49 protein-coding genes and 1 tRNA gene (2 of these 50 cut by a window edge) are annotated in these 57,671 nt (G+C 43.1%); 19 read left to right on the plus strand and 31 right to left on the minus strand.

Features of this window, described 5'->3' with window-relative positions:
* Positions 1–58, minus strand: the beginning of a protein-coding gene (locus tag FLP08_RS10670; protein ID WP_156276734.1) for a S9 family peptidase. Its footprint begins 2,159 nt before the window's first position; 58 of the gene's 2,217 nt are visible here — the first part of the coding sequence; it begins with the start codon at positions 56–58; its stop codon lies off the left edge, out of view.
* Positions 59–242: 184 nt separating this feature from the next.
* On the opposite strand from FLP08_RS10670, the gene FLP08_RS10675 reads away from it, so the two are divergent.
* Together FLP08_RS10675 and FLP08_RS10680 are read left to right on the plus strand one after the other, a co-directional pair.
* On the plus strand, positions 243–1,559 hold the full coding sequence (locus tag FLP08_RS10675; protein ID WP_156276735.1) for a hydroxymethylglutaryl-CoA reductase, degradative: 1,317 nt from the start codon (positions 243–245) through the stop codon (positions 1,557–1,559).
* Positions 1,559–2,482 carry a GYDIA family GHMP kinase gene (locus tag FLP08_RS10680; protein WP_156276736.1) on the plus strand — a complete coding sequence of 308 codons (924 nt, stop codon included), beginning with the start codon at positions 1,559–1,561 and terminating at the stop codon, positions 2,480–2,482. Before FLP08_RS10675 ends, FLP08_RS10680 begins: the two co-directional genes overlap by 1 nt.
* Positions 2,483–2,534: 52 nt before the next feature.
* Here the strand turns inward: FLP08_RS10680 and FLP08_RS10685 are convergent, their stop codons facing one another.
* The 7 genes from FLP08_RS10685 to FLP08_RS10715 all read right to left on the minus strand — a co-directional run bounded on the left by FLP08_RS10685 (position 2,535) and on the right by FLP08_RS10715 (position 10,157).
* Entirely contained in the window at positions 2,535–4,655 is a 2,121-nt protein-coding gene (locus tag FLP08_RS10685) for a peptidylprolyl isomerase (protein ID WP_156276737.1), read from the minus strand.
* 94 nt (positions 4,656–4,749) lie between these two features.
* On the minus strand, positions 4,750–6,036 hold the full coding sequence (locus tag FLP08_RS10690; protein WP_156276738.1) for a hemolysin family protein: 1,287 nt from the start codon (positions 6,034–6,036) through the stop codon (positions 4,750–4,752).
* Positions 6,037–6,041: 5 nt separating this feature from the next.
* On the minus strand, positions 6,042–6,233 hold the full coding sequence (locus tag FLP08_RS10695) for a hypothetical protein (protein WP_156276739.1): 192 nt from the start codon (positions 6,231–6,233) through the stop codon (positions 6,042–6,044).
* A complete protein-coding gene (gene lptC, locus FLP08_RS10700) occupies positions 6,226–6,795 on the minus strand; it encodes an LPS export ABC transporter periplasmic protein LptC (protein ID WP_156276740.1) in 570 nt (189 codons plus the stop codon). The genes FLP08_RS10695 and lptC overlap by 8 nt, the downstream gene beginning before the upstream one ends.
* The gene (locus tag FLP08_RS10705) at positions 6,795–8,165 is read right to left on the minus strand and encodes a hypothetical protein (protein WP_156276741.1); all 1,371 of its coding nucleotides are present in this window, start codon (positions 8,163–8,165) and stop codon (positions 6,795–6,797) included. The genes lptC and FLP08_RS10705 overlap by 1 nt, the downstream gene beginning before the upstream one ends.
* Positions 8,166–8,184: 19 nt before the next feature.
* Entirely contained in the window at positions 8,185–9,429 is a 1,245-nt protein-coding gene (bamG, locus tag FLP08_RS10710; RefSeq protein WP_156276742.1) for a BamG family beta-barrel-assembly machinery protein, read from the minus strand.
* Positions 9,426–10,157 carry a type III pantothenate kinase gene (locus FLP08_RS10715; RefSeq protein ID WP_156276743.1) on the minus strand — a complete coding sequence of 244 codons (732 nt, stop codon included), beginning with the start codon at positions 10,155–10,157 and terminating at the stop codon, positions 9,426–9,428. Before FLP08_RS10715 ends, bamG begins: the two co-directional genes overlap by 4 nt.
* Before the next feature lie 104 nt (positions 10,158–10,261).
* Here FLP08_RS10715 and FLP08_RS10720 point away from each other — a divergent pair.
* Positions 10,262–10,334: transfer RNA gene (locus FLP08_RS10720), tRNA-Phe, on the plus strand.
* A gap of 96 nt (positions 10,335–10,430) precedes the next feature.
* On the opposite strand, the gene FLP08_RS10725 is transcribed toward FLP08_RS10720, so the two are convergent.
* Complete coding sequence (locus tag FLP08_RS10725) at positions 10,431–10,961, minus strand: hypothetical protein (protein WP_156276744.1); 531 nt, start codon at positions 10,959–10,961, stop codon at positions 10,431–10,433.
* Between the two features lie 286 nt (positions 10,962–11,247).
* On the opposite strand from FLP08_RS10725, the gene FLP08_RS10730 reads away from it, so the two are divergent.
* Together FLP08_RS10730 and nhaA are read left to right on the plus strand one after the other, a co-directional pair.
* Positions 11,248–11,496: a hypothetical protein gene (locus FLP08_RS10730; RefSeq protein WP_156276745.1), complete on the plus strand. Its 249-nt coding sequence runs from the start codon at positions 11,248–11,250 to the stop codon at positions 11,494–11,496.
* Between the two features lie 650 nt (positions 11,497–12,146).
* On the plus strand, positions 12,147–13,478 hold the full coding sequence (nhaA, locus tag FLP08_RS10735; protein WP_156276746.1) for a Na+/H+ antiporter NhaA: 1,332 nt from the start codon (positions 12,147–12,149) through the stop codon (positions 13,476–13,478).
* Positions 13,479–13,491: 13 nt separating this feature from the next.
* On the opposite strand, the gene der is transcribed toward nhaA, so the two are convergent.
* Together der and era are read right to left on the minus strand one after the other, a co-directional pair.
* A complete protein-coding gene (gene der / locus FLP08_RS10740; protein WP_156276747.1) occupies positions 13,492–14,796 on the minus strand; it encodes a ribosome biogenesis GTPase Der in 1,305 nt (434 codons plus the stop codon).
* A gap of 75 nt (positions 14,797–14,871) precedes the next feature.
* On the minus strand, positions 14,872–15,759 hold the full coding sequence (gene era, locus FLP08_RS10745; protein ID WP_156276748.1) for a GTPase Era: 888 nt from the start codon (positions 15,757–15,759) through the stop codon (positions 14,872–14,874).
* 247 nt (positions 15,760–16,006) lie between these two features.
* On the opposite strand from era, the gene FLP08_RS10750 reads away from it, so the two are divergent.
* Complete coding sequence (locus FLP08_RS10750) at positions 16,007–17,545, plus strand: SulP family inorganic anion transporter (RefSeq protein WP_156276749.1); 1,539 nt, start codon at positions 16,007–16,009, stop codon at positions 17,543–17,545.
* On the opposite strand, the gene FLP08_RS10755 is transcribed toward FLP08_RS10750, so the two are convergent.
* Both FLP08_RS10755 and FLP08_RS10760 read right to left on the minus strand, forming a co-directional pair.
* The gene (locus FLP08_RS10755; protein WP_238388486.1) at positions 17,542–17,955 is read right to left on the minus strand and encodes a VOC family protein; all 414 of its coding nucleotides are present in this window, start codon (positions 17,953–17,955) and stop codon (positions 17,542–17,544) included. The genes FLP08_RS10750 and FLP08_RS10755 overlap by 4 nt on opposite strands.
* A gap of 87 nt (positions 17,956–18,042) precedes the next feature.
* Entirely contained in the window at positions 18,043–19,533 is a 1,491-nt protein-coding gene (locus FLP08_RS10760) for a carboxypeptidase-like regulatory domain-containing protein (RefSeq protein ID WP_162431031.1), read from the minus strand.
* A 184-nt stretch (positions 19,534–19,717) separates the two neighbouring features.
* Here FLP08_RS10760 and FLP08_RS10765 point away from each other — a divergent pair, with 184 nt between their 5' ends.
* The gene (locus tag FLP08_RS10765; protein WP_156276752.1) at positions 19,718–21,160 is read left to right on the plus strand and encodes a TonB-dependent receptor; all 1,443 of its coding nucleotides are present in this window, start codon (positions 19,718–19,720) and stop codon (positions 21,158–21,160) included.
* A gap of 2 nt (positions 21,161–21,162) precedes the next feature.
* On the opposite strand, the gene FLP08_RS10770 is transcribed toward FLP08_RS10765, so the two are convergent.
* On the minus strand, positions 21,163–21,627 hold the full coding sequence (locus FLP08_RS10770; RefSeq protein WP_156276753.1) for an RNA methyltransferase: 465 nt from the start codon (positions 21,625–21,627) through the stop codon (positions 21,163–21,165).
* 177 nt (positions 21,628–21,804) lie between these two features.
* Between FLP08_RS10770 and FLP08_RS10775 the strand changes: the two genes are divergently transcribed.
* On the plus strand, positions 21,805–22,401 hold the full coding sequence (locus FLP08_RS10775) for a diheme cytochrome c-553 (protein WP_156276754.1): 597 nt from the start codon (positions 21,805–21,807) through the stop codon (positions 22,399–22,401).
* An 18-nt stretch (positions 22,402–22,419) separates the two neighbouring features.
* Here FLP08_RS10775 and FLP08_RS10780 read toward each other — a convergent pair whose 3' ends face one another.
* From FLP08_RS10780 to FLP08_RS10795, 4 genes are all read right to left on the minus strand, one after another.
* Entirely contained in the window at positions 22,420–23,154 is a 735-nt protein-coding gene (locus tag FLP08_RS10780) for an MIP/aquaporin family protein (protein WP_156276755.1), read from the minus strand.
* A 12-nt stretch (positions 23,155–23,166) separates the two neighbouring features.
* Positions 23,167–24,660 carry a glycerol kinase GlpK gene (gene glpK, locus FLP08_RS10785; RefSeq protein WP_156276756.1) on the minus strand — a complete coding sequence of 498 codons (1,494 nt, stop codon included), beginning with the start codon at positions 24,658–24,660 and terminating at the stop codon, positions 23,167–23,169.
* Positions 24,660–26,276 carry a glycerol-3-phosphate dehydrogenase/oxidase gene (locus FLP08_RS10790; RefSeq protein ID WP_202912766.1) on the minus strand — a complete coding sequence of 539 codons (1,617 nt, stop codon included), beginning with the start codon at positions 26,274–26,276 and terminating at the stop codon, positions 24,660–24,662. Before FLP08_RS10790 ends, glpK begins: the two co-directional genes overlap by 1 nt.
* Before the next feature lie 163 nt (positions 26,277–26,439).
* Complete coding sequence (locus FLP08_RS10795; RefSeq protein WP_156276758.1) at positions 26,440–27,426, minus strand: hypothetical protein; 987 nt, start codon at positions 27,424–27,426, stop codon at positions 26,440–26,442.
* 195 nt (positions 27,427–27,621) lie between these two features.
* Between FLP08_RS10795 and FLP08_RS10800 the strand changes: the two genes are divergently transcribed.
* The 4 genes from FLP08_RS10800 (at position 27,622) to FLP08_RS10815 (ending at position 35,675) form a co-directional block, all read left to right on the plus strand.
* A complete protein-coding gene (locus tag FLP08_RS10800) occupies positions 27,622–29,595 on the plus strand; it encodes an alpha-1,4-glucan--maltose-1-phosphate maltosyltransferase (protein WP_238388487.1) in 1,974 nt (657 codons plus the stop codon).
* 4 nt (positions 29,596–29,599) lie between these two features.
* Entirely contained in the window at positions 29,600–31,249 is a 1,650-nt protein-coding gene (locus FLP08_RS10805; RefSeq protein ID WP_156276759.1) for a maltokinase N-terminal cap-like domain-containing protein, read from the plus strand.
* A gap of 54 nt (positions 31,250–31,303) precedes the next feature.
* Positions 31,304–33,211: a 1,4-alpha-glucan branching protein GlgB gene (gene glgB, locus FLP08_RS10810; protein ID WP_156276760.1), complete on the plus strand. Its 1,908-nt coding sequence runs from the start codon at positions 31,304–31,306 to the stop codon at positions 33,209–33,211.
* A 64-nt stretch (positions 33,212–33,275) separates the two neighbouring features.
* Positions 33,276–35,675: a glycoside hydrolase family 31 protein gene (locus FLP08_RS10815; RefSeq protein WP_156276761.1), complete on the plus strand. Its 2,400-nt coding sequence runs from the start codon at positions 33,276–33,278 to the stop codon at positions 35,673–35,675.
* Between the two features lie 77 nt (positions 35,676–35,752).
* Here the strand turns inward: FLP08_RS10815 and FLP08_RS10820 are convergent, their stop codons facing one another.
* The 9 genes from FLP08_RS10820 to FLP08_RS10860 all read right to left on the minus strand — a co-directional run bounded on the left by FLP08_RS10820 (position 35,753) and on the right by FLP08_RS10860 (position 48,722).
* Complete coding sequence (locus tag FLP08_RS10820) at positions 35,753–39,580, minus strand: helix-turn-helix domain-containing protein (protein ID WP_162431033.1); 3,828 nt, start codon at positions 39,578–39,580, stop codon at positions 35,753–35,755.
* 484 nt (positions 39,581–40,064) lie between these two features.
* The gene (locus FLP08_RS10825; protein ID WP_156276763.1) at positions 40,065–40,790 is read right to left on the minus strand and encodes a sulfite exporter TauE/SafE family protein; all 726 of its coding nucleotides are present in this window, start codon (positions 40,788–40,790) and stop codon (positions 40,065–40,067) included.
* Positions 40,791–41,240 (minus strand): FixH family protein, encoded by a 450-nt coding sequence (locus FLP08_RS10830; RefSeq protein ID WP_156276764.1) that lies wholly within the window; start codon positions 41,238–41,240, stop codon positions 40,791–40,793.
* 12 nt (positions 41,241–41,252) lie between these two features.
* Positions 41,253–42,671 (minus strand): cytochrome c oxidase accessory protein CcoG, encoded by a 1,419-nt coding sequence (gene ccoG / locus FLP08_RS10835; protein ID WP_162431034.1) that lies wholly within the window; start codon positions 42,669–42,671, stop codon positions 41,253–41,255.
* 5 nt (positions 42,672–42,676) lie between these two features.
* A complete protein-coding gene (locus FLP08_RS10840; protein WP_156276765.1) occupies positions 42,677–43,639 on the minus strand; it encodes a cbb3-type cytochrome c oxidase N-terminal domain-containing protein in 963 nt (320 codons plus the stop codon).
* A complete protein-coding gene (locus tag FLP08_RS10845; RefSeq protein ID WP_156276766.1) occupies positions 43,636–43,848 on the minus strand; it encodes a CcoQ/FixQ family Cbb3-type cytochrome c oxidase assembly chaperone in 213 nt (70 codons plus the stop codon). Before FLP08_RS10845 ends, FLP08_RS10840 begins: the two co-directional genes overlap by 4 nt.
* Positions 43,849–43,859: 11 nt before the next feature.
* Positions 43,860–46,055 carry a cytochrome-c oxidase, cbb3-type subunit I gene (gene ccoN, locus FLP08_RS10850; RefSeq protein ID WP_156276767.1) on the minus strand — a complete coding sequence of 732 codons (2,196 nt, stop codon included), beginning with the start codon at positions 46,053–46,055 and terminating at the stop codon, positions 43,860–43,862.
* Between the two features lie 2 nt (positions 46,056–46,057).
* Positions 46,058–46,252, minus strand: coding sequence for a cbb3-type cytochrome oxidase assembly protein CcoS (gene ccoS, locus FLP08_RS10855; protein ID WP_156276768.1), 195 nt, complete (start codon positions 46,250–46,252; stop codon positions 46,058–46,060).
* Positions 46,253–46,310: 58 nt separating this feature from the next.
* Positions 46,311–48,722 (minus strand): heavy metal translocating P-type ATPase, encoded by a 2,412-nt coding sequence (locus tag FLP08_RS10860; RefSeq protein WP_156277180.1) that lies wholly within the window; start codon positions 48,720–48,722, stop codon positions 46,311–46,313.
* 184 nt (positions 48,723–48,906) lie between these two features.
* On the opposite strand from FLP08_RS10860, the gene FLP08_RS10865 reads away from it, so the two are divergent.
* From FLP08_RS10865 to FLP08_RS10890, 6 genes are all read left to right on the plus strand, one after another.
* Positions 48,907–49,485 carry a YceI family protein gene (locus tag FLP08_RS10865; protein WP_156276769.1) on the plus strand — a complete coding sequence of 193 codons (579 nt, stop codon included), beginning with the start codon at positions 48,907–48,909 and terminating at the stop codon, positions 49,483–49,485.
* Between the two features lie 27 nt (positions 49,486–49,512).
* Positions 49,513–50,787: a hypothetical protein gene (locus FLP08_RS10870; RefSeq protein WP_156276770.1), complete on the plus strand. Its 1,275-nt coding sequence runs from the start codon at positions 49,513–49,515 to the stop codon at positions 50,785–50,787.
* Between the two features lie 92 nt (positions 50,788–50,879).
* Positions 50,880–51,446 carry a YceI family protein gene (locus tag FLP08_RS10875; RefSeq protein ID WP_156276771.1) on the plus strand — a complete coding sequence of 189 codons (567 nt, stop codon included), beginning with the start codon at positions 50,880–50,882 and terminating at the stop codon, positions 51,444–51,446.
* Between the two features lie 51 nt (positions 51,447–51,497).
* Positions 51,498–52,775 (plus strand): acetyl-CoA hydrolase/transferase family protein, encoded by a 1,278-nt coding sequence (locus tag FLP08_RS10880; RefSeq protein ID WP_156276772.1) that lies wholly within the window; start codon positions 51,498–51,500, stop codon positions 52,773–52,775.
* A 96-nt stretch (positions 52,776–52,871) separates the two neighbouring features.
* Positions 52,872–53,153, plus strand: coding sequence for a hypothetical protein (locus tag FLP08_RS10885; protein WP_156276773.1), 282 nt, complete (start codon positions 52,872–52,874; stop codon positions 53,151–53,153).
* Positions 53,154–53,155: 2 nt separating this feature from the next.
* Positions 53,156–53,554, plus strand: a complete 399-nt coding sequence (locus tag FLP08_RS10890) for a group III truncated hemoglobin (protein ID WP_156276774.1) — start codon at positions 53,156–53,158, stop codon at positions 53,552–53,554.
* An 82-nt stretch (positions 53,555–53,636) separates the two neighbouring features.
* On the opposite strand, the gene FLP08_RS10895 is transcribed toward FLP08_RS10890, so the two are convergent.
* The 4 genes from FLP08_RS10895 to FLP08_RS10910 form a co-directional block, all read right to left on the minus strand.
* The gene (locus tag FLP08_RS10895; RefSeq protein WP_156276775.1) at positions 53,637–54,404 is read right to left on the minus strand and encodes a universal stress protein; all 768 of its coding nucleotides are present in this window, start codon (positions 54,402–54,404) and stop codon (positions 53,637–53,639) included.
* A gap of 90 nt (positions 54,405–54,494) precedes the next feature.
* Positions 54,495–55,538: a response regulator gene (locus FLP08_RS10900; RefSeq protein ID WP_156276776.1), complete on the minus strand. Its 1,044-nt coding sequence runs from the start codon at positions 55,536–55,538 to the stop codon at positions 54,495–54,497.
* Between the two features lie 17 nt (positions 55,539–55,555).
* Positions 55,556–56,806: a PAS domain-containing sensor histidine kinase gene (locus FLP08_RS10905; protein WP_156276777.1), complete on the minus strand. Its 1,251-nt coding sequence runs from the start codon at positions 56,804–56,806 to the stop codon at positions 55,556–55,558.
* A 66-nt stretch (positions 56,807–56,872) separates the two neighbouring features.
* On the minus strand, positions 56,873–57,097 hold the full coding sequence (locus FLP08_RS10910) for a hypothetical protein (protein WP_156276778.1): 225 nt from the start codon (positions 57,095–57,097) through the stop codon (positions 56,873–56,875).
* A gap of 143 nt (positions 57,098–57,240) precedes the next feature.
* Between FLP08_RS10910 and FLP08_RS10915 the strand changes: the two genes are divergently transcribed.
* Positions 57,241–57,671, plus strand: the 5' portion of a protein-coding gene (locus FLP08_RS10915) for a universal stress protein (protein WP_156276779.1). 403 nt of this gene lie beyond the right edge of the window; 431 of the gene's 834 nt are visible here — the first part of the coding sequence; the start codon lies at positions 57,241–57,243; its stop codon lies off the right edge, out of view.

The raw sequence follows: 57,671 nt of genomic DNA on the forward strand, positions 1-57,671 counted from the left end.
CAGAGAGCACAGAAGATGCTGCTATGATAAAAGCAACCAGTAATGTAGGGAACTTCATAAAATTTCACGAATTTTTAATGCAGGCCAAGTTTACTAAAATTTAATGAAAAAACCGGCATGCTTATTTGACAAATAATAACATTCTTTTAAGAAAATTAGAGCCTTAGCTATTTCATCTCAACCAAATTATAGGCCTCTAAAAAATATGCTTTGTATCTTTGCCTCCCTGAAATACCATAAAAATGACAAAGCCTGTAAACGGATTTTCAAAACTTACGAAACCCGAAAAAATAGAGTGGCTGGCCAAGAATTATTTGAGTGATAACCAATCGGCCATCAGCGTGCTCAAGCAATACTGGAATGACGACGAAGACCTGCAGAAGCTGCACGATGAATTCATTGAGAATACGGTCACGAACTTCTACTTACCACTGGGCCTGGCTCCTAATTTTTTAATTAATGGCAAATACCATGTTTTGCCAATGGCTATAGAAGAAAGCTCTGTGGTTGCCGCAGCCAGCAAGGCCGCGAAATTCTGGAACGAAAGGGGAGGTTTTAAAGCGACCGTGCTTAATCATAAAAAGATAGGCCAGGTACATTTTTTATTCCAGGGAGATTTCTCCAAGCTCGAACAACTATTCACAAATATTGAGCCGAAACTTAGGGAAGCCGTAAAACCAATCACCAGGAATATGGAAAAAAGGGGTGGCGGCATTCTTGACATAAAGCTGATTGATAAGACCAGTGAACTGGAAAACTACTACCAGTTATTCGTGAATTTCGATACACGGGATTCCATGGGAGCTAATTTCATTAACTCCTGCCTGGAAAAATTCGCCGAAGTTCTACAGGAAGAAGCCAGGAATAATCCAGATTTCACCGATGAGGAAAAGGACCTCGAGGTGATCATGAGCATACTTTCCAATTATGTTCCCGAATGTATCGTAAGGGCTGAAGTTTCCTGCCCCGTGGAAAACCTGGCCGAAAACCAGGAAATGAGCGGAGAGGAATTCGCCCGAAAGTTCATTCAGGCCGTGAGAATTGCTGAAATTGAACCTTATCGTGCGGTCACCCACAACAAGGGAGTGATGAACGGTATCGATGCCGTGGTACTGTCTACAGGAAATGATTTCAGGGCCGTGGAAGCAGGCGTACATGCCTACGCCTCGAGAAACGGAAAATACACCAGCCTAACCCATGCCGAGATCGAAGACGGAATCTTTAAGTTCTGGATGGAGATACCACTGGCACTGGGTACCGTGGGCGGACTTACCAGCCTTCACCCACTGGTAAAACTAGCGCTGGATATCTTACAAAGGCCTTCAGCAAAAGAATTAATGGAGATCACGGCCGTAGCTGGACTAGCGCAGAATTTTGCAGCCCTGCGCTCACTTACCACCACGGGGATCCAACAAGGGCATATGAAAATGCACCTTATGAATATCCTTAACCAGAACCAGGCTACAGCAGAAGAGAAAGAACAAATGGTGGAATTCTTCACCCACCATACCATTACCCATAGCAGCGTGATGGAACAACTGGAAAAAATGAGATCTTAATGCAGGAATTCAGGAGTAACGGAAAAATTTTATTAACGGGAGAATATGCCGTTCTTGATGGCGCCAAATCTTTAGCCTTACCTACGAAAAAAGGACAATCACTTGAAGTTTCCGAAAACCAGTCTAACTTCATATCATGGAAAAGCCTGGACGAAAATAGGAATACCTGGTTCGAATCGGACTTCAGGATAGAAAACGGTGATTTTATTCCACTTTCTAAAAACCAGGAATCGCTACATAAAGAAACCGCCAGGAGACTTATAGAGATACTTCAAGAAGCTTACCAGGCGAATCCTGAGGCTTTTTCAGGGAAGGGATATAAAATCCTAACAAAGCAGGATTTCAACAGGAAATGGGGCCTGGGCACCTCCTCTACCCTCATTAATAACATTGCTCAATGGCTGAATATCGATGCCTACAAATTACTGGAACGAACTTTTGGCGGAAGCGGCTATGATATCGCAGCAGCCCAAAGTGAACTTCCTATCACCTATCAGCTAACTCCAAATGGACCGGCAAGCTTCACCGCAGACTTCGATCCACCCTTTAAGGACCAGCTTTTCTTTGTTTACCTGAACCGCAAACAGAACAGCCGGGAGGCGATCGCTCATTACAGGAATCAACCTAAAAATGATATACGAGGGCTTGTAGAAAAGCTCTCGGGTATTACCGAGCAGATCATCAGAACAGAAAGCCTGGAACAATTTAAACTGCTTTTAAAGGCTCATGAAACCCTTATCTCTAAAGCAATTAACCTGCCCCGTATACAAACGGAACTTTTTCCAGAATTCACCGGCCTTATCAAGAGCCTGGGAGGCTGGGGAGGAGATTTCATCCTCGCCACCGGTCGTGAACCGGAAAGGAAATACTTCCGGAAACAAGGTTACGACACCATATTTGAATATTCAGAACTTATAAAATAAAAAAAGCCTCATCGATTTGATGAGGCTTTTTTAAATCTATAGATCAAAGATCCTAGTAGAACCTTGATCTGTTATCTTCAATTTCAGCTTTTTTCTTAAGAGCTTCGAATACTCTGGATCCAGCCTGTGCTCTACGAGCAGCACTTTCCTGCTGCGCATATCCACGGTAAGAATCCATGGCAGGAGCTTCGAACTTACTTACAAGTTCTGCAACATAAACTCCTTTTTCACCGGCAATAGGCTCACTGATGTTACCTGGCTCCATAGAGAATACCGCTCCAACTACTTCTGGCTCTTCTCCAGCTCCGGCAAGAGTTGGGCTGCTCAGGTTCACGGCATCTGCAGTTTGTACACTCACACCCTGGTTGCTCGCAATCTCCTGTAAGGTATTTCCTTTAAGTCTTTCTTTAATTAGCTCGGCTTTCTTCTCTTTTCTGATGATCGGGGTAACTACCGAAGAAGCTTCCTCAACGCTCATAAGACCTTTATCCTTTTTGGCGGTTAACTGAGCTACGATATATCCATTATTGGTATCGAATCTTCTTACATCTCCTGTTTTAGCATCTTCTCCAAAAGCCCACTGCACTACTCTACGCTGTGCACCGGCACCAGGAATATTTTCTTCCAGGGCCTTGATGTCTTTTACAGTACGAACCTCGTAATTATCTTTTTTAGCAACTTCAGCGAAATCACCTTCAGAAGCAGAAATTTCGAATTTAGTCACTTCATTGAAAAGGTCGTTCATGGTTTTCTCTGAAGCCTCGATCTCCCTGGCAATGGTCGCAACCTTTACCGCTCTGGCAGCTTCGGTTTGATCGTCGATAGAGATCACGTGGTATCCAAGCGGAGTTTCTACCACCCCAATATCACCGGTTGAATTATCGAAAACAAAATTCTCAAATTCAGGGATCATCATTCCAGGAACAAAGTATCCAAGATCTCCGGCCTGTTCTTTATTAGAAGTATCAGCTGAAAATTCTGAAGCCATTTCAGCAAATTTATCTTTATTGTTTCTTACCACCCCGGCAATGCTATCTGCAAGCGCTTCAGCCTCTACCTTGGTTCTTTCAACACCGGCTCCTAGCTGAGACCCCTGGTAAGTTACCAGGATATGGCTGGCCTTCACAGAATCTGGAATAGTTTTGGTCTCTACCACCTTGCTAAGTTTCCAGTATCCATTCTCCTCGTAAGGCCCGTAAGTCTCTCCTTCGTTAAGGTTAAAGATAGCCTCGGCATTTTCTCCGGTAAAATCATTTCTGAATTTGAGTCTGTTTTCAAAAGGCAGGTCAGAATTATTACTGATGAAATCAGCATAATCTTCAGTATTGTCAAATCCAGGTAAAGTATCGTTCGCTCCAACAGCAGCATTGTATTCTACACGCTCACCTCTTAAAGAAGCGATGGTTTCCTTAGCTTCAGACTTGTCTTCAGAAGAAGCGTTCTCTTCGAAGATCACGTACTGGATACTTCTTGAAGCTTCGGTCTCAAAACGAGACGGGTGCTCCTTAAGGTAGCTCTTAATATCAGATTTTGTCACTTCAACCTCAGAATCTGGGATCGAAGAATAAGGGATCTGCACGAACTTCATGTTGATATTATCGTTCTGAAGCCTGTAAGCCTGCTCACCCTCTAAAAGTGTAGCTCCTACCCCGGCGCTAACCATGTTGTAGTAGTTATTAAGCTTGGCAGTTTTAGCCAGGTTAGAAGTGAACTGTTGCCACTGCTCGTAAGCCTGCGGAGAGGTCTCCTTAAGGTTCGCAACATATTCTCTCAACCTGTTCTCGTCGAACATTCCAGCTTCGTTGGTGAAGTTTGGGTTGTTAGACATTTGCGAACGCACTAGGTTGGTCACCTGTCCTTCACCGGCTCTAATTCCCAGCTCTTCAACCTGCTCTTCCAGGATCACTTCTCTTAGTTTCTGATCCCAGATACGGTTCACAGCCTGAGTAGTACTCACGTTTCTACCCATGTTTCTTTCAAAAGCCTCTACCTCACGGGCGAAGTCTTCCCTGGCAATTTCCTTACCGTTCACGGTAGCAATTACGTTCTGTGAATTTTGCGAGCTAAGCCCTCCGTTCCTAATAACATCGGCCAGTACGAATGAAAATAAGGCCAATGCGATAATAATGATCAAGAAAACAGACCTTTGTCTGATTTTATTTAATACTGCCATTTGAATGTATAATTTATCAAAATATAGGGGGCGAAAATAAGGTTTTTAGGCTAATAATAAAATTTAAAATTAGCAAAATCTTAACTTTAAAATTTTAGTCTTCAGGATTTATTTTTAGCTCTACCAATTCGATTTTGGTATTGGAAGTTTCAAGGATTTTCAACTCAAAATCCTCGATTTTGATAACCTCGCCCTGCTGAGGAATTTCTTCGGTATGGTTCACGATGAATCCACTCAGGGTCTCGTAATTTTCACCTACCGGAATATCAACTTTATAGTTCTCGTTAAGATAATCTACCTCCAGCCTTGCCGAGAACCTGAAATGCCCCTCGTCCAGCTTCTCCTCGATCATCACCGCCGAGTCATGCTCGTCTTCGATCTCTCCAAAAAGCTCCTCTACGATATCCTCTACGGTCATCATCCCGCTGGTACCCCCGTACTCATCTATCACCACGGCGATACTTTTTCGTTTTTTTATAAGGATATTCAGCACATCCTTGATCCACATGGTTTCAGGGACAAAAATTACCGGCAGTAATATGGATTTTATTGATATGGGCCTTTTAAACAGTTCAAATGAATGTACATAACCAATAATATCATCTATGGTCTCATTATAGATAAGGATCTTGGACAGTCCCGTTTCTGTAAAGGTTTCCACAAGATCATCTGGCGCCTGTCTCTGGTCTACCGCAATGATCTCGGTCCTTGGGATCATCACTTCCCTGGCTTTAATATCTGAAAAGGAAAGCGCGTTCTGGAAGATCTGTATCTCACTGTCCACATCCTCATGCTCCTCTACAGTTTCCATCTGCTCACTTATGAAATTACCCAGTTCCACCTTGCTGAATGCCAGCTGCACCTCGTCGCCTTCGGTCTTAAAGAATCGTTTAAGGATGATATCTGAGATCCAGATTACAAAAGTGGAAACAAAGCTGAATACGATATAAAAGATATACGCCGGTACTGCGAAAAGCTTCAGCATACTGTTGGCATAGATCTGAAAAAATACCTTTGGAAGAAATTCTGCCGTAAGTAATATTATAAGTGTAGAGATCACCGTTTGGGTAAGCAGGCTAAGGTCGTTGATCAGGTAATTCACAAATCCGCTCTGGGATTCTATCCCACCCAGCCAGGCCATTAAGAGGTCGCCCATGAAAAAACCATATACTACCAGGGCGATATTGTTACCCACCAACATTGTGGCGATGAACTTTGAGGGTTTCCTGGTAAGCCTTTTCAAAACCTTGGCCAGGAAATCGTTCTGCCTCTTTTCAATCTCGATGAAAATCTTGTTAGAAGAAACATAAGCGATCTCCATCCCTGAGAAAAATGCAGAAAGCAGAAGAGAGCAAATTATAATAAGTATATCAACCTCCATTCAGGCTATTTGTTACGGTCTTCATATTTACGCCTGAAGCGTCTTTTGAAGAAGAACATAAAGATGGCTATACAAACAAAGAAAAGGAATAAATAAGAACGATTCCTTTCGGTATCCCATATTCTTATCGCTTCAAACAAAAAGAATGCGGCAAAGGCCAGGTAAGCATATTCAAAGTACCTAAAAAATCTATTCATCCTTGTCTTCTTCTATAATTTGTATACCAGTATTGGTTCTAGAACGAAAATTACTGAAATCCTGATTAGAATCAAAACCAAGATCATCTGTGTAAGAACCGTCGGGAAATCTAATTGTATTTGGTTTATCGGTAAAAATCCAGCTTCTATCCTGATCCCAGAACAGCTGGCTGGCTTCAAGGATGGTGCTGTCTGCAGTGATAATGACCACATTCCCCTGAAGATCTATCAATTTGGTCTGTTCATATACGATCCCGTAATCGGCATTAACCGTGTTCTTCTGGTTCTTTTCGTCGAAGAACTCTACCTCTACCCCTTCCGGAAATTCGCGATAAGGAAAAGACTTATTGGTATAATCCAGCATTTTAGGGCTTTTAAGTGTCGCCACCAGCCTGCCGGAATCTGTAAATTTTAAGTTGATGCCTTCGGCAATGGCCTGAGGGGCATCTTCCTCTAAGCTAAAGGCTCTTACTTCCTGCAGATTACCTTCGCATGAAAAAAGCATTGTCACGCCGATTAGCGTGACAATGCCTGAAATTATATTGCTATATGTGAGATTCATTATAGGCTCGGGATACGAACGGTCTCACCGATCCAGCATCCAATCGAGATTGGGTCTCCAGCATTTTTACTAGACTGGAATACATCTGATTTTTGCGGAGCTCTACCTTTATAAGCGGCAGCAGCCTGGTTTGCGTTACTAGCGATCGATGGGTCTACTCTTGCAGCTTTAGAAGCATATTCAGCAGCTAACCAATAAACTGCTCTTTTGCTGAATGCATCTTCACCACAGTTGTTCGCACTTTTCGCATACATGTTAGCGATCTGTAAATAAGCACTACCTAAAGATGGCTTAGCCTGAAGAGCTTTTCTGTAAAAGCTTCTTGCCTGACCAAAGCTACCTTTATCCTGGTAGTTGTTCGCAATTCTATAGTAGATCTTAGCCTGGTCTGACTTGTTAGTCTCAAGTTCAGCAGCTTCATTATAGTATTCAAGAGCTTTTGCACTGTTTCCTTCAGCTTCAGCCAACTGACCCAGAGAATATGCAGATTTCGCAGAAGGCTCTAATTTATGAAGTGCTTCAGAAACTTTGATGAACAATGGATCATCTGTACAGTCTTTAGCAGAAAGTCTTGCGTTGGCATTCTTCAACCAGCTCACATCGGCTTTCTTAGCTTCAAAATCTTTACTATAAAGAGGGATCAGGTTATCACAATCTGCTCTAGCACCAAGCTTCGCGTTAATAGCTTCCTTCACTTTGCTATAGTTAGCAAGGTTGATCTCAGCATACTTGATTTGCTTCTGCTCTTTAGCGGTAAGTTGCTCACCTTCTTCCTGCTTCTGTAAAAGTGGAGCCAGGTTCTCTGCAGCTTCGTTCTCTTCTTCTTCGATCTTGGTGAACACCCTATCGTAGTTATCGAAAACATCCTGAAGAGTTCTCTCTCCTTCGTCCTGCATTTCAACCATCAGGTCAAAATATGCGTAAAGACCTTTAGGACTCTTAAAATTATCTTTATCTTCAGTATAAGCCTTATCGAAAGCTTTATATTGCTCGTCTTTATCTCCGATTTTGTTATCGAACTTTAGAAGAGCTATATCTGAATAGATCTTACCTTTTGAGGTTTTATTTGGATAAAGCTCAAGTCTTTGTTCCCAAACGCTGATCAATTCTTCAACTAATTCTTTTTTATCTCCCTGCTCTGCCTTATCGATCTTATACTCTAATGCTCTTTCCAGATACTGGTAAGTAGCAAGACTATATTTAGGACATTCTTTTCTTACATCCTGTAAGGCAGGATAAGCAGAATCATAATTCTTTGCTTTTGCATCGTCATAGGCTAACGCAGCCTTAGTGGTACAATCTCCAGATTGTGCGCTTACAGACCCTATACCTAACGCAATTGTTAATAGTGCTAGAAATCTCTTTTTCATTTTCTTGTTTATTGTGTGGTTAATTAAATTTTCTCTTCGTGAACCATTTGTCATTTAAAGACAGCCCGATAGACAGCCTCATAAAGTTCTCCTGAATTAAACCTGAATCCTTGGTACCTCTTTGTCCAAGCTCGATTCCAAGGTTTATATTGGAGAATTCAAGTCCAACTGGCAAACCTAATCCAAAAGATATGCCAAACTCATTGATAGATTCGTTATTCACAATGAGACCGGTACCATCATACCTGAATCCAGCCCTGTAAACCACTCGCTCCAAGTAACTTGTGAACGAGTTGTATTTTGGAATATAAAAACCTCCTAAAGAAAACTGAGAAGCATCCTCATATTCACCATTATCTCCTCTAAAGCTGAAACTATCCTCATAAGAAGACGTTCCTACATTTGCATATTCGGCTCCCACGAACCATTTATTTCTCTCTCCAATCCCCGCTCCAAAGCTCAATCTGGAAGGAGCTTCGAACTGGGTGTTGCTAAGGTCAAGTTCTCTTACATCTATCAGCCTGCTGGTTCCACTGGAAAAATCTACCGTGGAAATGGTCCTGGAATTATCTGAATCCAGGTCCATGGCCGGCGCATAAGATGATGCAACATGCAGCTTTAACTTTTCGGTTATATCCTTTTGATAATTCGCCCCAAAGTTAAAGGTAAATCCTTTAATATCAGACCTGTTTACATCTGTTGTTCCATATTGCAGGTTTTCGCGGTTTATACTCTGGGTATTCTGAAAGTTCCCGAAGTTATAATTCGCATCTACACCAATACTAAGATCTGGGGTCACCGCCCATCCGGCAGAAAGGAAAACCTTATTCATCCCTCCTCTACCATTAAGCAGACTGGCAGAACCTTCATCCATATCTAAAATACGATATCCTACTGAAGTATAAGGCAAAACACCTAATCCAATTCCCACTTTATCACTTACCGGGAATGCCAGGGCCAGGTAATCCAGCGAAGTGATCTTTGCGTTATCACTGGCGCTTTCTGTTTCCAGCTTGATACGATCATGGCTGGCACCAATAGAATAATTGGTTCTTTTCAGCCTTCCGTAACTGGCAGGATTCTGCACATTAACATGGATGCTATCTGCAAAGATACTCAATCCTCCCATAGCTCTGTTCTCTACAGTGCCCTTAAAGTTCGTTAAACCAATACCGTAGTAGGAATAAGGTGAAGAAACATTTTCTTGTGCTTCCGCCGCGAATGCGGAAAATAAAGCGACGATTACTATAAATCGTTTTATCATTGAGTCTTGTTAAATTCTAGAATGAAATTAAGTCCTTCTAACAAAAAATTTGAGTTGGCAAATATGCTATTTTTTAATGGTATAGACAAAATTTGGCTATCACCACCTGTAAAAATTACTGTTAAATCATCAAATTGAGTCTGGTAGGCTTCTATGGTTCCCTTTAATTCCATTTTAATTCCGTTAATAATTCCAGATCGTATGCTGGTTTCAGTAGTTGTACCAATAAGTTCAGCTTCTGGCTTCGATTCTACTAACGGTAAATTTGCGGTAAACTTGTGCAGGCTTTTAAATCTCATCTCCATTCCCGGAGAAATTGCCCCGCCCAGGTAATCTTCTTTCTTAGTTTTTATATCGTAGGTAATACAGGTGCCCGCATCGATGACCAGGACATTCTTACCAGGGTAAGATTGCACGGCGGCCGCCACAAGGGCTATCCTGTCTTTACCAAGGCTTTTAGGTGTAGCATATTTATTCTGAAATGGAAGTCTAACCGAATTAACCAGTCGCAACACGGGATAGTGCTGTTCGGTCTCAGAAACCATCTCATCCTCTCCCGAAGCGACACTGGAAAGAATGGAATTGTTTATCTGTGGAAATTTTTCTCGGAGAGATCGAAATTTTTTTGAAAATTTTTCCTTTTCCAGGATCTGCTTTTCCAGAAGCTTATTGTTTTGAAAAACAGCCATCTTCACGAAGCTATTCCCGGCATCGATTACTAAATTCATTCAGATTTTCTTTGAAAAGCGAAAATACAAAAGCATTTTTTTAAAATTTCCTTTGTGAGTTCCTAAAAATGAAATTATATTTGCCACCGCTTAACAAAGCAACTGGTGCCTTAGCTCAGTTGGTAGAGCAAAGGACTGAAAATCCTTGTGTCCCTGGTTCGATTCCTGGAGGCACCACCTTTAAAAACCCACTTCAGCTGAAGTGGGTTTTTTTATTCCATAGAATTAAAAAGTATTGAAATCATTTGAGCGGAAAAATATTGTGGTAAATCCCTAATATCTGAAATGCCCCTTGTAAGGGAATTCCCCGGTTTCCACATTATCTTTAAAATCTAACCTTCCACTAACCCCTTCAAACACACCCGTACCGGAACCCCGGATCAAAGGATGCTGACAACGGCCAAAAATCTCTGCCCCAACAAAGAATCCATCTTCACAAGCTTCATATTTTGCCTCGAATTTATAGTTGGTCATAAAAGAACCTTCCTCACCATTATAAAGCCCCACGAATAATTCCTGGCCAGCTTCCCGGTAGGTTCCACTGGGAGAACACCCGTAATCCTTTACAAACACATAAAGACAACCCTCCAGATCTCCCGTTAGCAACAGGGCAAAATCTGCTCCTTCACCAGCATAGTCACACTCTACAAGATCTGCATAATAGCCTATTCCTGAAATCTGGACAGCCCCAGGGCTTACGTAAACATCCTGGGAACCTGTAATTTCAATTTCATTCATAGGTTCATCGCTACAACTTAGAAAAAGCATACCTAGAAATACCGAAAAATATATCCTGAATTTCATAACCATAAATTTTAAAATAAAACCTTTCAATTTATTGATTTAATGCAATTTGAAGTGCTACCTGGAGCGCTTAAAAGCTTGATTTTCAAAAAGAAATATCAAAAATCAATAAGCCTTTTCGAGTTTAAATAATTAACAGCAGACTTAAAGATTAGTTCAAATTCAGCCCATCCGGCTTGGATTCTATAACTTTTTCATAAAACCATCGAACCAAATTTAATTTTGGCTAAACATTAAAAATTAGTCCGGCACATACATTTGTCCGAAATTACTCTAAATGGCTTTTATGAAGTACCTTATGAACTATTTCTCGCTTCCTTTTATGAGGAATGAGATCAGTTTCTGCTTTTACGCCGAAAAGAAGTCTCGTATGGGGAAATATCACGTGATCCACACTAAACCATGTGAACTCCTGCCTGAAAAACCTTCGAGAATAAAAATGGGTTTCTTTGAAAATTTTGAAGAAGTAGAAAAAGCTGGGAGAAAACAGTTCGGCGAGGTTCGCTTTTGTTCCTTCTGCTGTGACTTCTCCTGAATAAGAGTTTTAATTTTAATAAAAGTTATATACCTAATTATAAATTCAAAAAGCCCGATCGCAGTGATCGGGCTTTTTCTTTATAAAATAGTATCTAGAACTAAAACTCTATAAATTGTCTAATTTTTAAACAATACCATCCATAGACCTTATCTAAAGGTCTGGAATAGAAAATTCGGGTATAAATGATGATCTATCAAATTATACGTTAAGTACAATCACGTTTACAATTGCTCCAAATACCGCCAACAGGATCAAAGCCAAAGCCAGAGTAACTCCAATTTTGACAAAGATATTTAAGCCCTGAAGCGATCTGTTATAATTGTCAACAAAATCTGTAAAAATGTCCATAAGCTTTCCTCTTTAAATGTTAATACTCAACTCTCTTAAATATAAGGAGTTATACAGCCTATTCAAAAAATAATCGTTGAACACACAATATTCTAGCTCTACGAAACGTTACGCACAATTTTTCCTAGAAAAATTATGTTAAAACCGCTATTTATAAAGATTTTCAAGAGTTTACCCCTGTTTGGAAAAAGCAGAAATTAGCGCTGAAATATGACTTTTATCATGGTATGAGTCCGCTTAAAAACCGAATTTCACTTTTGAGGAACCAGAGGTTCTTAATCACAAAGAAATTCGGGATCATGAAAAAATCTAATTTGGATGTCTACCTTTTACTTCCCATTAAAAATTTCATCGAGAAAAAGACCTCTGTTGGTGTAAGCCTTATTATTTCCAGTTTACTTGCCTTATTACTTGCTAATTCGCCTCTGAAAGGATTTTACCACGATTTCTGGCAACAGGAGATCTATATAGGATTTAACGATTTTGTAATTAATAAAAGCTTGCATCATTGGATTAACGACGGCCTCATGTCTATGTTCTTTTTCATAGTAGGCCTGGAGCTTAAAAGAGAAATTCTTTACGGAGAGCTTTCAAGCTTAAGAAAAGCCTCCTTACCAGTTTTTGCTGCTATTGGCGGCATGTTAGTTCCAGCATTCATATATATGCTTTTTAATTTCGGGACAGATTCGGCTTCTGGCTGGGGAATTCCTATGGCTACCGATATTGCATTTGCCCTGGGTATCCTATATCTTTTAGGAGACCAGGTGCCGGTTTCCCTGAAAATATTCCTTACCGCTATTGCCATTGCAGATGACATGGGAGCCGTTTTGGTGATCGCTTTCTTTTATACTGAACAGATCTCGATACAGAGCCTGGGCATAGGCCTGTTCTTTCTCCTGATTCTCCTTCTGGCCAATTTCAGCGGAATAAGGAATATGCTATTTTATGGCATTATGGGGATTGGAGGCTTATGGCTAGCCACAATGCTCTCAGGAATTCATGAGACCATCGCAGCAGTCCTTGCCGCTTTCGCCATTCCTACCACCAAAAGGATCAATACTGCTATTTTCCTGCGCAAGGCGAAGTTCATGTCTAACCGCATAAAGAATCTAATGAAAAGGCCATTTTTAACCATCCAGAAAAATCAGGAAGAGATCTCCCACACGGTTGAAAAATTTTCCCTGTTGGCACAGGATGCTACACCTCCGCTACAACGAATCGAACATTCCCTGCAACCCTTCGTTAGCTTTGTAGTACTACCCTTATTTGCATTCGCAAATGCCGGGGTGAGCTTTAATTCAGACTCCTTCTCCTATTTTCTGAAACCGGTCAGTCTCGGGATCATTTTGGGTTTGATCCTGGGTAAATTTTTAGGAATAGTTCTATTTACCAAACTAATGGTTAAGCTTGGGATCGCCGAGCTTCCTAAAAATGTTCAATGGAAACATATCTACGGAGTGGGATTATTAGGAGCAATTGGTTTTACCATGTCCCTTTTTATCACCGAACTTGCCTTCAGCTCAGAGATCTACCTTAACCAGGCTAAAATTGGTGTGTTCTCAGGTTCCTTATTAGCAGGCGTTATCGGGTATTTCTACCTGAAGTATATAAACAGGTCTATTGAGAACTGAATTTTAGAACCGCTTATTTTTTTCTGAAGAAAATAGAAACAGGCACTCCTTCAAAATCGAATTCCTGCCTTAATTTATTTTCGATGAACCTCTTATAAGGATCCCGCACATATTGCGGAAGGTTACAGAAAAATGCGAATTGAGGATGCGGGGTGGGCAACTGCATACAGAATTTGATCTTCACGAACTTGCCTTTATAAGCCGGCGGCGGATTTTTCTCAATGATAGGAAGCATGATATCGTTCAGCTGCCTGGTCTTGATCTTCCTGCTTCTGCTTTCAAATACTTTTACCGCGGTCTCAATAGCTTTGAAAACTCTTTGCTTGGTAAGCACCGAAATGAAAACGATAGGCACATCTGTAAATGGCTCGATCTCGCGACGAATCATCGCCTCATATTCCTTCATGGTGTTGGTTTCCTTGTCTACAAGGTCCCATTTATTTACAAGGATCACGATACCCTTGTTATTTCGCTGGGCCAGCCAGAAGATGTTCTGCACCTGTCCGTCGAAGCCACGAGTGGCATCCAGGACGAGCAGACATACATCACAGTTTTCGATGGCGCGAACAGAGCGCATCACCGAGTAGAATTCAAGGTTTTCCTTAACCTTGGATTTTCTCCTGATTCCCGCAGTATCTACCAGGTTGAACTCGAACCCAAAACGGTTATATCGGGTATCTATGGAGTCACGGGTAGTTCCTGCAATATCGGTCACAATATACCTGTCTTCACCAATTAAGGCATTGATGAAAGATGATTTCCCGGCATTAGGTCTTCCTACCACGGCGAAACGTGGCAGTTCAGATTCCTCCTCGTCTTCCACTTCAGGAAGCGCTTCGATAAGGGCATCTAAAAGATCACCGGTTCCGCTACCATTGGTACTGGCAATGGGGAAATAATCTCCCAGCCCAAGCGAATAGAATTCCACCGCATTGGCCAGGCGTTTATTATTATCTACTTTATTCACGGCAAGCAGGACAGGTTTGTTAACCCTTCTCAGGAGATTAGCTACCTCTTCATCCATGGAGGTTACCCCGCTCTCTACATCTACCATGAAAATAATGGAATCTGCCTCTTCGATGGCCAGCTCTACCTGCTTGTCTATTTCTTCTTCAAAAATATCATCGCTACCCTTTACATATCCACCGGTGTCGATAAGGGAGAACCTTTTACCATTCCAGTCTGATTTCCCATAATGGCGATCCCTTGTAACCCCGCTCACGGAGTCTATGATGGCTTCCCGGCGTTGGATAAGTCGGTTAAAAAAAGTTGATTTACCTACATTAGGTCTACCCACAATAGCAACAATATTGCCCATAACTATAATTGATTTCAGGGAGCAAAATTAATGGTTTTTAACCAATTATGCCGCCCTGTGTAATTCTTGAAAAGTTTATTTTTTATCGGTATAACCGAATCTTCGCAGCTGTTTGGAATCGCTACGCCAGTTTTTGTTCACCTTTACATATAATTCCAGATGCACCTGTTTTCCGAAGAATTTCTCCAGGTCTTTCCTGGCTTCGACCCCTACTCTCTTTAGTGCTGAGCCTTTATGCCCGATGATGATCCCCTTCTGGGTCTCACGCTCCACCATGATCACACTCCTCATCCTAATGATCTCCTCTTCTTCGAAGAACTCACTGGTCTCGATCTCTACGCTATAAGGAATTTCCTTCTTATAATGCATCAGGATCTTTTCCCGGATAATTTCGTTCACGAAGAAACGCTCAGGCTTATCAGTTAAGGTATCCTTTGGATAAAATGCCGGAGATTCCGGTAATAATTCTATGATCCTGTTGAAAACTTCAGAAACATTGAAACCTTCCAAAGCCGAGATCGGGTGTATTTCTGCAGTCGGCACTTTTTCGGTCCAGTAAGCCACCTGTTCTTCCAGTTGCTCCTGGTTAGATTTATCGATCTTGTTCAGCAATAGAAGCACGGGAACTTCAGAATGCGCGATCTTATTAAAGAAAGCTTCATCCTTAAGGCCCTGTTCCCCAATTTCCACGATATAAATCAGCACATCGGCATCTTCAAAAGCAGATTTTACGAAATCCATCATCGAAGCCTGCAGTTCATAAGCTGGCTTGATGATTCCCGGAGTATCACTCAGGATCACCTGGAAATCCTCCCCGTTCACGATCCCAAGAATACGGTGACGAGTGGTTTGTGCCTTAGAAGTGATAATTGAAAGTCTTTCCCCAACAAAAGCATTCATTAGGGTTGATTTTCCCACATTTGGGTTTCCGATGATATTTACAAATCCGGCTTTATGTGCCATAACAATAATTTTTGCAAAGGTATTTCATTTGATTTCTGCCACCTAATCTTTATTGAATTTCTAACAATCGCGCCTGAGCAGCTTTGGCTGTTGAGTTCAGACCACCTTCAACTAAGAATTTCACAAAGATAACCTGCTGAAAATCATAATTTAATAAATTTTTCAATCAATATTCCAATCGGGTTGTGCTTCTGTTTTTAATAACTATTTTTGCCGCTTCTTAAAATCAAGCTGAAAAAGACTGATAATGAAAAAGGTTCTAAACTTATTCGACTTTAAGCAACAGGTAAATTATAAAACAGAAGTGCTTGCCGGGTTGACCGTAGCGATGACCATGATCCCGGAATCACTATCCTTCGCTATTTTAGCCGGGTTCCCTCCATTAATGGGTTTATACGCTTCATTTATCATGGGTCTGGTCACAGCAATATTCGGTGGAAGACCCGGAATGATCTCCGGTGGAGCCGGGGCAACGGTAATTGTTCTGATCGCCTTAATGAAATCTCATGGATTGGACTATGTGCTTGCGGCGGTAGCCTTAGCCGGGGTGATACAGATCGTAATTGGAGTCTTTAAACTCGGGAAATTCATACGTTTAGTACCCCACCCGGTTATGTTTGGATTTGTGAACGGACTGGCAATCATCATTTTCATGTCTCAGTTAGATCAGTTCAAAACTGTTGTGAACGGGGATATCGTCTGGTTGTCTGGAACTTCATTATATATCATGGCAGGCCTGGTTGCCTTAACCATAGCCATAGTGATATTATTACCCAAACTAACCAAAGCGGTGCCTTCTTCTTTAGTAGCTATTATTGTAGTATTTATCCTGGTTTATTTCCTCGGGATAGACACCAAGACCGTGGAAGACATAGCCTCTGTTAGTGGCGGATTTCCACCTTTTCACATTCCTGAAATTCCCCTAAGCTGGGAAACTTTAAATACCATTGCACCATATTCTATGATCATGGCCGCGGTAGGACTCACTGAAGGATTACTAACTCTGAACCTGGTAGATGAAATTACTGAAACCAAAGGAAATGGCAACAGGGAATGCGTTGCACAGGGAGGAGCCAATGTGCTTAACGGATTCTTCTTCGGGATGGGTGGTTGCCCAATGATCGCTCAAACACTGGTAAACCTATCTGCAGGTTCCAGGGCCAGACTGTCTGGAATAGTTGCAGCATTCACTATTCTGGCCATAGTATTATTTGGCGCACCGATAATTGAACAGGTGCCAATGGCTGCCCTAGTTGGGGTAATGATCATGGTTGCCTTCGGAACTTTTGAATGGGCCAGCTTAAAGATCTTTAATAAGGTACCTAAAAAGGATATATTCCTAGTGATCATAGTTGCTTTAATAACAGTGCTACTGCACAATTTAGCCCTGGCCGTATTGGTTGGAGTGATACTTTCTGCATTGTTCTTTGCCTGGGAAAGCGCCAAGAGAATCAGGGCAAGAAAGCATGTTGACGAAAATGGTGTTAAACATTATGAAATCTATGGGCCGCTATTCTTTGCGTCCACCACTAACTTTCTGGAGAAATTTGATGTTATAAACGATCCGGAAGAGATCATTATCGATTTTAAGGATAGCCGCGTTGCAGACATGTCGGCTATTGAAGCCCTGAATAACGTAACTCAGCGTTATAGCAAGGTTGGTAAAACCGTGCATTTAAGACACCTAAGCAATGATTGCCGAAGATTGCTTAAGAATGCCGATGCTCTTATAGAAGTAAACATTCTGGAAGATCCAACCTATAAGGTAGCTACAGACAAGGTTTAAAGGCTGCCGTCATTCACCTCTATCCAGTACCCGTCCGGATCCTGTAAATAGATCTGTTTTACACCATCTGGCCGGGTGTTGGTTTTTCCAGCCTCACCGGGCCAGTTCTCGAAGTGAGTATCTTTTGAATTCAAAAAATCCATGAATTCCTGGAGCTTATTGGTATTAAGGGCCATATGTACTCCTTTCTGCTTTTCAGGAAGACTTTCGCTTTCAATTAGATGGATCTGCACTTTATCATTAAGTTCGAACCAGCGTATATGCTCAGGAAGCCCCCCGTTAGGGATTTCCTTTAAGCCAAGTACCTCTTTATAGAATCTGGCCGAAGCTTCCAGATCACTAACTTCTATCGCGTCGTGGTCCTTATTAAAATTGAACTTCTTGGATTGTGCGTTTGAAATATCCATCATTGAAAATAAGATTATCGAAAAAAGTAAAGTCCTCATATTCCTGATATTAGAACCTTAAAAATAGGTGTTTTTTCCTGGATTCCATTTTTACTCCGTAATGGCCGTAAACTCCCTAATGGCCGCATTCGGCTCAATGATATTATAGCCTTTCCAGAATTCCGGGTCGTATTTTTTGAAGGTCTGGTATTCGAAATCTTCCGAAGATTCTTTCGGCGCTTGCATCTCCTCCCCCGCATCGTTAAAAACCACCAGCTGGTATTTCTCAAGCTGGCTTACCTTGATAAGGATATCCATATCTAATTCGTTCTGCTTACGCCGCCCTACCACATTCTTATTCTTTTCGATAAGCTGCAGCGGCCGGTCTATCCCGAAGCTTTCCCCTACTTCCTGCTCGAAATATTTCGGCAAGTAATGCCCGTTCTCATCCCGGCTGTAGATCATCTTCCCCCGGTAAACATCATCTATACTGCTTATGCCGAGCAATCTAAATTTTTTCAGTGGTTTTACGTTCGCATAATCAATCCGGTGAACGCCAAAATCTTCGGTGTTCACATACAGCCTGCCCCGGAAATCTGAACCTCCTTTAGGCTCAAAATCTATCACATAGACCAGGCTGTTATCCAGATAAGTGTACCCGGCAACTTTAAACTTATAGCGGTTCAGACGATCGAACAGATCGAATTCTGCATCTTCATCCCAGAAACTCTCGCTAAGCAAGCTGGGAATTTTAGAATTTGCTGAACTTACTAGTGATTGTTTTTTTTCTTCCTCAGATTTTGCGATTTCCTCTTTGGTAGGTTTCTTGTTTTCCTTTTCATTTTCTTCTGAAAATTCATCCACATCAACCTTTACTCCCAGCCAGCCAGATTTGATCTTTAAGTAAGAATCCGGTTTAACGTTCTCCTTGAAGATCCGGTCCAGCTTATCGGTTAGCTTATCCAGCGAGGCGGTGCTTTGCGGGTTGTGCAGGTTCGCTCCCTTGATGATATCCACCTTCTGCCGAGTATAATCTCCTGAAAAATCTCCAAGCACCTCTTTATAGGAATCTGATGATTTCGGGATACTTGCAGAAATGCTGTCCATCAGTTTCTGGTCTATATCTTCAATGGTACTTTCCTGAATGTCGAGATCAAAAGTTTTCACCTTATTAAGATTGGATTCCCGGAAAAAGAACCTTCGATTGATGTTGCCAATATTATAATTTTCGGCCACTCTTTCCTTCGCCCTTTCCAGAATCTCCTCGGCGGATAGTTTTTTGTCGCTCAAAAAAACATCGTCCAGCTGTATGATATCTGTTTCAAGGTAGATGATATTATCGGCCAGGTCTGCGATATCCACTTCCCTGGTTTTGTATCCAACCGAAGAGATCTTTAGCTCCTTCAATTGGGTGACGGGCCGGTTAATGCTAAATGCACCTTCATCATTAGTGATCACACCCCGGTTAGCAGCATATTGCACGGTCGCGAAAGGAATAGCTTCCCTGGTTTTTTGATCCAGAACCTTTCCGGAGAATTCCTGGCAGTAAGCCTGTGCGGCCAGAGAGAAGCTTACGAGCAGCGCCAAGATGAATTTTTTCATAATGATGGTTTTCTTATAAAACGAAACAATGGGAAACTTGTTACAAAAATCAATAATCTGTGGGGTCATTTCAACTACCTGATTCCCTGTAAAACTTGATAAAATTATTTTAAACATTACTTAAAATGCACCTGAAGCACATATAATATTCCTAACTTTCAGTGACCGAAAAACCAGTATCCCTATGACGGCTTTAAGCGATGACGAATTTGAAAATATTCTTTCCATTCAAAATAAATGTACCAGACTCAACCTGAATGAGAATATTTATGGAACCTTCGCTGAAATAGGGGCAGGACAGGAGACGGTGCGACATTTTTTTCGTGCCGGCAATCCAAAAGGAACCATCGCCAAGACCCTAAGCGCCTACGATAAGGATTTTAGCGATGCCATATATGGTTTAGACCCACAAAATCGTTATGTTACCGTGGCTAGGCTTCACCGAATGATGGATTACGAAGCCAACCTAATTGAAGAACGCCTTTCCCGCCAGAAGTACCCAAATAAACTTTTCTTTAGCTATGCCAATACAGTTGCCACTATCGACTGGGCAAAAAAATACAAGGGACATGGCTGGCTGGGCATCAAATTTCAGAAAGAGCCGAAACAGGAATACAGTGAGATCATCCTGCATGTACAATTTCATGAAAACAACGCTTCCCAGCAACAGATAAGCCTTGGGATCATGGGTGTAAATCTCATTTATGCTGCTTTCTATCAGAGTGATGACCCGCGACAGCTTATCAACAAACTTTACGACCACCTGAGCAAGGATAAGATCGAGATAGACTCCATCAATTTTAAAGGTCCGGTTTTCAAAGATGTGGACAATAGGCTGATGAGCCTGGAACTGGTAAAGGAAGGTATTACCGAGGCGGTAATGTTCTCTCCAGACGGGAATAACATCCTGCCTGCGAACGTGCTCTACAAAAAGAATATTCTTACCCTGCGCGGAAGCTTCAGGCCGGTGACCAACCTCAACCTGAACATGTACGTCACTGCAAGAAAGCTATTTCTAAACCAGGAAAATGTAGATCCAGACAATACTGTCATTATTTTTGAAATGACCCTGAACAATCTTAAATCTGAAGGGGATAACGAGATAAATGAAAAGGACTTCCTGGACCGGGCAGACCTGCTTTGTGCCTCAGGACAAACCGTAATGATCTCTAATTTCCAGGAGTATTATAAGGTAGTGGAATATTTCTCCCAGCACACTAAAAAGGAAATGGGACTGGTAATGGGTGTAGATAACCTGATAGACATTTTCAACGAAAAATATTATCGTCACCTGAGCGGAGGCATACTGGAGGCCTTCGGAAAATTATTCTTCAAAAGCCTTAAGGTATACCTCTACCCCATGCGGGATGAAGAGACCGGGAAGATTATTAATAGCAAGAACCTGAAAGTACACCCAAGGGTCAAAGAGCTTTATAAATTCTTTATCGATAATGGAAAGTTGATCGATATTGAGAATTATGACGAAGAAGCTTTAGACATACATCCTAGAAAAGTTTATGAGATGATCCTGGACGACGATCCTAAATGGGAAGAAATGGTCCCGGGGCTAACCGCAAAAATGATCAAAGAGAAGAACCTGTTCTCCAAGGAAAAAGCCTCTCACTAGATTCAGGTAGAGAATTCTGTTTTCATGCCACGATCATACATGATGATACTTCCTGCTACAGAAACGTTCAGGCTCAATTTTGATCTGAACTTTACCAGGTAATGCGACTTTTTTATAGCGGCATTAGAAAGTCCGTGATCTTCAGCTCCCAGTAAATAGACGCATCTACGTGGATGTTTGAACTCTTCAAGCGGCTGCGCCTCATCGGTAAGCTCCACTCCAACCAGCATGGCTCCCTTTGGCAGATGATCATAGAAATCTTCGAAGGTCTCATAATGAAAATAAGGCATGGCCCCCACGGCCTTATGGGTATCACAGGCCTGTTTTGAGTAGCGGTTACCAATGGTAAAAATAAAACTCGCCCCCATATTCTGGGCAGATCTCCACAAAACCCCAAGATTTTCAGGGGTTTTCCCATTCTGAATTCCTATTCCAAAAAATCCCTGTTTAAGATTATCTGTTTCCATAGCGCAAAAATAATATTCTCTGTAATTCGCGGGACAATCATCAAAAGAAACTATTACGTTTTGTCGATTTTCAAGCCTTAGTCATCGAATAAAAAACTACATATCAATTAGTTATGATAATTTTGAGCTATAACAACCAAAGCCATTAAAATCATGCAAGCTTTTAAATTAAATTTCTTGAAAACAGGAATCTTCAGTCTCAGCCTTCTCCTATTTACATGCCTTATCTCTTGTAAGGATAAGGATTATGAGAAAGTCCCTGAAGAAAAGAAGATGAGCCTGAATGACAGTATCAAAAGAGGAGAATACCTGGTTAAAACCATAGGCTGCCACGATTGCCATTCTCCAAAAGCAATGACCGAAAGGGGACCGCAGTTGATCGCTGAACTTGCCCTGTCAGGACACCAGGCAGGGGACAGTCTCCCACCGATGGCTCCTGAGACCATTAAGAACGGCTGGATGCTTATGAACGGGCAGCTGACCGCTTTCGTAGGCCCCTGGGGTGTCTCATTTTCGGCTAATATCACTTCAGATGATACCGGAATCGGTAATTGGTCCATGCAAAGATTCAAGCTGGCCATGAGGGAAGGAAAACTGAAGGGAGATAAGAATGGCCGGATGATGCTCCCGCCTATGCCCTGGGAGAATTTCGCCAAACTGAATGATGAGGACCTGGAGTCTATGTTTAAATACCTGAAATCTACCAAGGCCATAAACAATGCTGTTCCGGCTCCCATTCCTCCAACGAGGCTGGATAGTTTAAAATCGGCCTAGGCAAATTGTGATTGTAATTTAAATTTTCAGACTAAGGAAAAGGAAAGCGGCCAGACCTGCGCCTAGAATTGGACCTATAACCGGTATCCAGGAATAAGACCAGTTACTGTGGGTCTTGTCTTTAATTGGCAGCAATGCATGCATGATTCGGGGTCCCAGGTCCCTGGCCGGATTTATGGCATATCCCGTAGTTCCACCCAGGCTAAGACCGATCCCCCAAACGATGAGCGCTACCGGCAACGCACCAAGTGATCCAAGACCCACCCTGGTTTGCTCGGCGTCGTTGATCTGTGGTTCTGTAAAATAAAAGACTGCGGTTAATAAAACAAAGGTACCCAGGATCTCGCTCAATATGTTCTGCCAGGTATTAGGAATTGCCGGAGCGGTACAAAAGACGGCTCTTTTGAGCAGGGCATTATCGGTCTTATCAAAATGGTCTTTATACATGAGGTAAACCAAGGTAGAACCTATCATAGCCCCGATGAATTCTGCCAGGATATAACTGGGAACATCTTCCCAGGGAAAGATCCCTCCCAGGGCCAGACCTATGGTGACTGCCGGATTAAGATGTGCGCCGCTGTAAGGCCCGGCAACTACCACCCCGGCGAAAACTGCAAGTCCCCAGGCCGTGGTTATACTCATCCAGCCGGCACCATTCCCTTTGGTTTCTTTTAGAATTTCGTTGGCCACATTACCCCCACCAAGAAGGATTAGCAGGCCTGTCCCAAGAATTTCAGCAATAAATGGTGTCATTTCCAGATATTTTTAAAGTTCGGTCCAGCTCTCCACGGCTCTTACCGCCTTATACCATCCGCTGATACCTTCCTCGATATTGGTCCTTTCTTTTGAGGATTCAAATTTTTCACCTTCTACCCAGATCTCCTTTAACGCATCTATATCTTCCCAGAAACCAACGGCAAGACCGGCCAGGTAAGCAGCCCCAAGCGCAGTGGTTTCGGTGATCTTAGGCCTTATGGTCTGGGTGTTCAGCACATCTGCCTGAAACTGCATCAAAAGGTTATTCACGGTGGCTCCCCCGTCTACCCTTAGTTCCCTGATCTTAATTCCGGAATCTGCTTCCATCGCCTTCATAATATCCATGGACTGGTAAGCGATCGCCTCCAGGGAAGCCCTGCTTATATGTGCATCTGTAGTACCGCGGGTCAAACCGAAGATGGTACCTTTTGCCTTCTGGTTCCAGTGTGGCGCACCCAGCCCGGCAAAAGAAGGCACAAAATATACTCCTTCTGAACTCTCGATGGTTCCGGCCAGCTTTTCAATATCTTCAGACCTTTTGATGATGCCAAGGCCATCACGAAGCCATTGCACAACGGCACCTCCAATAAAGATACTTCCCTCCAGGGCGTAAACCACTTCTCCCTTGATCTTCCAGGCAACCGAGGTGAGCAGGTTATTTTCAGAAAAGATGGGCTTATCCCCAATGTTCATTAACATAAAGCAACCAGTTCCATAAGTGTTCTTAACCATACCTTTTTTTACGCAAAGTTGACCGAAAAGGGCCGCCATCTGGTCACCGGCGATCCCGGAGATAGGAATTCTGGAGGCGAAAAGACTGGTCTCAATATGCCCGTACACCTCGCTGGAGTCGCGAACTTCTGGCAACATCGAGGCTGGAATATTAAAGATATCCAGCAAATCCTCGTCCCAGGAGAGGCTATTAATATTATAGAGCATGGTACGGGAAGCATTGGTCACATCTGTAACGAATAGTTTTCTTTTGCTGAAATTATAGACCAGCCATGTATCTATGGTTCCCAGGGCAAGCTCTCCCCTTTCGGCCATTTCCCTTGCTCCGTCAACATTATCTAGGATCCACTTCACCTTGGTAGCCGAAAAGTAAGAGTCGACGATCAAGCCCGTTTTTTCCTTGATTATCTTATCCTTTTTTTCCCGTTTTAATTTTTCACAATAATCAAGCGTTCTTTTATCCTGCCATACGATCGCATTATAAATAGGCTTCCCGGTCTGGCGATTCCAGACCACACAGGTTTCCCGCTGGTTAGTGATGCCTATCGCGGCCACTTCTTCCCCCTCGATACCCTTCTGGGTGACAGCTTCCGCAGCGACGCCAGCCTGTGAAGACCAAATTTCCATGGGATCATGTTCTACCCAGCCCGGCTTTGGAAAGATCTGCCTGAATTCTTTCTGGGCAATGGAGACGATCTCGCCTTTACGGTCGAACAATATAGCTCTGGAGCTGGTGGTTCCCTGGTCTAATGCTAATATATACTTTCCCATTATGGCTGAATTTTATCCTTTTTTGTATGCTTTTCTGAACTCACCTGGTAATGCTCTTCAACCAGTTTTCGGAAATTCTCTACCTGTTCATTTATCCAGTTCTCATCCTTTTCCAATTCCTTGGCCATCAAGGCCGCAACTTTCGGTGCTATTTCTTGAGCTATGCGGGCATCCAGGAACAATATCCTTACCCTTCTGGCGAGAACATCTTCCAGGCTCCGGGCCATCTCGAACCTAACGGCCCAGACGACCTCGGCTTCAAGGTGAGGCAGGTCTGGATGAATCCTCTCCCCTAAATTTGGGTGTTTATCTATCAGCTCCAGGATGAGCGACTTGTCACCTCCATATACATGCAGGTGATCTTCCCGACTTTTATGCGATTTCGCCCCGTGGATCAGGAAATTTTCGGTAATACATTTCCTGGCCGGAAGCCTGTTTTCAGTGATGGCCAGGTCTATGACATCTTCTGCCATTTTACGATAGGTGGTCCATTTACCACCGGTAATTGTAAGCAGGCCTTTTTCTGAAAAATCTATCTTATGTCCACGGGAGATCTCCTTGGTGCTTTTATCTTCACCTTCTCCTACGGCAAGTGGCCGCAATCCTGCAAAAACACTTTTTACATCCTTCCGCGTCACTTTTTTCTGAATATACCGGTTAAAGGTTTTCATGATGAATTCGATCTCTTCCTCAAGGGCTTTAGGCTCCAGCACCGGATTTTCCAGTAACGTATCGGTCGTACCAACCAGCACCTTCCCATTCCAGGGAACCGCGAAAAGTACCCTGCCGTCATCGGTTTTTGGAATCATGAGCGCATCCTTTCCCGGAAAGAACTTCTGGTCAAAAACCAGGTGTACCCCCTGGCTGGCCTTGATGGAAGCCTTTGCCCCTGGATTGGCCATTTTCCTAATATCATCTACAAAAACACCGGTGGCGTTCACCACCAGGTTGGCTTTAAAACTATAGGTCTCGCCGGTTTCAGAATCCCGGGCCTGAACCCTATTTATAACATCAGCATTTTCCGAAGAGATACCGGTAACCTTTAAATGGTTCAGTGCGATGCCATCGTTTTCCACGATGGTCTGGGCGATATTAACCGCAAGCCTGGCATCATCGAACTGACCATCGAGGTAAATTACTCCACCTCGAAGTTCCTCCCGTACCAGGGCCGGCAGTCTTTGGTTAACCTCTTCCAGGCTAATCCTTTCAGATTTTCCCATGCTCAGTTTGCCGGCCAGGAAATCATAGGTCTTTAATCCAAAATTATAATACAGGCCTTCCCACCACAGGTAGTTAGGGATTATGAACTTTTGCTTTTTTACGAGATGCGGGGCATTGATGGCTAGCAAACCCCTTTCATGAAGAGCCTCTCTTACCAGGTCTATATTTCCCTGGGCGAGGTAACGTATACCACCATGCACCAGTTTGGTGCTCCTGCTGGAAGTTCCCTTGGCAAAATCTTCCTGTTCCAGCAACAGGGTGGAATATCCCCTGGTAACAGCATCGAGTGCGATCCCTAATCCGGTCGCACCGCCACCAATGATAACGAGATCCCATTTTTTATCCTTGCGGGCTTCGGCAATTAAACGTTCCCGCGAAAAAACTGAATATTTCAATAGCAATTTTTCTTTCTAATTTAAGATATTCTTTCGACTTTTAATTTGAATACGGAAAGTAGCATACAGATAATCAAACTTTTAAAACAAGAAAAGATTTAATCAATAGAAATTCTCAGCACTTCCTGAATAAAAAAAATCCCGCTTGAAGCGGGATTTTATTTTATTGTACACTAAAGGTTTTTAGCAGGCCTTTACTCTGCGGGTCGGGAACTTCAGAGACCAGGGCATAATTGCCCGGCCTTAGTTCTGCTGTGAAATAGCCGGTCTTTCCTTCTTTCATCTCCTGCATTCCGCCAAGGAATTTAAAACCTTCGGGAGAAGGAGTCTGTAATCCCTTTGGATCTGCCCAGTTCATCCAGTTGTTCAGCTTGGCCATATCGGCGCCCTGGTCTACCCACACCAGGTGGACATCCTGCATTACGTAATTCTCATGTACCTTCTGGCCTTCATATTTCACCGCGAAGGTCTTCTTGCCCGGGGAAACCCTCTCATCCATTATTATTCCGTTTTCGTTATTTACCCTGATGCTATAATCTGCCTGAGGCTCTTTGGCTTCCTTGTCATCACTGGCCACTACATCTATCTGTTTGGCCATGCCCTGCATGTTATGGAAGACCCCATTAGCCATTTTAACATAGCACTCAATAATATAAGTGCCCGGCTCAAGGTATATGGTAGATTCAGCAGTACTTTTTGCTGAAATAAGACCTACTCCCCCGGTGAACTGAACTTCCTGGAACCACTCTGGCAGCTTCCCAAATGCCCTGTTGGCCTCTTCGAACTTTCCTTCATTGATAAGATCCATCCCCTCCTGGAAAGGCGGACCTACCTCTTTTTTGGCATCCTCAATTGTTTTGCCTTCCGGATATTTATCAAAAAGAACAAAATGAGTCTCATTAGAATTATTCCTGTATTTTACCGTGGTCCAGCCCGCATCCCAGGTATCCTTGGTCTTGAATTCCATAGCATTGGTAATGATATTCACCACTTCAGGTGAGTTCTCTTTTTCTTTTGTTTTTGTTTCAGAAACCTCAGCCTCCTGGGCCTCTTCTTTCTTTTCTTTATCCTGGCAGGAGCCCAGGAAAACTAAAAGAAAAACTAAGAATGCAATTCTGCTGAAAATCGCAGATGAAAAATTGATCTTCATAATTATTGGTTTTTGATTAGTTGAAAAAATTGGCGGGGTTGGTCTAAATTCTTAAATTTTAACGACAACTCCAAAGAATAAATCTACCTATTGCAATCGCAAGCCTCTAAAACTTAATTAATTGTCAAAAAATCAAACAAGTTTGCAAATCCATACGATTTTCAGAATCTGTTTATTAAATTTAAGATTCTGAGAATGCAGGAACCCTTAAAAACAAAAACTTATATGCCAGAGAAAAGCAGGATCGTGATCGAGAACATAAAACCTATCATCAATTGTGGTGATTACGCCGTAAAGCGGGTGGTTGATGAGATTGTACTGGTAAGTGCAGATATTTTTGGAGACGGGCATGATATTATTCAAGCCTCTGTTTTTTTTAAGCATAAAAAGCAACGCAGCTGGACCGAGGCCCGCATGTGTCCCGGGAGTAACGACCACTGGGAAGGAGTCTTCAGCGTAGATAAACAGGGTGAATATGAATATTACATCCAGGGATGGGAAGATCATGGTCTTAACTGGCATCATGGCATCGTGAAAAAGATCGAAGACGGGCAGCAGGTACATTCAGAACTGCTAGAAGGTGCCGAGATCCTACAGCCTATCCTTAAAAAATGTACGAAATCTGAAGCCGAACTGATAAAAAGGGCTATTTCATCTTTTAAGGATAAGGATAGATACGAAGAAGCTATCGAGATCTGCCTGCAGGGTGACCTGCACGAGATCCTTTTAGAATACCCGCATAAAGCAGTGCCTTACGAATCTCAAAAGATCCCGGTTTATGTAGACCGAAAAAAGGCCAGGTTCAGTACCTGGTATGAGTTCTTTCCCCGTTCGGCTTCGCCTGAGGAAGGAAAACACGGCACTTTTAAGGATTGTGAGAACATCCTGCCCCGGATAGCCGGGATGGGCTTCGACGTGCTATATTTCCCGCCGGTACACCCTATTGGGGAAGTTAACCGAAAGGGAAAGAACAACGCTACCGAGGCCGCCCAGGATGATGTTGGATCTCCCTGGGGAATAGGTTCAGAAAAAGGAGGACATAAAGACCTGCACCCGCAGCTGGGTGACCTGAATGATTTCAAATCGCTGGTGAACAAAGCCAAAGACCTTGGAATAGAAGTTGCGATGGATTTTGCCCTACAAGCAGCTCCAGACCATCCTTATGTAAAGGAACATCCAAAGTGGTTCAAGTGGAGACCGGATGGTACGATACAGTATGCTGAAAATCCGCCGAAAAAATACCAGGACATTTTGCCCATATATTTCGAATCTGACGAATGGAAAAAGATGTGGCAGGAATTCCTGAATATCGTCCTGTACTGGATAGAAGAAGTAGGCATCAGTATCTTCAGGGTTGATAATCCACATACAAAACCCTTTTACTTCTGGGGATGGCTCATCGCAGAGGTAAAAAAGAAACATCCAGATACGCTTTTCCTTTCGGAAGCCTTCACCAGGCCCAAGATCATGGAGCAGCTCGCCAAACAGGGCTTTACCCAGTCTTACACTTATTTCACCTGGAGAAATACAAAACATGAACTGACAGAATATGTAAACCAGCTTACAAAGACAGACCTGAAAGAATATTTCAGGCCTAATTTCTGGCCAAACACCCCAGATATCAACCCTTACCATTTACAGGGAGCCAATGAAGCCATGCATATGATCAGGTATTTCCTGGCTGCAACTCTAAGCTCGAATACAGGCGTCTACGGCCCGGTTTTCGAATTCATGGTTTCAGATGCCGTGCCCGGAAAAGAAGAATATCATGATTCAGAAAAATACCAGATAAGGCACTGGGACTGGAAGGCCGAAAACAAGCTAATGCGAGTGATCACCCGAATCAACGAGGCCCGGAAGACCAACCCATCCCTGCAGCAGACCAATAACATACAATTCTGCGAGATTCACGACGACGGGATGATGGCCTATTACAAGTATGATCAGAAAAGGGAGAATCAGACCCTGATGGTAGTAAGCCTGGATCCCCACAATACCAAACAGGCCTCGGTGAAGGTTCCCAGGCATTCCATAGGCCTTGATTTTGGCCAGTCAATTACCGTAGAAGACCTCATCACCGGCAACTCCTACCATTGGGACCAGGAATGGTGCTTCGTGGAATTACACCCGGTCATGCCGTTCCACCTTTTCAGAATCCATAAAAATTAAGAGTATGACAAGTAAGAAGGCACAACCAGAAGTAAATACGTCTGATTTTCAATTTAAATGTACCTGGGAAGAGGCATTCGAAGACCAGGAGTTTATCAAGACTTTCAGCACTGAAATTCTCGAGGATTACATTCTCAAGAAACGCTGGTACGCCGGAAAATCGAGTACTCTAAAATATATCGAGGTGGTAGACCACGGGAAATTAAGCTCAGATAAGCATACTTATTATGGAGTGTTGATCGAGATTAATTTCAGCGAGGCCTTCTTTCAGGATTACTTTATCCCGCTGAGCTTTATTCCTGAAGAAAAAGAAAAACTGGAGACGGGTACGGTGATCGCCCCGATTACTTTCCAGGGAAAGGATGGTTACCTCATCGATGCCCTGCATATAGAAGATTTTAGAAAACTGGTCTACCAGAAGATCATGGATTATTCCACCGATGATCCAGAGACCAAGGTCATCTTCCACCGGCTGGAAACCGTGAAACCGACCAAATATAAATCTTCCCGGTTCATGGGTGGAGAACAAAGCAATACTTCTATCGTCTACAATGGGAATTATGTGATGAAGTTCTTCCGAAGGATCTATACCAGCAAAAACCCAGATTACGAGATCAACCGGTTTCTAACCGAGAAAAGCCAATTCAAGAATGTGCCGGCCTATATTGGAAGCATCAACCTAGCCCTTGAAAGCGGCGACACCATTACGCTGGCCCTGATGCAGGACCTGCTGGAGAATGAGGGTGACGCCTGGAAATATATGCTACAGGAGTTAAAATCTGTTTTCAGCAATATCGAAAAAAAGAAGATCAATGTTCGCAGGCTGCCAGATATCCCGCTTTACCAGCGACAGCCCATTAACACCATGCCGCCGGAGATCATCGATTTTGCCGGACTCAACCTTTTTCTGAAAGTTTCGAAACTGGCCCTGAGAACGGCTGAAATGCATATTGCCCTTGGCAGTGACATGCAAGATACGGCTTTCACCCCTCAAAAATATAATGGTGATTATGCCGTATGGCTTAAGAACAGGCTCATTTATATGTTCCAAAATAGGCTGAACACCATCGAGAACAATATGCATAAGCTGGATGGGGAAGCCCTGGAACTGGCCAAGGAATTTCTTGACAAGAAAAAAGAGATCAGGGAACATTTCCTCAATTTTGACTGGACAAGGATGAAAAGTGAAAGGATCAGGATTCACGGTGATTATCACCTGGGCCAGGTCCTGGTTCACGAAGATGATTTCTATTTACTGGATTTTGAAGGCGAACCGGAGAGTACCATACAGGACAGGAAGGTAAAACAACCACCTTTAAAAGATGTGGCAGGAATGTTCCGTTCGTTTCATTACGCTATTTACTCTACCATTTTTAATAATGACGGCAGCTTTAAAACCTCGAATGACGATATGTTCGCCGCCGGTGAGATCCTTTATAAATACATGATAGGCGTTTTTATGGAAACCTATGTAGACAAGGTACAAACCGAAAATCTTAACATAGGCTATAAGCAGGAAATAGAATTTTTACTGGATTATTGTCTTCTGGAAAAAGCGGTCTATGAACTCGGGTATGAACTCAATTCCCGGCCACGCTGGACCATAATTCCCCTACGCGGAATTTCCAGTATCTTGAAGAACAAAAAACACTAAACCAACTAATGGGAAAACCGGTTTCCGGATGATTTCCTCAAAAAATAAAATTAAATGAAAAAAGAAGTACAGGTACACTCTTTATTTTCAGATTTCGATATATCCCTTTTCAGAGCTGGCAAGCATTATCGGCTTTATGAGAAATTCGGCGCCCACCTAATGGAGGTAAACGGAGAGAAAGGTGTTTACTTCGCGGTTTGGGCCCCTTCGGCAAAAGCGGTCTCGGTAATAGGAGATTTTAATTACTGGATGGAAGGAGAACATCCCCTGAACGTACGCTGGGACGAAAGCGGCATATGGGAAGGATTCATTCCCGGGGTGGAAAAAGGAGCCAAATATAAATACAAGATACAATCCCACAATAATGATATGAAGCTGGAAAAGGCCGATCCTTACGCTCTAAGCTGTGAGCATCCGCCAAACACCGCTTCCATTGTCTGGGACCTGGATTACAAATGGAAAGACAAGAAATACCTTTCTTCACGTAAAAACCAGAATTCACTGGATAAGCCTTTTTCTATTTACGAGGTGCACCTGGGCTCCTGGCGCAGGAATATGGACGAGAACCGCTCCCTCACCTATAAGGAAATGGCAGACGAGCTGGTTTCTTACGTCAAGGAAATGGGCTTTACCCATGTAGAGTTCATGCCTATCATGGAATATCCATACGATCCATCCTGGGGTTACCAGCTGACGGGCTATTTCGCCCCTACTTCGCGCTTTGGTTCTCCACAGGATTTTATGGAACTCATGGATGCCTTCCACAAGGCCGGCATTGGGGTGATCCTGGACTGGGTGCCTTCACATTTTCCTGAAGACAAACATGGCCTTGGCTTATTTGACGGTTCTCACCTCTATGAACATCCAGACCGCAAAAAGGGTTACCATCCCGACTGGAAAAGTCTCATCTTTAACTACGGAAGAAATGAAGTGCGCTCGTTCTTAATTAGTAATGCAGTATTCTGGCTGGATAAATACCATGTGGATGCCTTAAGGGTAGATGCCGTGGCCTCCATGCTTTACCTTGACTATTCGCGAGAAGATGGAGAATGGGAACCTAATGAACACGGCGGAAGGGAGAACCTGGATGCGATAAGCTTCCTGCGCGATCTTAATACCGAGGTCTATAAAAGTTTTGAAGGAGTACAGACCATTGCTGAAGAATCAACCTCTTTCCCTATGGTTTCCAAACCGGTAGACCTGGGAGGTCTTGGTTTTGGGATGAAGTGGATGATGGGATGGATGCACGATACCCTTGAATTCTTTAAAAAAGATCCGATTTATCGCCAGTATCATCACAATGATATCAGCTTTAGTATGACCTATGCCTTTACCGAGAATTTCGTGCTTCCGCTGAGCCACGACGAAGTGGTTTATGGGAAGAAATCAATTCTTGGAAGGATGCCTGGAGATGAATGGCAGAGGTTCGCCAACCTAAGACTTCTATATTCCTATATGTTCACCCATCCCGGCGCGAAACTGCTTTTTATGGGAGGTGAGATTGGCCAGTATGAAGAATGGAATTATAATACCAGCCTCGGCTGGCACCTTCTGGAGTACGAACCTCATCAGGGAGTGAAAAAACTGCTTACCGATCTGAACAAATTATATAAAACCAAACCGGCGCTGCACGAAAAACAATTCTCGGCAGAAGGTTTTGAATGGATCGCCTATGACGACAGCCAGAATTCGGTACTGAGCTATATAAGGAAAGGTGAGGATAAAAAGGAAAAACTCATCGTGGTTTGCAACTTTACCCCAACCATCCTGAAAGAATATAGCATTGGCTTACCGGCTAAAGGAAAGCTGAAAGAGATCTTCAATTCTGATGACAAGAAATACTGGGGATCTGGCATCAAGAACAAACAAATCAAAATAGAAGAAACTGCTTTTCATGGCAGGGATTATTCCGCTAAAATCACCATCCCGCCCCTGGGTGTGGTAGTTTTTGAAATTTTATAAACAACTAAAAAATTATTCCGGAGAATGAACTTCATTTGTAGTTCTCTTTAACGAATGTAAGGCTATGATTACCAATACAGAACTAGAATATAAAGGGGACTTATACCCTACCGCCCTGATATCATTTGAACACGACCAGGACACCATAAGTTTTATCACTAAAAATGGCGTAAGGTTAATGATACAGGTTTTACGCGACAATATGTTGAGGCTGCGATATGCCACCTCAGGGATCTTCGAGGACGATTTTTCTTATGCCGTAGACAAGGATCATCCTCATGGCTTTAACCAGCTTAAGGTTGAGGAGAACGAAACCCATGTGATCATCACCACTGAAAAGTTTATCTGTAAGGTGGCCAGGGATGATATCAGGGTTGGCATGTATGATCTTAACGGAAAACCAATACTCGAAGATGAGCAGGGCTTTCACTGGGAAGAAAGTTTTGAGTTCGGGGGGAACTTCGTGAAAATGAGCAAAACCTCCCGGGACCAGGAAAATTTCTTTGGTCTTGGAGACAAACCCACTAATTTCAACCTGAAAGGAAAAAGGCTTAGTATGTGGAACACAGACCAGTATGCCTACGGGAAAGATACCAATGAACTTTATAAGGCTGTTCCATTTTATATGGGATTGCATAACAACATGAGCTACGGTATCTTTTTCGACAATACCTTTAAAACGCATTTCGATTTTTGCCACGAGCGCAGGAACGTGACCAGCTTCTGGGCAGACGGGGGTGAAATGAACTATTATTTCATCTACGGCCCAGAAATGAACGATGTGCTCACCACCTATACCGATCTAACAGGAAAACCTGAACTTCCGCCCATGTGGGCACTGGGATTCCACCAGTGTAAATGGAGCTATTACCCGGAAAGCAAGGTGAAAGAGATCACCTCAAAGTTCCGCGAGCTTAATTTCCCCTGTGACGCCATCTACCTGGATATAGATTATATGGACGGGTTCCGTTGTTTCACCTGGAACAAGGAATATTTCCCCGATCCAAAAAGAATGGTTTCTGAACTCGAGGAAGACGGATTCAAGACAGTTGCTATCATAGACCCGGGGATCAAGATCGACCTTAGTTATGATATTTTCAAGGAGGCCCTGGAAAAGAACTACTTCTGTCGCCGAGCTGATGGGCCCTATATGCAGGGAAAAGTATGGCCGGGAGAATGTTATTTTCCAGATTTCACCAATCCTGAAGTTAGGGAATGGTGGAGCGGACTCTACCGTGAACTCATAGGTGATATTGGCGTTAAAGGTGTGTGGAACGATATGAACGAACCCGCAGTGATGGAAGTTCCCGGAAAGACCTTCCCTCTGGATGTACGGCATGATTATGATGGGCATCGCTGTAGCCACCGGAAGGCGCATAATATCTACGGGATGCAAATGGCCCGTGCGACCTATGAAGGTGTTAAAAAATATAATTTCCCTAAAAGACCATTTATCATTACCAGGGCCAATTATTCGGGAGGACAGAGATATACTTCTACCTGGACTGGTGATAATATAGCTACCTGGGAACATTTATGGCTGGCCAATGTGCAGATTCAACGACTTTGTTTAAGCGGAATGAGTTTTGCAGGATCAGATATTGGCGGGTTTGCCGAGCAGCCCTCAGGAGAGCTCTATACCCGCTGGATACAGCTGGGTGTTTTCCATCCTTTTTGCCGGGTACATTCTTCGGGAGACCACGGAGAACAGGAGCCATGGTTCTTTGGAGAGGAAGTTCTGGATATCACCAGGAAATACGTGGAATTAAGATACCAGCTTCTGCCGTACCTCTACACGGCTTTCTATCAATATGTACAGGAAGGCATGCCAATCCTAAAACCCCTGGTATATTTTGACCAGCAGGATGTGCAAACGCATTACCGATCTGATGAGTTCATCTTCGGAAACCAGATCCTGGTATGCCCGGTTCAGGAACCAAACGTACAGGGAAGAAGAATGTATATCCCGCGCGGGAAATGGTACAACTTCTGGAACGACAAGCTCATCACCGGAGGTAAGGAAATGTATGTGGATGCGCCATTAGAGACCATCCCAATCTTTATTAAAGAAGGTGCGGTGATACCGAAATACCCGGTGCAGCAATATGTTGACCAGCTGGATATTGAAGAACTCACCCTGGATGTATATTATAAACTGGGTAAGGAGAATTCAGACCTTTATGAAGATGCACACGATGGCTACGAATACAGGCAGAACATCTACAGCCTGCGTACCTTTAAATTAACCGGAAAAGAGGACGAGATCATCCTGCAACAGCATAAAAGCGGGAAATATTCTGCGCCCTATAGTACTCTTAAATTGAAGTTCCATGGACTTCCCTTCGATATTAAACGTGTGTTCTTCGAAAATGAGGAGGTTCCTTTGGAGAAACTTCAATTCAATGCCGAAGAAAAAACCATGATCGTAGATAAGGAATTCGGGGAATTACACCTGGTAGGATAAAACCAGATATGAATTAAAATAAATCAGCCTGTCCGGAGCGATCCAGACAGGCTAATTTTTTTAGGGCAAAAAAATGGTTAAGATTTGTCTTCCATAGATTCTGCGAGGCTATAGCCGAAGAATTTTTTGAAAGAACTGTAAAACAACTTCGGACTCGAAAATCCGGATTTATAGGCGATCTCCATCACATTCATATCTGTATGCTCCATGAGATCCCTGGCGTAGTTAAGCCTGGTAAATTCCATGAAATCCTGGGGAGATAGGTTCACTATGCTCTTTAATTTCATGAATAAGGTATTGCTGCTCATTCCCACGGCAGCACTCAGGTTGTGCACCGTGAAATTCTCATTCTTAATATTCTGAATAATAAGGTCATTTAAGGCCACGATGAACTTTTCATCTTTCTTGCTTCTGAATTTCACTTCAGAATGTGCTATATGCGATTTCACGTATGAATCCCGGATATCCTTCTGCCAGCTTAGGATCTTATTGATCTTTAACATCAGGAAATTAAGGTCGATAGGCTTGGAGATGACCTCGGTGGTTTCATCCAGCTGGATCTCGTCGAACACCTGGTCCTCCTCTGCCACTAGGAAGATATTGATATGGTTTAGACCAATATTGCTCTTCAGCATCTTGGAGAGCTGCACCGCGTTCATATCTGGAAGCAGGCTGGTGGCTATGATGATATCGGGAAAGATCATCCCGGCCTTTTCTATACCTTCTTCTCCGCTGGTCGCCTGGTAGATCTGGCAGTATTTCCCGATACTTCCTGCCAGCATTTCCCTTATTTCGGGATCATTTTCGATGAGCAATACCTTGCTTTCTCCTAAATGGAAAGGTTTTTCTGAAGACACAGGAGTTTGCTCCGGTTCCTTTGCCGGTATTAGACTCTGAGCTTTTAGTATCGCCGCAGCACGTTCCGGCACCTTGCGATATTCATCTTTTTTATTTTTTAGAACCGCGGTAAAAGTTGAGCCTTCGTTCTTTTCGGTCTCATAACTGAAACTTCCTCCCGTGCCCGCAATAAGTTCCTTGGCTTTCAGGATATATCTTAGTCCGCTTTTATCCCTGATCGCCGGCCCGGTATTCAGGCTCCTCTTTTTCTCCAGCACCTTGATATCATTTTCTGGAATCCCCCGGCCGTTATCGGTGATCTGTACCTTAAGGTCGTCTACACTGGTCCCAATGACGTTGATGATAAGCTTTCCTTTTTTGACGGAATATCCCGTGCTGCCCGAGATGAGACTATAGAAAATCTTATCCAGCATTTCGATATTGAAATAGAATTCAGCATCTCCCCAATGATCGTTCACTACCACTTCGAGATCTTTCATCTTATAGATAGGCCGAATATCGTTCATCATTTGCAGGATGTGGGAATGCAAACTTATCCTGGAGATCTCATACACAGATCCCTGGTAATTGAAATTCAGGATCTGGTTAAAAAGATCGTCGAACCTGGCTGCAAACCTTTGCAGATCTTCGGTGTTCCCCGGTTCAGACGTGGCAGAGATCTTGCTTAGGGATTTTACGGCACTTTCTACCGGCTGCTGAAACTCCTTTTTAAGTTGTTCCCTGAGTTCTTCCCGGGCGGCCCTGTCGGCATCCCTGGACCTCTTTACAAATACAACTACGAAGATCACGATCATCGCCAGCACGCTAATTCCCATGAAAAGGTAAACACTGCTGATGGTTCCCGCTACGGCCTCTACATTTATCCTTACAGATTCAGGTTCTGTCCAGGCCGAATCTCCTAGCCTGGCCTTTACTTTAAAATCATAGGACCCGGGCGGCAGGTTGGCATAATTAGCATGGGTAAGCCCTGATGGTTTAGACCAGTCCTCTTCCAGTCCTTCCATTTTCCAGGAGTAAAGAATTCCTTCAGGATCAAGGTGGCTTATACCCGCAAAACTTATCCTGAAGCCCGAATTTTCATCCAGGTTCACCTCAGACTTTTTTCTCAGATTGAAGCTGCTCTTTTCTTTATCCTTTTCTTTCGGAAGGAAAAGCGTTCTCAATTCCAGGCGGGGCTTGAACTCCTTTTGCGCCAGCATGGTCTTGGGTATAAAAATGTTCACCCCCCTGGGGCTGCCCAGGACCAGCGAACCATCTTTCAATCTTGCGAATTCTGTGGTAAGTTCGTTTGTGCTTAACCCATTAAGTTCGGTGTACACCTCAATTTTACCATTATCGGTCTTATAAAAGGCCAGTCCTTTGTCTGTAGCCAGCCAGAAACCATTATCGGCATCCAGGTCCAGGCTGGTGATATTATTTGAAGGCAGGCCATCCTCCCTGGTCAGGTTCTTTAATTCTTCAGATTCAAAATCATAAATGATAAGACCGGCTCCCTTGGTGGCAAAAAAGCCCTGTCCCTGGTGAGAGATCTTGACATCGTTCATCGAATAATAGAGCATCTCGGGGCCGGCATTCAGCTTTTCCAGGTCGGTTATTCTTCCGGAATAAGGATCAAGGGAATGTACACGTGCGCCGGTAGCCACGATGATCTTTTTCGGCCCGAGCTCGGCCATCGCCTGAACGTCCCTTATAGGATATTCCTTTATTATATCTTGAGGCGAGATCCTGGTTAGATATGCCTTCTCACTGCCTACCCAAACATTGTTTTTTGCATCTACAAAAAGTGTACTGGCAGAACGAATACCTGTTTTATTAAGAGCGTCTACCGAGTAATGCGCTCTTTTGAGCGTATGAATATTGATCTTATACACCCCATCGTTGGCCGTTGCCACCCACATATGTTCACCAGTTGAGGCGAGGCCTGTGATCTCGTCGGGCTTATTAAAACTATGGCGATAATTCAGGTTTTTGATATGCCTCCAGCGGTTGGATGTCGTATTCCAGATACTCAATCCCTTAGCCGTACCAAACCAGATATTGGCTTCAGCATCCTCTTTGGCGGCCACTACAAAATCGTCACTCAGGCTGGAATATTTGGTTTCGTCGTTTTTAAGAGTTTTAACCGCCAGGCCTGAAAAATTCTGTAGGTACAGGCCCTGCGATGCTACCATCCAGAGAAGATTCTGGGAATTGAGGTCAAGCTTATAGATATTGTCGGGATAATCTATATTGCTTTCCACCGGCGCCAAACGGTCGTTCAACCTTAGGACTCCTGCACCCTTGGTGGCAATAATTACCTCATCATTGAACCTTTCGAGGTCGGTTATTTCATTCTGTGAAAATTCCCAGGGAACAGAGCTGAGTTTCTCTATTTTTCTTAGATCTGCATGCAGACGGTACAGCCCCCTTTCCTTCGTTCCTATCAGGACCTCATTATCCAAGGCCAGCATGCTGCTGATTTGAAGGTCCTGATAATAGCCCATATCAATCTTGCTGAATTTCCCCGATCTCCTGTTTATTGTGAGAATGCCGTTGGGACCGCCAAAAATGACCTGATCATTGAAAATTACGATATCAGCAGCCATGGTGTTTTCTGAAAGGAAACGGGAAATACCGAAATCTTTCTTTTTCTCATCAATATTGAGCTTGAAGATCCCATTTTCAGCAGCGATCCATAATTGTTTTCCGGCGTCCTCTTTAAGCGCATAGATGTTCCCGGTGATATCACTCACAAATTCGAAACTATCCAGGCTGGCATTATAAATGGCCAATCCGTGGTTTCCGGCCAGCCAGATCTTATTTTCTGAATCTGTATAAGTGAATTTGTATACTTTGCCTATCTCTTTAGGTATCCCCCGGAATTTATTAAAATCTTCTATCCTTATGGAATTATACCTCATCACCTGCATCGGGGTGGTGATCCAAAGCTCATCCCCTTGGTCCTGCTGGATGTGTACCTGCTCGGCTTTGATAAATGGTTCAACAGCCTCAATTCTTTTAACTGAATTTGCATTCTGCCCGATAAGATTACCGGTGATCCCGATCAAGATTATGACCGAAAACAGAACCCTAAATTTAAAATGCCCCAAATCTCAAATTTTTTGTAGTAATAGCAGTGATAATTTAGGAATTATCGGATTCACAAACCTCTGTTTACTAGTTTTTTAGAAGGCATTTATCAATACGATATCAACAAAATAAAGAAAGAATTTTCATACAAAGAAAAAGGAAGGAGAAACAAAAAAGGCTAACTAATATACCAACGCATATTTAGCTAGCCTTCCGGCTAATCGTTTTACCGATTAACAACATTATAAAGGTACGAATCGTATTTTTTATTTCAAACCGTTCCCAGACCAAAGACAAAAAATACAGGTTTTCCTGTAGGAATTAATCTTCCTTATTCCGGCCATTCTGTACCATCCGATTGACCACCAGGATCAAAATGAGACATACAACAGCAAAAAACAGTATGATCCCAGTTCCTAGAGACCAATTGACCAGTGGAAAAAATGAGAGTGAATTCATGATCTAAGATTTTGTGATTAGCATTGGTTTATGGCATTCGTATTCAGAACTAACCTGTTCTGTTTGTTGTTTTGGCGAAACGTAGGGAATACCGAGGCCCAGTCCGCGTAATATGAACATTATGGCCATTAGTCCTACAAAGACCGGTACCAGTCGCCGAATATATTTCCTGCTTTTAACTGAAATGATATTGCTCAGCCAGATAGCACTGGTCATTAACGGTATGGTTCCTACTCCAAAAAGAAGCATGTAAAAGCTTCCCTGCAAGGCATTCCCCGAGGCGATGGCTCCAAACACGGCAATGTACACCAGCCCGCAGGGTAAAAAGCCATTCAGGAAACCTACGCTATAAAATGTATCGGGGCTCTTCTTTTTCAACTCCTTTCCTAACCTGTTTTTGAGCACGCCTGCTAATTTGAATCCCCCTTTTTCAGGATCGAGCTTTCCTAATTTGCGTTTGGGTATTAGTACCAGGATAAGCATGATTACCCCAATGATTATGGAAAGCTGCTGTTGCAGGCCAAATAAGCCCAGGCTTTTACCTAACAGGCCAGAGGCCAGGCCAATAATAGCATAGGCAGTTAGCCGGCCAGCATGATAAAGGAAGATCTGCAATAACCTCCTGGACCTATTAAGCCTGTCTAATGGCAATAAAAATGCTATAGGTCCGCACATCCCAATGCAATGGAAACTTCCTAACAATCCGAATATGATGGCCGAGAAAAACATCTAATAAAGTATCTCTTTTTTGAACAGATATTCCTTTCCGTGCTCCTGCCAGCGAACCTTCAGGTTCCACCTGCCCGCAATCATTTGATCATCGGGAGCCAGCAGCCTGTTGTTCTCTATTTCAGAAAAAGGAATCACAAAATCCAGCTTCTTACTGGAAGGCCTGTAAAAGCTTACCGTTCCCTCCAATTCTGCCAGGTTCATAGTTTCAGGAAATTTCAGGATAAGTTTGTTCCCATCTCTATATACTTCAATACCCTCCTCAAGCGCGAGAGCATTTTTTTCGGCGTCGATGTCCTGCTGATAATGCAACTCTTCACGATAATAGTCCTCTACTACCAAATCGTGGTCATAATCTGTACTGCTCATCATGGTCACCACGAAATACATGATGAAAGAAATGAACGCCAGCATCCCAATGACCAATCCCGTTCCCCAATTTATCTTCATGATTTTTAATTTTTAGTTATAGCTTCTTGGACCTAAAAAGGTGGTCCCGGTGGTTTCTATCAAATCATCACTGCTGTAAATAGCGATCCTTATCTTATCTTTTTCGTTTTCCAGCGCTGCACGGTCTATCTCGACGAATAAAGTCCCCTCTACAAGTCCGTTGGCCGGAACTACGATAGAAGACTTTACCGTATGAACGCTCCCATCGTGAGATTGTAACCTGAACTGCACATTCTCAAAATCCTTGGAGGTCTTATTAATTAGCTTGTAGGTGTATACATTACTTATAATGTTATTTTCCTTATGCTCATAAAGCTGTCCCGGAAGCCTTAGGATATTGGCTTCTATATCACTTCTTAGAAAGAGCATCCCGCTAAGTACCGAAATCAGAATAAAAAGCACCGCGGCATATCCCTTTAGTCTGGGCGTGAGCCTGAACCTGGATTTCTGTTCGATGTTCTCTTCACTGGCATACCTTATAAGCCCACGGGGAAAATCAACGGCGTCCATCATCTTATTACAGGCATCTATACAGGCCGTACAATTCACACATTCAAGCTGGGTTCCATGGCGAATATCAATCCCGGTTGGGCAAACCTGTACGCATTGCGAACAATCTATACAATCACCTTTACCACTGGCTGCCCTATCTTCATTCTTTCTGAATTTGGCGCGCCCCTTTTCCTTTTCTCCCCGCTTGTTATCATAGGCGACCACGATAGATCTGTTATCCAAAAGCACTCCCTGAAGCCTTCCATAGGGACAGGCGATGATACACACCTGTTCCCGAAACCAGGCAAAGACAAAATAGAAGATTCCAGTAAAAATGAGTAAAGAAACCAGGGTGCTCAAATGGGCCAGGGGACCTTCTTTAATGAACATTAACAGGCGGTCACTGCCTATCAAATAGGCAAGAAACACATTCGCTATCAGGAAGGAGATGATGAAAAATAGGGTCCATTTAAGTCCTTTCTTTTTGATCTTTTCAGCATTCCATTCCTGTTTATCCAGGCGCATCTGTTTTCCCCTGTCTCCTTCTATCCAGTATTCAATTCTTCTGAAAACCATTTCCATAAAAATGGTCTGTGGACATATCCACCCACAAAAGATCCTTCCGAAGGCAACCGTAAAAAGTACCACGAAGACCACCCCGATGAGCATCATCAAAACGAAAAGATAAAAATCCTGTGGCCAGAAGATCTTTCCGAAGATATGGAACCTACGTTCCAGCACATTGAACATGAGGAACTGGTTACCATCGATGCTGATAAAAGGAGCCGTGAAAAGAAAAGCCAATAATATATAGCTAACCCATTTTCTATACCGGTACAATTTACCTTCCGGCATTTTAGGGTAGACCCAGGATCGCTTACCTTCTGATGTAAGCGTCCCTATACTATCTCTGAATTTTTCGTGACCCTGTTTATCCACAATATTTATTCTTCAGCTTCTTCGTAATCCATTTGGATGTCTACGGAAGTAGAATCTTTCATCTCCACCTCTACCTCATCTATCCTGGCATCGGGATCCACCCAAAGTTCTCCCTGGGGTTCTTTGGGTTCTGCCGGAGTAGTACCATGCAGGCTAAGCACGTAACTGGAGACCTGGGCGATCTCTTCAGGATTGAGATCGGTTTTCCAGGCCACCATTCCTTTCCCGGCACGACCTCCTTCAGAAATGGTATTGAAAACATTCTTTATCCCACCTCCCAGGATCCAGTAAGAATCGGTAAGGTTCGGGCCAATTCCACCGCCGCCATCAATTTTATGGCAGGCTGCACAATTACCCGAGAAAATAGCCTTCCCGGCCTTGATATCTTCTTCCCCGGTTAGTATCTCAACGGTATTGGCATCAATAAGGCCTTTTGCGTTCTTTTTATATTCCTCCACCGCAGCGCGGGCTTCGGCAACTTCTACCAGGTATTCTTCCTTCTGGGTTGGCCCGTCGAAAATATGATACCTGGCAAGATAGATGCCTGCAAAGATGATACTCACATAAAAGCCATACAGCCACCATGGCGGGAGGTTATTGTCCAGTTCCTTGATACCATCATAATTATGGTCCAGGATGATCTCCTCCTCTTTTTCGATAGGTTTCTTGTCCAGAAGTTTATCGTAAGCCTTTTTTATCCAGCCAAAACGATCCTGTTTTTTTGCTTGCAGGATCCGGTCATATTCAACCCGGGCTTCTGGTTTCAGGGATAAATACAGGGTTCGTTCCAGCGCCGCCACCGATACTTCTATAGCGATCCCGGTCAGCAAGGCGACCCCAAGGATAAGCCAGAAGATGGGATAAACTTCAAAAACAGATTTATCTCCTGTTTCCAGGGTTGCTTCCGCCAGAAGAATAGCCAGGGCGATAAAACCAGATATTCTTAAGAATGCATAAACTCTTTTCATGATTTGCTTTCTTTTAGGTTATTATCTATACACGTATTCTCTTCCAGCTCTAGTGGAATATCACTTACTTTCCTGATATATTCTTTTTTGGCGGTGATCACCCACCAGAACAGGGCGGTAAAAAAAATAAAGAAGATGAACAGGGAGATGATAGGATAGATCTCGACCCCTTCAATACTTTCTAACGGACCTTTTACGAATTTCAACATGATCTTAATATTTAGTTAGTTGAGGCTTGTTTTAAATCATCGGCTTTAATGTCGGTTCCCAGCCTTTGCAGATAAGCGATAAGGGCTACGATCTCACGATCACGCATTTCGACGAATTCCTGCCCGTTTTCCTGGGCATACTTCTTATCGGCTTCATAACTGGTGACAAAATCGGGATCGGAATAAAGATTTTTCTCTATCTGGGTTCCCTGCTCGCTCATCCATGCCTGGGCCCTTTCGATCTCTTCATCGGTATAAGGAACCCCAAGAGTCTGCATGGCTCGCATTTTATTTTCGGTATCAGATTTATCCAGCTCATCCTGGACCAGCCATTTGTAGGAAGGCATAATGGAGCCAGAAGAAGTACTTTGCGGATCGTACATATGGTTAAGGTGCCAGTTATCGGAATATTTCTCTCCCACACGATGCAGGTCTGGCCCTGTTCTTTTACTTCCCCACAGGAACGGGAAATCAAACCTGTATTCACCTGCCTTTGAATATTCCCCATAACGTTCCACCTCGCTTCTAAATGGTCTTACCATTTGTGAATGGCAAGACACACAGCCTTCGCGGATGTAAATATCGCGGCCTTCAAGTTCCAGGGGCGTATAAGGTTTCACGCTGGAGATCACGGGAACATATTCATCTACCATAAGGGAAGGTATGATCTGTACCAGGCCTCCAATAAGAATAGCGATAGTGGCGAAGATGGTAAGTTTAACCGGTCTTCTTTCCAACCAGCTGTGGTAGGCTTCCCCAGCCGTTCTTTTTTTGGTTACAGGCTGCAGCGCTGCCGCTTCGGCAAGCTCATCTTCTACCTTACTTCCCTGGCGGGCAGTTTTCACAATATTGTAAAGCATTACGAATGCTCCTAGAATATATAAGCTACCTCCAATGGCTCTCATCCAGTACATAGGGATGATCTGGGTTACCGTTTCCAGGAAGTTCCCGTAAGTAAGGGTACCATCTGGGTTGAATTGCTTCCACATAGAAGCCTGAACGAACCCGGCCACATACATTGGTAAAGCATAGATTATGATCCCTAAGGTTCCCATCCAGAAGTGGGTATTGGCAAGTTTGGCAGACCATAATTTGGTCTTGAACAGTCGTGGAACCAGCCAGTACACCATTCCGAAGGTCATAAACCCATTCCAGGCTAGAGCGCCAACATGAACGTGAGCAATGATCCAGTCACTAAAGTGAGCGATCGCATTCACATTTTTCAGCGACAGCATGGGACCTTCAAAAGTGGCCATCCCGTAGCCGGTAATCGCCACCACCATGAATTTTAAAACAGGATCTACTCTAACCTTATCCCAGGCTCCTCTTAAAGTAAGCAGACCGTTGATCATTCCTCCCCAAGAAGGGAACAATAACATTACAGAAAAGGCCACCCCAAGGTTTTGAGCCCAGTCTGGCAGGGCGGTGTAAAGCAAATGGTGAGGTCCTGCCCAGATGTAGATAAAGATGAGCGACCAGAAGTGGATAATCGAAAGTCGGTAAGAATATACCGGTCTGTTCGCTGCCTTTGGAACAAAATAGTACATCAATCCCAGGAAAGGTGTGGTAAGGAAAAAAGCCACGGCATTATGCCCATACCACCACTGGACAAGGGCGTCCTGCACTCCTGAATAGAACGAATAACTCTTCAAGGCCGAAACCGGGATCTCGATATTATTGAAGATATGCAGAACCGCGACCGTTACGAAAGTGGCCAGGTAGAACCAGATGGCCACATAGAGATGACGCTGCCTCCTTTTGATCATGGTGCCAATAAGGTTGGCTCCAAATGCCACCCAGATAATAGCGATGGCGATATCAAAGGGCCATTCAAGCTCGGCGTATTCTTTAGAGGAAGTAAAACCCAAAGGCAGGGTAATGGCCGCACCAATGATGATCAGCTGCCAGCCCCAGAAATTAATGTTACTAAGGGCATCACTCCACATACGGGCTTTTAAAAGTCGCTGGGTAGAATAATAGATACCGGCGAAAAGCGCATTCCCTACAAATGCAAAAATAACTGCGTTGGTGTGCAGTGGCCTCAATCTCCCAAAACTAAGCCAGGAGATACCCTCGGTCACATTCGGAAAAATAAACATAAAGGCGAGCAACAGGCCAACGCTCATTCCTATAATGCCCCAGAACATAGTGGCAATTATAAATTTCTTTACGATCTTATTATCGTAATAAAATTGCTGTACTTCCATAATTAATTTGATTTCACTTTATTGACAGGTTGATTTTCCTTGGGATTGGTCTTAACAAGCTCATCATCGAACAGCATTCTTACCGAGGGCGTATACACATCGTCATATTGGCCTTTTTTAACCGAAATGATAAAAGCGACAAAGAAGATGATGGCTACAACCACACTAATAGCCAGTAACATGTAGATAATGCTCATTATTCTTAAATATGGGTGTAAAAGTATTTCCCGGGCTGCGCTCAAAAAATGACAATAGTCAGCTTTGAGACCTTATTTCAGATTTTTTTGCAATGACCTGAGTGGCGAGGGTGGTAAAAACAACAATGCTGATGGAGCTGAGGGGCATTAAAATGGCTGCCACCACCGGCATAAGGTCTCCGGAAACCGCAAAACCAAGACCTATGATGTTGTAACACAGGGATAGCAGGAAGCTCAGGTTGATGATGGAGATCGCTTTTCGAGAAAGTTGGAAGAATTTTCCAAGATCCCGAAATCGTTTTGCATCCAAGATACCATCACAGGCAGGTGAAAATACATTCACGTCTTCTGAGATTGCTATCCCAACATCGCTCTGGGCCAGAGCCCCGGCATCGTTAAGCCCGTCTCCTACCATCATCACTTTTCTACCCCTGGATTGAAGCTTTTTAATGAACTCAAGTTTGTTCCCAGGTTTCTGGTCAAAAAACATTGAGGTTCCTGCCGGAACTATTGTGCCCAGCCTGTCCCTTTCGCCATCATTATCTCCGGAGAGAATGATAAGTTCCTGGTCTTTTGAAAGCTCCATTAATAGCTCCGGAAGTCCCTCACGATAAGAATTATAAAAACTGAAGCAGCCTTTGTATAGATCGTTAGAACTGATATAAACCGAGGTCTTTTCTACTTTGTTTTGTAAAGGGCTAGCCGTAGCCTGATTGGAATCGCACACGAAACTTTGTGAACCTATCTTTAGTTTAAGGTCCTTATAAGTAGTTTCCAGTCCTTGCCCGGTGAATTCAGTGAAATGCTCTGGAGTTGAAATATTGTTATTATCCAGGATATTATAAAGGGAACGGCTCAAAGGATGATTGGAAGCCCGAAGGCTGCCTCCCAATAATTGCTCTTCTTCTTCTGTTAGTTCCAGCCCCTCATATTCTATCCTGCTACGGTCGTTCTGGGTAATGGTACCGGTCTTATCAAAAACCACAGTATCTACCTGGGCTATTTTTTCGATAATATTGGCGTCTTTCAGGTATAATTTATTCCTGCCGAAGATCCTGAGCAGATTACCAAGGGTGAAAGGAGCGGCCAGGGCAATTGCGCAGGGACAGGCGATAATAAGAACCGCGGTAAAAACATTCCAGGCCCTGGCCGGCTCATAAAATATCCAGAATACCCCGGCGACAATGGCTATACCAAGGACCGCATAAGTAAACCTTTTACTTATCTGGTTGGTAAGATTCTGAAAGGCAGAATTCTTATCCTTACTAAAGACCTCATCGCTCCAAAGCTCGGTAAGGTAACTCTGCTGTACCGGTTTAAGGGCTTCTACCTCTATGATTCCGCCCTGCTGCCTGCCACCCGCAAACAATTTATCCCCGCTATTTTTTTCAACCGGTTCTGCCTCTCCGGTAACGAAACTATAATCTATCCTTGCCTTTCCCTTTATCAGGATCGCGTCCATGGGGATAAGCTCCTCATTTCTAATAATGATCCTGTCTCCTTTCTGGATCCTATACACCTGCACCTGCTCTTCTTTGATCTTTCCTTCTTCTGAAAACAAGCGGGTAACGGCAATGGGAAAATAGGATTTATAATCCCTTTCAAAAGAAAGAAAGGAGTAGGTCTTTTGCTGAAAGAACTTACCCAACAGGAGAAAAAATACAAGTCCGCTAAGACTATCAAAGAAACCGGTGCCCTGGTCCAGGGCGATCTCTGCCGTGCTTCTTAAGAAAAGAACGGTGATCCCCAGGGCAATGGGCACATCGATATTAAGTATCCCCGACCTTAGACCTTTCCAGGCCGAAATAAAGTAATTTTGTCCCGAATAAAATACTACCGGCAGGGAGAAGCTGAACATAAGCCAGCGAAACAAGTGTTTGAATTGCTCCAGCCAGAACTCTTTGATCTCGAAATATTCCGGAAACGAAAGAAACATGATATTTCCGAAAGCGAAACCAGCTACGCCCAGTTTATAGATTAGGCTTCGGTCTATCCCTTTTTCCTTTTCCTCGAAATTTTCCAGAGAGATATTAGGCTCATAGCCAATCCTGGCCAGTAATAGCACCAGCTCCTTAAGTTGTATCGCTTCCGAAGAAAAGCTTATCCTAATTTTCTTTTTGGGAAAGTCTACCTGGGAACTTTTAATGCCTTTATGAAGTTTGCCTAGATTCTCCAGGATCCAGATGCACGAACTACAATGTATGGAAGGAATATAAAAAGAAACGATCTGTGTTCCTGCATGGTCGAACTCCAGCAGTTTTTCAACGATCTCGGTATTCTCCAGGTAGTTGAATTTACCATCGTTATACCTGGGTGAAGTTCCCGGAGCATTTTCCAGTTCATAATAATAGGTAAGATCACTAGAATTTAGGATCTCGTAAACCGTTTTGCATCCTGAACAGCAGAATGACCTCTCATCGTAGGCTATAGTTTCTTCCCGGCAATGCTCGCCGCAATGGTAACACGTCATATCTTCTCCTATAATATAAGAACACAAAATTTCGGGAATTGAGCGGCCCAAAAAATGACTCTCGTCATAAAAGCCCTGAAAATACTGGCAATACAAGATTTCGGAAATCTTCTTAAAAGTGACATTCATCATAATTTAAAAAGCATCCCTGCTGCAACTTTGTATCATACAAAAAGTAATCGATATGAAACCTTACAGCAACTTTAAGATGATAGCATGTGTACTTCTACTAAGCCTGGGAGTTAATGCTCAATCTTACAAACTGGACAATGAAACCTCTAATCTAATAATCGAAGGGACCTCGAATATCCACGACTGGACCATTGAGGCCGAGAATACCAGCGGTAACCTTACTGCTGAATTCGAGGAAGGCTTTCTGGAGTCCATCAGCAATCTTGATTTCAAGGTAAAGACTGAAAGCCTGATGAGCGGGAAAAGCGGGATGGACAAGAATACCTATAAGGCTCTTAATACAGATAAATATAAGGAGATCGCTTTCAGGCTGAAAGATGTTCAGAAGATCGAAAAGGCTACTGCAGATTCATATAAAGTGAAGGCAAAAGGCAGCCTGGAGATCTCGGGAACAAAAAAGGACATAGCTCTGGATTTCGACCTGAAGAAGAACGGGAACAAGATAGTGCTAACCGGAGATCATAAACTGAATATGACCGATTTCGGAATAGAAGCGCCCACTGCACTTTTTGGAACTATCACTACCGATGAGGACGTGATCATAAAATTCGAATCACATTTTAAAAATTAGAAAATCAACCCTTTAAATAACAATAAAATGAAAACTACTACCAAAATATTCGCAACCCTGCTAATGGCCCTGCTTGCATTACCGGCCATGGCGCAGACTCAACGTGACCTTGATAACTTCCGTTATCGTGATCAAAGAGGAATTAACCAGTTTGAAGCTCCTAAAGATACGGTCTCTACTTTTGAGGGACTGCATGTAAGAGTGGGCGGTGCTTCTACCCTGCAATTCCAAGCCTTAACCCAGGAAGGTGAAGGTCCAGTACCATTACAGGAACTTGGAAGCAACTTTAACCTGGCAACTGCCAACCTTGACCTTGACGTGGCACTTTATGATGGAGTTAGAATGCACTTAAGAACTTACCTTTCTTCTCAGCACCACACCGAGGCCTATGTAAAGGGTGGATATATCCAGATAGACAAACTCGACTTTATTAAGGAAGGTTTTGCTGAAGGGCTTATGGACCACCTAAGGATCAAAATTGGTCATATGGAGAACAACTATGGAGATGGTCACTTTAGAAGAACCGATAACGCCCAGGCCATTTATAACCCATTTGTTGGTAACTATGTAATGGACGCATTCACCACCGAAGTTGGTGCAGAAGTATACTACTTCAACGGTCCCTGGTTAGGAATGGTAGGTTTCACCAATGGTAAATTGAACCAGAACGTAACCGATAAGGACCAAACCAGCCCGTCTTTCCTTGGTAAACTTGGATATGACAACCAGGCTGAGGAAGGATTGAGATTCAGATTAACCGGTTCTGTATTCCACAGTGCCCACAACGCTGCCAGGGGAGTATACCTATACCGTGGTGACCGTGCAGGATCTCGTTACTACTCTGTAATTAGCGAAGAAGGCCGTGAGGGTAACAGTGACGGATTTAGAGGTGGTATGGTTGTACCAGATTTCCAAAACGAAATGACCTCTTTCATGATCAACCCCTTCCTAAAGTATGGTGGACTTGAGTTCTTTGGTATCATTGAAACAGTTACAGGTAAGGATTCAGACGAGTCTAACACCAGAACCTATAACCAGTTCTCTGGCGAGTTACTGTACAGGTTTGGGAATGATGATGACTTCCACATCGGTGCTCGTTACAACACCGTAAATGGGGACCTTGAAACCGGTGAAGACATAGATGTAGATCGTTTTCAACTTGCTGCCGGATGGTATATGACCAGGAACATTCTAATGAAGGTAGAGTACGTAAATCAAAACTACAACGGATATCCGTCAACCGATTACCATCACGAAGCTAAATTTGATGGCCTTATGCTGGAAGCAGCGATTAGTTTCTAAAATTTGAATAGCAGTTTCGGGTAGCTTTCTTAAATTCAGATTTAAGCTTTGCTACCCGAAATATTTTCTGACTATCTCAAAATATCTTGATCATGAAAAGCTTAATCACCATTATCTTTTTACTCACAGGTCTTGCCGGCCTTAGCCAGAAAGATCTTGAAAAAATGGAAATCAGGATACTTCCGGAGAGTGAACTTATCATTGCCGGGAGCACCAATGTAAATACTTTCAATTGCAAATTCGATATGGATCTTATTTGCGACTGGAACAAAATACAGTTCAACCGGGAAGACAAATTTCTCATATTTAATGACCTCATCCTTCCCCTTAGAACCGATGGCTTTGATTGTGGAAATAAACGAATGAATTCAGATTTCCAGGACTTGCTTATGTCTGAAAGTTATCCTGAAATAAGGATCAGGATTGAAAAAATTGAACTTTTCCATGGAGATTTTAATAAAGCTTACCTGAAGGTGGAGCTTGCCGGAAAAACCAGGGATTACGACCTGCCCGTTTTGGTTTCTAAAGATCATTTCAAGGGAAAATTCAAAATGAACATTCGTGATTTTGGCCTGGAACCTCCTAAAAAAGCGCTCGGGCTTATCGAGGTTGATGAGATCATTGAGGTGATCTTTGACCTTAAGCTGAATCAAAAATAAGACTGTGTTGTCTCCCCTGTTTTATAAAGGAAAATCCAATCAAAAAATTCTATGAAAAATTTAAATATCGTTTCAGCTCATGAGGCTGTAAGCAAGGTTAGATCTAACCAAAGAGTTTTTATACAGGGAGCGGCCATGACGCCCAATGTGCTTATCGATGCTCTTTGTGAAAGATACAGGGAACTTAAAAACGTAGAGATCATTGAGATCCATACCGAAGGAAATGCTCTGTATAGCCAGCCTCCATATCATGATAGTTTTAGCATTAACACCTGTTTCGTTGGAAGTAATGTAAGGAGCGCGGTAAACTCCAATTTCGGGGCCTATATCCCGATTTTTTTAAGCGAGATACATGTACTTTTCAGGAAGAATATCCTGCCTCTTGATGTGGCCTTTATCCAGGTTTCCCCGCCAGACAAACACGGCTATTGTTCCCTGGGAGTTTCAGTAGATATTACCCTGCCGGCCATACAAAATGCCAAATTGGTGATCGCCCAGGTGAATCCACAGGTACCCAGAACTCACGGCGACGGGGTGATCCATATAAGTAAGATAGATGCTGCCATAGAAGTAGATCTACCCATTTTTACGTCCCATCTTAAAGAACCCACCGAAATCGAAACCCATATAGGCCAACATGTAGCCGGACTGGTTGAAGACGGTGCCACCCTGCAGATGGGGATTGGGGGAATTCCAAACGTGGTCCTCAACAACCTGATGAACCATAAACGGCTGGGCATACACACCGAAATGTTCTCTGACGGGATCCTGCCCCTAGTAGAAAAAGGAGTGATCACCGGCGAAGAGAAGGAGATAAAAACGGGAAAACTGGTTACCTGTTTCGCGGTTGGCTCGCCCAAATTATACGATTTTGTAGATGACAATCCCCTGGTGCATTTCAAGGAAGCTGCCTATACCAACGATACGGCGATCATAAGAAAGAACCCAAAGGTGACCGCGATCAACTCTGCTATCGAGATAGATCTTACCGGCCAGGTTTGTGCAGATACCATTGGCAAGATCCAGTATTCCGGGGTTGGTGGACAAATGGACTTTATTCGTGGTGCCTCCCTTTCAGAAGGCGGAAAGGCGATTATCGCCATGCCTTCGGTAACCAAAAATGGCGTTTCCAAGATAGTTCCTTACCTGAAAGAAGGTGCCGGGGTGACCACTACCAGGGCGCACGTACATTATATCGCTACAGAATATGGTGTGGTCAATCTCTTCGGAAAGAATTTGAAACAGCGTGCTGAGGCGCTTATCTCCATTTCTCATCCAGATCACCGGGAAGAACTTTCCAGACAGGCTTTTGAACGACTGAATGTCTAAAAAGGCTGTTCTTAAAAGGACTGAAAGCTGAGATTCATCATATTTTAAAATGGCTTACTAGCCTAATTTTGAAGGGTAATCAAAAAACCTAAAAAGATGAATTTCTATCAAAAACAACTTTCAGAATTCACCCGTGATTTTTACGCAGGAGCTTCAACTGGTATCATTGTTTCCAGCTGTATGGGCTCTATTGCCGCCATGCTGGTTCTTATGAACGGTCATGGATTAATAGACATGATACAGCTTGGGATTATCGTGGTAGTATGTATGTGGTTCAATGCCTCTGTACTTGCCCAGTTAAAACCTAAATTTGTATTCAATTCACTAATCCTGAGCCTTGCCGTAAGCACTACTTTTATCCTGCTTAATATTTTATAGATATGCTGGTAGACCTTAAGGAAAGAGCCGATATCAAAAGACTTGTAGTAAGTTTTTACAGCAAGATCAGAAAAGACAGAAAAATAGGTTACTTTTTCAACGATACTATCCATAACTGGGAGGAGCATTTCGAAAAGCTCACCGATTTTTGGGAAAGTAACCTTTTCTTTACCGGTACTTACCTGGGTAATCCTGCCCGTGCCCATATAAAAGTAGATATGGAGCACCAGAATTCCATTTCTGAATATCATTTTGGCATCTGGCTTAATTACTGGTTCCAGACCATAGACGAACTCTTCCAGGGTGAAATGGCCGACCGGCTGAAGCATAACGCCCGCAAGATGTCTACCCACCTATTCCTGAGAATTTATCAGGCGCGTAAATCGGCTACATCAAATTAATTCTCCCCTTTCACTCAGCTCCAAAATAAAAAATGCCCTTTAGAGGCATTTTGCATTTCAACTATTTTACTTTACTTCAAATTTACCTGTGATAGACAAAGATCGGAATCTGTATATCCATATTGGCAGAAAAACCGTGCTCATTATGAAGCAACCGGTCGCAGATACTAAGGTTCTTACCCAGGATAAAGATGATATCGAATTCCTTCTGTATATCCACGAATAGCTTTTTGGTAAAAGCCACCGGCGTTTTAAATGGCATAAGCCCGCTTGAATTTTCAGGATATTCCACATCACCATCCTTGATCTCGAGCAGGGTAAAATCTGATTTGTCTAGGTAATTAAGCTCATCAAAAACCTTTTTCTGCTCGGTTAGGGAAAGTATGGAACGATCTACAGGGAAAACCGCCTTTTTTGGGGTCTCATATTTGCAGCCCGCAGGCACGGCAATGATATTGCATTTTATCTTTCTCACCACGTCATAAGCATGGTCACCCAGAATGGGATGGGTATGCTCGTCCTGGCTGGCCGCCCCGATAAAGATGAGGTCGATCTTTTTTTCTACCAGCGCCTTTCTTACGGCACTAATGAGATTTTCTGAAGATAAAATGGTGTTGAACTTATGCTCCTTGTTAGCAGAATATTTCTTCAGTTTTTTCGCATCTAACTGAAGCTGGCCTAAGGTGGAAACCACCTCATTCTGTAAAACATTACTGGCCGACCTGTTAAAATCAAACGTCTGAATGTTCAGTAAATAAAAATTCGCTGATGTTTTTTGTAAAAAATCAGCGGCGTATTTACCTGCGTTCTCAGAAGTCTCCGAAAAATCTGTCAGAATTAAAACGTTCATGGATCATCACTTAATACCACGAAATTAGGCGAAGAATACCTCTGAAAAAATGATGAAAGTCAGTTCTTAAAGATTAATTGAAATACCCCGTTATTTTACCATTTTAAGGGCTTCAGAATCCATGAGTTTTATATTTCGCCCTTCGATCTCGATAAGGCCTTCCTTTTTGAATTCAGAAAGTGTCCTGATGAGACTTTCCGGGGCCATTCCCGCTACTCCGGCAAGGTCTGCCCGGGAGATCCTGATGCTTTTAAGGGGATGTTTCTTGATCCTTTCGGCAAATAGAAGGATGGTATTGGCTGTCTTTTTCCGAACCGAGCCGTAGGCCATATCCATCAGCTGCTGCTTGAGTTCAGAAAGGTTATTGTTAAGTACTTCTACCAGCTGCATGGTGATCCTGGGATTTCCGGCCAGGATCTTCTGGAATTCTTCCCTGGAAACGGCGTATAACTGGGAATCTTCCATTGCCGTAGCATAATCGTCGTAGGACGAATGCGGGTCGTTGGCATGGTTTCCAAAAAAGTCTTCTTCCTTATATAGTTCTGTGATAAGCTCTTTCCCCTGGTTATCCATCCTATGGGCCTTGACCACGCCTCTTTTTACCAGGTAGAAGAAATTGGCGTGCTTGCCTTTTTCATAAATGGTATCCCCTTTTTTGAAATATAGCAGTTCATGCCGGGCGAATATTTTCCTTAGATCGTCCAGATCTTTAAGCTTTTCATCCTTTTTTGGCGCTGGCTCTTCCTTACGGTAAGACTTAAGAATCTCCATTTTTGCCAGCCTGCTTTCGATCGCGCTTAAAAGCTCGTCTTCCTCAAAAGGCTTGGTAAGATAATCATCTGCACCCAGGTCCATTCCCTTCCTGATATCCTTATGCTCTGTTTTTGCTGAAAGAAAGATGAAGGGAATATTAAGGGTTTCAGGATCCTTGCCCAAAACCTCTAAAACCCCGTACCCATCGGTCTCTGGCATCATGATATCGCACACGATGATATCTGGCACCTCCTGTTTGGCCTTTTCTATACCCAGTTTACCGTTCCTGGCAGTGATCACCTCGTAATTGGAAAGTTCCAACAGTTCTGCCGTGTTCTCCCTTACCGTTGCATCGTCTTCTATTAGCAATAATTTCTTCATAAAAGCAGTGTAATTCTTTAAGATTTATTCATGGGAACCTTAACCCTGAAGGTGGTGCCTTTGTGCTCTTCACTTTCGAAAGAAATGGAACCACCCAGGTTTTCCAGGTGGGTTTTCGCAATGTTCAACCCAATTCCGGTTCCCTGGTCCAGCAAGGCATTCTCTGCCCTGAAATATCTCTCGAAGATATGTTTCTGGTCTTTTTCGGGAATTCCCCTTCCCTGGTCTTCCACTTCAAAATAAATAAATTCTCCGTCAAGTTCAAGCCTGAATTTAATGAGGGTATTTTCAGGCGAATACTTGATGGCGTTCCCTAGTAAATTTGATAGAATAAGTTCCAGGATCTTCTCGTCCATAAACAACTCAACATCTTCCACATCCCTGGGATAGATGATCTCCTGCCCATCCTTTAATGTGATATTGGCATTATAGACCACCTCGTTGATAAGCCGTTTCAGTCCGAAATTTGAGAATTTATACTGACCTCGGCCACTATCCAGTCTTTCTATAGAAAGGAAATCATTCAGGATATTATTAAGATAATGTACTTTGTTCCTAATGGTTACCAGGTGCTTTTCCCTTTTCTCCTGCTGCTCTTCCCTGGTGTATTTCTCGGCAAGGGTAGCCGAAGTGAGTATACCGCTAAGCGGAGTCTTGAATTCATGAGAAACTAGGGAAAGGAACTTTGTCTTTAGTTCACTTAGCTCCTTCTCTTTCTGCAGGGCATCCTTGATCTTTCTTTCAGCCTCTTTCCTGCGAGTGATCTCCTCTTCCAGTTCGAGGTTTAGATGCTTCAGGTTTTCGACACTTTCCTGAAGTTCACTGGTTCTAAGCTTTATCTTTTCTTCGAGTTCAGAATTTAGTTCCTTTATCTGCCTTTGAGCCTCTTTTCTAACGCTGATGTCTATAACGAGCGACATCACGTAATCTTCTCCATCTATACTAAATGGGTTCAAACCGGCTTCAACCGGGAACAAGGTACCATCTTTCTTTACCCCATGCAGGTCACGCCCGTGGCCCATTTGCCGCTTTTCGCTATGCTCCAGGAATTTGTTAAAGTGGCCGTGATGGCTGTGATGGTACTTTTTCGGGATAAGCAAATCCAGGTGCCTGTTATCGAGTTCTCCCTTTTCGTATCCGAACATTTCTTCGGACGCCGCATTGGCCACCACTACGATCTGTTTGGAATTCACCACGATGATCCCTTCAGACGCCGACTGGAATAGCAGATCGAAGAAATTTTTATTTTCAAGAAAATTATCCTGCAACTAAGTAATGTTTAATGGTTCCTAAAGGTAAAATCTTTTTTTAAAAAGCTAAGGAATCTTAAACATTTAGTCTTCAGAATTGGGAGAATAATCCTCGTAAAGATCATCGAAGGTCTTTTCTGTGGAATATTTATCGGTGAGAATTTTATAAACAGTGATCAGTAAAAAAAGCTGGCCAAAACACATCAGATAAAAAAGAAATCCAAACGGAAAGTCCAGCGCGGCGAAGATGGTAAGCAGCACCAGGATAAATGTGGTAAAAAACAGCAGCCCTATTCCTGTTATTTTCATTTTTTATTTATAATTTACTGAATTCCAGTATCAACCACTCTTAACTTAACGCTAAATATTCTTGTAATATCCATAAAATAATGACTGCGGTCATATTTTTCTGGAGAAGGAATAAATAGATTTGATTAATAAATCCTTACGTCATGAAAACTATTCTCGTTCCCGTAGATTTTTCAGAACAGTCTGAATATGCCCTGGAAGTAGCGGCAAGTATCGCTAAAAAACAAGATGCCGAAATCGTGGTTCTCCACATGATGGGGATTCCCGATTCTTTCCTCACCAAGGACGAGAAACAGGAAGTTTTCAATGCCATCTATTTTATGAAGATCACCAGGCAGAAGTTCGAAAAGATGCTGGACAAGGATTACCTCGAGGGAATAGATGTGACCCAGGCAGTGAAAACCCATACGGTCTTTTCAGAGATCAACGAAGTTGCAAATGAATATGAGGCAGAACTCATCGTAATGGGTTCAACCGGTGCCTCTGGCGTTAAGGAGGTTTTCGTGGGTTCAAATACAGAAAAAGTTGTTCGCACCGCTGATATCCCCGTGCTGGTAATTAAGGAAAGAATACA

The organism is Christiangramia aestuarii, from assembly GCF_009735585.1.
GTDB lineage: Bacteria > Bacteroidota > Bacteroidia > Flavobacteriales > Flavobacteriaceae > Christiangramia > Christiangramia aestuarii.

Bases quoted from the DNA above. Each gene is read 5' to 3' on its own strand.
- FLP08_RS10725 (WP_156276744.1), bottom strand. From the start codon at position 10,961: ATGAAATTCAGGATATATTTTTCGGTATTTCTAGGTATGCTTTTTCTA.
- FLP08_RS10770 (WP_156276753.1), bottom strand. From the start codon at position 21,627: ATGGAAACAGATAATCTTAAACAGGGATTTTTTGGAATAGGAATTCAG.
- FLP08_RS10825 (WP_156276763.1), bottom strand. From the start codon at position 40,790: ATGTTTTTCTCGGCCATCATATTCGGATTGTTAGGAAGTTTCCATTGC.
- FLP08_RS10815 (WP_156276761.1), top strand. From the start codon at position 33,276: ATGATTACCAATACAGAACTAGAATATAAAGGGGACTTATACCCTACC.
- lptC (WP_156276740.1), bottom strand. From the start codon at position 6,795: ATGAATCTCACATATAGCAATATAATTTCAGGCATTGTCACGCTAATC.
- era (WP_156276748.1), bottom strand. From the start codon at position 15,759: ATGGCACATAAAGCCGGATTTGTAAATATCATCGGAAACCCAAATGTG.
- FLP08_RS10795 (WP_156276758.1), bottom strand. From the start codon at position 27,426: ATGAAGATCAATTTTTCATCTGCGATTTTCAGCAGAATTGCATTCTTA.
- FLP08_RS10860 (WP_156277180.1), bottom strand. From the start codon at position 48,722: ATGACGTGTTACCATTGCGGCGAGCATTGCCGGGAAGAAACTATAGCC.
- FLP08_RS10680 (WP_156276736.1), top strand. From the start codon at position 1,559: ATGCAGGAATTCAGGAGTAACGGAAAAATTTTATTAACGGGAGAATAT.
- FLP08_RS10845 (WP_156276766.1), bottom strand. From the start codon at position 43,848: ATGTTGAAATTCGTAAAAGGTCCGTTAGAAAGTATTGAAGGGGTCGAG.
- FLP08_RS10895 (WP_156276775.1), bottom strand. From the start codon at position 54,404: ATGAACGTTTTAATTCTGACAGATTTTTCGGAGACTTCTGAGAACGCA.
- FLP08_RS10840 (WP_156276765.1), bottom strand. From the start codon at position 43,639: ATGAAAAGAGTTTATGCATTCTTAAGAATATCTGGTTTTATCGCCCTG.
- FLP08_RS10730 (WP_156276745.1), top strand. From the start codon at position 11,248: ATGAAGTACCTTATGAACTATTTCTCGCTTCCTTTTATGAGGAATGAG.
- FLP08_RS10865 (WP_156276769.1), top strand. From the start codon at position 48,907: ATGAAACCTTACAGCAACTTTAAGATGATAGCATGTGTACTTCTACTA.
- FLP08_RS10705 (WP_156276741.1), bottom strand. From the start codon at position 8,165: ATGAAAAAGAGATTTCTAGCACTATTAACAATTGCGTTAGGTATAGGG.
- FLP08_RS10750 (WP_156276749.1), top strand. From the start codon at position 16,007: ATGAAAAAGGTTCTAAACTTATTCGACTTTAAGCAACAGGTAAATTAT.
- FLP08_RS10870 (WP_156276770.1), top strand. From the start codon at position 49,513: ATGAAAACTACTACCAAAATATTCGCAACCCTGCTAATGGCCCTGCTT.
- glpK (WP_156276756.1), bottom strand. From the start codon at position 24,660: ATGGGAAAGTATATATTAGCATTAGACCAGGGAACCACCAGCTCCAGA.
- FLP08_RS10830 (WP_156276764.1), bottom strand. From the start codon at position 41,240: ATGAAGATAAATTGGGGAACGGGATTGGTCATTGGGATGCTGGCGTTC.
- FLP08_RS10715 (WP_156276743.1), bottom strand. From the start codon at position 10,157: ATGAATTTAGTAATCGATGCCGGGAATAGCTTCGTGAAGATGGCTGTT.
- ccoN (WP_156276767.1), bottom strand. From the start codon at position 46,055: ATGGAAGTACAGCAATTTTATTACGATAATAAGATCGTAAAGAAATTT.
- FLP08_RS10685 (WP_156276737.1), bottom strand. From the start codon at position 4,655: ATGGCAGTATTAAATAAAATCAGACAAAGGTCTGTTTTCTTGATCATT.
- FLP08_RS10805 (WP_156276759.1), top strand. From the start codon at position 29,600: ATGACAAGTAAGAAGGCACAACCAGAAGTAAATACGTCTGATTTTCAA.
- FLP08_RS10690 (WP_156276738.1), bottom strand. From the start codon at position 6,036: ATGGAGGTTGATATACTTATTATAATTTGCTCTCTTCTGCTTTCTGCA.
- bamG (WP_156276742.1), bottom strand. From the start codon at position 9,429: ATGATAAAACGATTTATAGTAATCGTCGCTTTATTTTCCGCATTCGCG.
- FLP08_RS10880 (WP_156276772.1), top strand. From the start codon at position 51,498: ATGAAAAATTTAAATATCGTTTCAGCTCATGAGGCTGTAAGCAAGGTT.
- nhaA (WP_156276746.1), top strand. From the start codon at position 12,147: ATGAAAAAATCTAATTTGGATGTCTACCTTTTACTTCCCATTAAAAAT.
- der (WP_156276747.1), bottom strand. From the start codon at position 14,796: ATGGGCAATATTGTTGCTATTGTGGGTAGACCTAATGTAGGTAAATCA.
- FLP08_RS10900 (WP_156276776.1), bottom strand. From the start codon at position 55,538: ATGAAGAAATTATTGCTAATAGAAGACGATGCAACGGTAAGGGAGAAC.
- FLP08_RS10755 (WP_238388486.1), bottom strand. From the start codon at position 17,955: ATGATGGATATTTCAAACGCACAATCCAAGAAGTTCAATTTTAATAAG.
- ccoS (WP_156276768.1), bottom strand. From the start codon at position 46,252: ATGAGCATTATCTACATGTTACTGGCTATTAGTGTGGTTGTAGCCATC.
- FLP08_RS10875 (WP_156276771.1), top strand. From the start codon at position 50,880: ATGAAAAGCTTAATCACCATTATCTTTTTACTCACAGGTCTTGCCGGC.
- FLP08_RS10885 (WP_156276773.1), top strand. From the start codon at position 52,872: ATGAATTTCTATCAAAAACAACTTTCAGAATTCACCCGTGATTTTTAC.
- glgB (WP_156276760.1), top strand. From the start codon at position 31,304: ATGAAAAAAGAAGTACAGGTACACTCTTTATTTTCAGATTTCGATATA.
- FLP08_RS10910 (WP_156276778.1), bottom strand. From the start codon at position 57,097: ATGAAAATAACAGGAATAGGGCTGCTGTTTTTTACCACATTTATCCTG.
- FLP08_RS10760 (WP_162431031.1), bottom strand. From the start codon at position 19,533: ATGAAAAAATTCATCTTGGCGCTGCTCGTAAGCTTCTCTCTGGCCGCA.
- FLP08_RS10695 (WP_156276739.1), bottom strand. From the start codon at position 6,233: ATGAATAGATTTTTTAGGTACTTTGAATATGCTTACCTGGCCTTTGCC.
- FLP08_RS10780 (WP_156276755.1), bottom strand. From the start codon at position 23,154: ATGACACCATTTATTGCTGAAATTCTTGGGACAGGCCTGCTAATCCTT.
- FLP08_RS10675 (WP_156276735.1), top strand. From the start codon at position 243: ATGACAAAGCCTGTAAACGGATTTTCAAAACTTACGAAACCCGAAAAA.
- FLP08_RS10765 (WP_156276752.1), top strand. From the start codon at position 19,718: ATGACGGCTTTAAGCGATGACGAATTTGAAAATATTCTTTCCATTCAA.
- FLP08_RS10890 (WP_156276774.1), top strand. From the start codon at position 53,156: ATGCTGGTAGACCTTAAGGAAAGAGCCGATATCAAAAGACTTGTAGTA.
- FLP08_RS10800 (WP_238388487.1), top strand. From the start codon at position 27,622: ATGCAGGAACCCTTAAAAACAAAAACTTATATGCCAGAGAAAAGCAGG.